Source organism: Sediminimonas qiaohouensis DSM 21189 (genome assembly GCF_000423645.1).
Lineage (GTDB): Bacteria > Pseudomonadota > Alphaproteobacteria > Rhodobacterales > Rhodobacteraceae > Sediminimonas > Sediminimonas qiaohouensis.
The window spans coordinates 1-40,519 of record NZ_AUIJ01000025.1; the positions used below are offsets into that span (position 1 = coordinate 1).

The window sequence follows — 40,519 nt, forward strand, 5'->3', positions numbered from 1 at the left end:
CAGGCGCCAAGCTGAGATGGCGATCTTCGAATACATCAATGGTTTCTACAATCCGCGTCGACGACACTCAGCATTGGGCTGGAAAAGCCCGGTCGCCTTCGAACGGAAAGTGGCTTAAACGAGCACTCGGAGCGGCACAAATACGTGACAGGTCCACTGACACTCTCGTCAATACCAAAAGGCTCCTGCTAATTGCCCCCTCCCGAGCCTCCGCTTTGATACAGAATTATTTCTGTCTTTAGTTCATAGCGGATAATTTCTTGTCCAATAGCCGTTTGTCAAATCTGTGGAGATGTCGCATCGTTATCTTTTGTCTGCAAAGCGGGTATAGGTATAGACAAGCTACAGTTCACCCAGGCGGAGGGGGAAAGCGTTTCATTCTGTCGTACCCTGCCGAGGATCGCCGTGCCAGGAGGAGGCGGCCCGGCGATGCGTGGTGGCCTGCGGCCCTGATTCCGCGCGGGGTGCTGAATCTGAAGGTCCACAATGTATAAGGCCCCCGGCGATCACCGGGGGCCTTTTGTAGTTCGCGAGGGGGAATGCCGGATCAGTTGGCGCGGCGTTCCTCGAAGCTGAGCGCGATGAAGGTGGGTAAATGATCGCCCATGCCGACGACCTTGCCGCCGCCCGATTGGCCCTTGTCCTTGCCGCCCGATTTGCCGCGGTTGCGGCCCTTGGGGGCGTCGCCGCCTTTTTTCGCCTCGGGCTCCTTGGCGGTGTCGGGCTTGGCGGTTTCCTGCGCCTCGGGTGCGGGTGCGGGTGCGGGTGCGGGTGCGGGTGCGGGTGCGGGTGCGGGGGCCTCGGCCTCGGGCTGTTTATCCTCGGCAGGCTGCTGCGCCTCTGCCTTCGCCTCCGGTTGCGCCTCTGCCTTCGCCTCCGGTTGCGCCTCGGGCGCGGCGGTGGCGGCGTCCTGTTTGGGCTTGCGACTGCGGGTGCGGCTGCGTTTGGGCGCGTCTTCCTTGGCCTTGGCCGTGTCGTCGGCCGGTGTGTCCGCCGCGGCGCTGCCGGCCTGTTTCAACGGGTTGTCGAGCAGCGGGATTTCCTTTTGCATGAGGCGCTCGACATCCTCGAAGTTCTTTTCGTCGCGCGGCGTGCAGATCATGATCGCGGTGCCTTCGCGGCCCGCGCGGCCGGTACGGCCGATGCGGTGCACGTAATCCTCGGCATGGCTGGGCACGTCGAAGTTGAACACGTGGCTGACGGCGGGGATGTCGAGCCCGCGCGCGGCCACGTCCGAGGCGACCAGGAACCGCAGCGTGCCGTCGCGGAAAGCGTCCAGGGTCTTGGTGCGCTGCGATTGGTCGAGATCGCCGTGGATCGGCGCCGCATCAAGGCCGTATTTCTTCATCGACTTGGCGGTCGCGTCCACGTCGATCTTGCGGTTGCAAAAGATGATGGCGTTGCGGCACTTGTCGCCCTCGGCCTCGATCAGTTCACGCAAGAGCTTGCGTTTCTCGGTGGCTTCGCGATCCTTGCGGCTGGCTTTGAACTTGACCACACCTTGGGTGATGCTTTCAGACGCGGTGGCCTGGCGCGCGACCTCGATCCGCTCGGGGGCGGACAGGAAGGTGTTGGTGATGCGCTCGATCTCGGGGGCCATCGTGGCCGAGAAGAACAGCGTTTGCCGGGTGAAGGGGGTCAGGCTGAAGATGCGCTCGATATCGGGGATGAAGCCCATGTCGAGCATGCGATCGGCCTCGTCCACGACCATGATCTGAACGCCGGTCAGCAGCAGCTTGCCGCGCTCGAAATGATCCAGAAGGCGGCCCGGCGTGGCGATCAGGACATCGACGCCCTTGTCGATCAGCTTGTCCTGCTCCTTGAAGCTGACACCGCCGATCAGCAGCGCCTTGGTCAGCTTGAGATACTTGGAATAGGTATCGAAGTTTTCGGCCACCTGCGCGGCCAACTCGCGCGTGGGGCATAGCACCAGCGAGCGCGGCATACGCGCGCGCGCGCGGCCACGTGCCAGGAGCGACAGCATGGGCAGGGTAAAGCCGGCGGTCTTGCCGGTGCCCGTTTGCGCGATGCCGAGAACGTCGCGCCCCTGCAGTGCGGGCGGAATCGCCCCCGCCTGAATTGGGGTGGGGGTTTCATAGCCCGCATCGGCAATGGCTTTCAGAACCTTGGGGTTCAGGTCAAGATCGGAGAATTTTGTCATTTGCATCCGTCGTTTACGGACACGTTCCGGCCCGTAGCGTCTGATTTGGGTCGGGCCCGGATGGCCCCGTGGTTATTCCACATATGCGACCCACGATCGCGGCTTACCCTAAAGAGGATGTGGCGTCAATGAAAGCCGCGATTGGCGTGCGCGCAAGCGCGCTATTGTCGCCGCAGGAGGGACGATTGCTGGCAATCGGGGCGGTTTTGCCGGTACGCGGGACGGCTAAGGCGCATTCGGGAACTGCCCGGCGCGTTTGCGGGCAAGGTCGAGGGCGTAGCTGCGCAGCAGGCCGTGCTGCGCCAGGCGGGCGCGCAGGGCCGGGGTCGCGGTGCAGACCTCTTGGTAGAAGCGCGCGAGCATCTCGGTGCCCCCCTCGTCGATGAGGTGGGTCAGCAACTCGTGCATGGTCATCCCGCCCTCTTCGCGGGGCGCGCCGGGCTTTAGCTCGGCCCGGTACGAGCCCTTCTCCAGCCGATACGCCAGCGCGCTTTGGAACCGGTCCCAGCCGGGCGCGTGCAGGTGCAGCAGCTCTGTCTCTTCCAGGGGGCGCTCGCCGGGGTTCATGCGCTCGCCTTGGAACACGTTGTGGATCTGCACGCGCAGGCCTTCGATGCCGGTGCGGTAGATCATCTTGCCGGCGACATGGCTGAGGAAGCCGCCGTTGAGGACCGCGCCGAAATCGCCGTAGACCTCGCGGGTCTGGCGGCGGCGGGTGGGGCGATCGGGGGCGCAGGCCTTGAAATGCGTAACGGGTCCGGCGCCGCCATCCGGCGCCAGCGCCTCAAGCGGGCGCATGCGGGCGCATAGGCATTCGGGCGGTAGATCGGCCAGTTGCGCGGCCAGATCGCGCGCGGGCCAGAGCAGCTCGTCCACGTCGATATGGGTTAGCCAATCCACGTCGCCGGCGCGCGCATAGGCGTGGCGCGCGTTCTCGAACTGGCGTGACTGGTGCTTGACGCGGCGCTTGATCCCCAGGCTGCGCCAGTACTGCGCATCGGTCAGGGTGGGCCGGCACTTGGGGTGCGCCTTGAGCGCGTCGTACGCCGCGCGGTTGTCATCATCGAGGTAAATGAACAGGCGATGCGCGCCCAGCTCAATGTGATGGGCGGCAAATTCAAGGATCTCTTCGGTGGGCGCGCGGATCGTGGCGACGAGGCCCCATTTTGGCATCTGCATCGCGTTAACCCTCGGGCAGGGTGCCGAAGATGTCGCGCACCTTGGCGTCAAGGTCCAGGTTGCGCGCGATCAGCATGTCATTGTGGCGCAGCCGCGAGACAAGTTCCGGCGTTGCTTCGCACACTTCACCAAAGAAGCGGCGCAGGCCCTCCTCGCCCTCTTCGCGGCGCAGGTATTGCAGCATGTCATGCAGGCGAAAGCCGCTGTCGTCGCGTTTCTTGTAAGAGCCGTGATCGAGCCGGTAATCGAGCCTGCGCCGGAAGCTGTTCCAGTCGGTCGCGTGGGCATGGCCGATGTAGAGCCCGTCGAGCGGCGCGATGTTGGTGGCGGCGGCCCCGCGATAGAGAAGCGCGTGCAGGCCTAGGCGAACCTCGGGGATGCCGGTGCGGGCGATCAGTTTACCCTCAAGGTGGCTGAGGTAGCCGCCGCGCAGGTAGGGGCCGAAGGTGGGGTAGATGTCTTCAAGCACGGATTTGTCCCGCCCGGCCATGCGCGCGGTGGTCTTGAACAGGGTGTCATCGCCGCCGGCCAGTTGTTCCACCGGGGGCATGAGGATAGCAGCGGTGTCCCTGTCCACCTGCGCCAGCATCTCGCCCATGGGGGCAGGGGGCAACATGAATTCGTCCACGTCCACATGCGCCAGCCAATCCAGATCGGTGCGGCGGTAGGTGCGCGTCGCGACCCAAAGCTGGCGTAGCTGGTGCTGCTCCATGCGGGGCTTCTTCTGGGCGTTCCAGTAGGTGTCGTCGCAGGTGATCACCTCGATCGCGGGGTGCTGTGCGAGGAACACGGCGGCGGCCGGGTCTGGCGCGTCAAGATGCAGGTAGAGGCGCGCGGCGCCCAGCGAAAGGTGATGCGCGGCAAAGCGCGCGATCTGCGCCAGCGGTGCGTGGACGAGCGAGACAACGCCCCAGCGCGGGGGCGTGCGGGCGTCGCCTTGCGCCTTGGGGCCGGGGACCGGGGCCGGGTTGCTGCCCCGGTCGGCGCCCGCAGGGGTTTGGCGGCTGGCGGCGGCGCGCTGCGTCTTGCGCTTGGCGCGCATCTTGCGCAGGCGGGCAAAGACGGTGCGATCATCGCGTATCAGCAACTCAAGCAGATGACAGGCCAGCGGCGCGATCACGCGGTCATCTCTTGCCTGTTGCCACAAGCCGCCCAGCAGGTTGACGTCCAGCCCCCCGCCAACGATGGCGTAGCGATCCATGCCGAGGGCAAGCGGCGATTTGGGCGGCGCGGTCCAGTCGTGCGGCTGATCGGGGGGCTTGTCGGAAAAGACCCGCTCGGTCTCATACAGCTTCATCATGGCGAACAGCATCGACAGGGATTGGCCGATATGGCGCTGCGCGTCTGTGTGGCCGTGATCGCCGAAGGTCGTAATCGCCGAAACCAGCCAGCGCGCATCGAGCGAGGCCAGAAGAAAGCCCGATTGCTCGGCCCAAAGACGTTGAAACAGGGCGGGGGCGTGGTCGGGGTAATCGCGGCGGCGCAGGTTGGCGATCAGCAACCCGTGCAGCAACAACAGCTCGGGCTGCCCGGCAAACTCGGCCGACAGATCCCGCCGCTTGCGCGCATAAGAGGACGTCGACCCTGCCACGTCGGGCGCGTCCGGGTCGACCCGCGTGGTCTTGAGCGGCTCAAGCGACACGTCAAGCGGCGGCAGCGCCTCGCCCGGCGCATAGCCAAGCGGCTCGCGCCGCGCCTCCATCTGGCGGACGATGGCGGGAAAACCACCGGGATATATGGGCCGGCCCCGATCACTCATGGCGCGACAATGGCCGAGCGGCATGCCGCGGGCAAGCAACAATCACCCCGACGGGCCGGTCGCGGCATGGCGCGCGCCATGAGTGATCAAGTCATTGATATTTTGAATTGCTTTGACATGCTTCAAAAAAATTATGTAATTGATTTGGGTCATGTGCGCAGATTTTCGTACGGCCTAAAATCGCGCACATCCCGCATCCGTAAGTGGGGTTTTGCGGGATCTTTGCGCAAACAGGAGAATTGTTATGAAAATCAGGTTACCGAAAGAAATTGGCCGCGTGGCCGCCGTGGCGGCGGTCATGGGGATGGCTGCGTCGACAATGGCGATCGCGGCCGACGAGGGTTCGATCGCGCGTGGCGGGCGGCTATACGACAAATGGTACAAGGAGATCGACGACAAGGCGCCGGGCGAGTCGCACAAGCTGTATCCGACGGACGCCACGTATGCCGACAAACCGGGCAGCAACTGGCGCTGCAAGGAATGCCACGGTTGGGACGGCATGGGCGCGGACGGGGCCTATTCCAGCGGCAAGCACTTCACCGGGATCAAGGGGATCAACGGCATGAAGGGCGCCGATCCGGCCGCTGTGGTGGCTATCCTTACGGACGACGCGCACGGATACGGCGACTACCTCTATGACGAGGAGTTGCAGGACCTGGCCAATTTCGTCGTCGAGGGGCAAAGCAACTACGCCGACTACATCAAGGATGGCAAGATCGTCGGCGACGCTGCCCGCGGCGGACAGGTTTATCGTACGGTTTGTACGAACTGCCATGGGGCGGATGGCAAACTGCCCAAGGATATGCCGATGTTGGGGTCACTGACCGGCAACCCGTGGGAGGTGATGCATAAGGTGCTCAACGGTCAGCCCAAGGAAGTGATGCCGGCGCTGCGCGCCCTCGATCATCAGATCGCGGCGGATGTGGTGGCATATATCGATGCGGAACTGCCCGCGGAATAACGCGCGACCAGCGGCGTTTTCCCGGCCGGGCGCGGTATTGGCGCCCGGCCGCTGCTATCCTTGAGGGACTGAACAAATGCTAAGACTATCAAAGCGCCTGTGGCACTGGTTCACGCGGCCCAGTGTCCTGATCGGGCAGGGCGTGTTGCTGCTGATCGGTGGTATCGGCGGTATCATCTTCTGGGGCGGGTTTCACACCGCGATGGGAGCGACCAACACCTTGGAATTCTGCATTTCCTGTCACGAGATGCGCGATACAGTGTACCAGGAATACAAGGCCAGCGCGCACTAAAGGCCAGCGCGCACTACAAGAACGCGTCGGGCGTGCGCGCCGTCTGTTCGGATTGCCATGTGCCGCATGCCTGGGGGCCCAAGGTCGTGCGCAAGATCAAGGCCTCGGGCGAATTGTATCACAAGCTGCGCGGCACCATTGACACACCCGAGAAGTTCGAGGCCAAGCGCGCCGAATTGGCGGCGCATGTCTGGGAGACGATGAAAAGCACGGACTCGCGCGAGTGCCGGAACTGTCACAGCTTCGAGGCGATGGATTTCGAAAAGCAGGGACGTCGGTCGCGGCGGGAAATGGAGGTGGTCGCACTCGAGGGGCACGCGCCCGATGGATCCTCTACCTGCATCGATTGTCACAAGGGAATCGCGCATAATTTGCCCAAGACCGAAGAGTGAGGCGGCGTGGGGAGGGGCGCCGGCGGGCCGGCTCCTGCCCTTCTGCCCTTGGGCTACACCATCATTTCCTTGGTCGCCGACAGGGTGATGTCGGGGTAATCGCGTTCGACCCTGTCGATATCCCATTGCAGGCGCGTCAGGTACACGACATCGCCGTCGTTGTCGGTGGCGATGTGGCTTTTGTTGGCCTCGGTGAAGCGGTCGATGACTTTCTTGTCGCCACTGATCCAGCGGGCCGAGGTGAACTGCGTCGGTTCGAACCGGACGGGCAGGCCGTATTCCAGTTCGATCCGGCTGGCCAGCACCTCGAATTGCAGGGCGCCGACGACGCCGACGATGAAGCCCGAGCCAAAAGTGGGTTTGAACACTTTGGCGGCGCCTTCCTCGGCGAATTGCGTGAGGGCCTTTTCCAGGTGCTTGGCCTTCATCGGATCGCCCGCGCGCGCGGTTTGCAGCAGCTCGGGCGCGAAGGACGGGATGCCGGTGACGCGCAGCGCCTCGCCCTCGGTCAGGGTGTCGCCGATGCGTAGCTGCCCATGGTTGGGGATGCCGATGATGTCGCCCGCCCATGCCTCCTCGGCCAGCTCGCGGTCGGAGGCGAGGAACATGACCGGGCTGGAGATCGTCATCTGCTTCTTGGTGCGCACATGGGTCAGTTTCATGCCGCGCGTGAAGTGCCCCGAGGCCATGCGCACGAAGGCGACGCGGTCGCGGTGCTTGGCGTCCATGTTGGCCTGCACCTTGAACACGAAGCCCGATACCTTGGGCTCTTCCGGCAGGATCTGGCGGGGTGTGGCGCTTTGGGGTTGCGGCTCGGGGCCGTAATTGGCGATGCCCTCCATCAACTCCTTGACCCCGAAGGAGTTGATCGCAGAACCGAACCAGATTGGGGACATGTGCCCCTCGATCACTGCTTGGGGATCGAGACGGGGCAGCAATTCGCGGGCCATCTCGACCTCTTCGCGCAGTTGCGTGAGCAGGTGCTCGGGCACGTGCTCATCGAGAAGCGGATCGTCGAGGCCGCGGATCTCGATGGATTCGGCGACGCGGTTGCGGTCGGCGCGGTCCATCAGCTCGAGCCGGTCATTGAGCATGTCGTAGCAGCCCAGGAATTCGCGCCCCATGCCGATGGGCCAGCTGGCCGGCGTCACGTCGATGGCCAGGTTTTCCTGTATCTCGTCGATGATATCGAAGGTGTCGCGGCTTTCGCGGTCCATCTTGTTGCAGAAGGTCAGGATCGGCAGGTCGCGCAGGCGGCACACTTCGAACAGTTTTTGCGTCTGGCTTTCGACCCCCTTGGCGCCGTCGATCACCATGATCGCGGCATCCACCGCCGTCAGCGTGCGGTAGGTGTCTTCCGAGAAATCCGAGTGGCCGGGCGTGTCCACCAGGTTGAAGCGGAAGGTCTTGAAATCAAACGACATCGCGCTGGCGGAGACGGAAATGCCGCGGTCCTTTTCCATCGCCATGAAATCGCTGCGGGTGCGGCGTGCCTCGCCCTTGGCGCGGACTTGTCCGGCCATCTGGATCGCGCCGCCATAGAGCAGGAATTTCTCCGTCAGCGTGGTCTTGCCCGCGTCCGGGTGGCTGATGATCGCGAAGGTGCGGCGCCGTGCGATTTCCGGCGGCAGAGCGGGGCGGTTTGAATGGGTGTCCAACATGAGCGCGCGTATAGGTAAGAGCCGCGCCTTTGGCAAGGAAATGCGCGCGCGCCGGGGCGGGATGGTGGCGCGCGCGAGGGGCTGTGGCTGGGGCGCTCAGCCGCCCTGTGCGCTGCGCCCGGATTGGGCGCGGCGGATTTTGTCGGGCCAGGTGGACTTTATGTAGGCGAGGATATCGCGGATCTCGGGATCGCTGAGCTTATCGCCGAAGCCGGGCATGCCGCTTTGGAAATCGGTCACGCCGCGCGCCTGCATCAGGGCCTGGCCGCCTTGCTTGGTATAGTCGAACAGCATCGCATCGTCGTGGTGCCATGTGTGGCCGGTTTCGTCATGCGGCGGCGCGGGGAGGATCCCGTCGGGGCCGGGCTGGCGCCAGTTCTCTTGTCCCTCTAGGTTTGCGCCGTGGCAACTGGCGCAGTTCTCGGAGTAGAGCGTTTTGCCCTGCGCGAGGTCTGCCGCCGCGATCCTCATGTCCGGGCGCGCCGTGGTATCGGGCCAGAACAGCATCAGGCCAGCGGCGACGACGGCGCCCAATGCGAGGGAAAATGCGATGAGTTTCATGGGTTTAATCCTTTGGATCAGGGGGATCGGCATTCAGAAGGTAGGCGGCCATGGCGCGGCGATCGGCCGGGGAAAGCCATGTGGTGCCTTGGTTGACAACCTCGGCCATGGCGCCGCCGAAGACGTCGCCATCGGGCATCAGGCCGGTGGAGAGCGCGGCGGCGAGGCTGGACGCGGTCCAATCGTTTTCGCGCAAGGCGCCCGGCGTGATCGCCGGTGCGCTATCGCCGCCCGGAAGCGCATCGCTACCCGCGAAGTGCCCATCTGGCAGGGACCGCCCGCCAAGCGCGTTGCGCGCCGTGTGGCAGGCGCCGCAATGGGCCACCCCTTCGACCAGCCACTTGCCGCGGTTCCATGTGTCAGAGCGGTCCGGCGCTGGCGCGTTGCGCGCGGGTTGGCGGAACACGGCCCGCCACAGCCACAGGCCCCAGCGTTGGTTGAACGGAAAGGCGATATCGCTAGCGGGGGCGGGCGCGCTTACCGGCGCGACCGTTTGAAACGCCGCCCACAGATCGGCGATGTCCGTGTCGCCAAGGCCGGCGTAATAGGCATGCGGGAAGGCAGGGTAATAGGGCGTGCCGTCCGGCGCGACGCCTTGGCGCAGCGCGCGTGCGAACTCTCCGCGCGACCAGTTGCCGATGCCATGCTGCGGATCGGGGGTAATGTTGGGCGGCACGAACCGCCCGAACGGGGTGTCCAGCGGTGCGCCACCGGCCAGCGGTTTGCCGCCGCCCTTGGTATCGGTATGGCAGGCGATGCAGCCGCCTGCGCGGGCAAGGTATGCGCCGCGCTGGGGCTTGCCCGCCTTGGCGATGTCCGGCGGCGGGGTCGGGGCCGTCTTGAGCACGACACCCGCGCCAAGCGCGGTTGCCAGCGCGGCAACCATCAGAGTTGCTCCGATAATCCGGGGCATATCAGTCGTCTTCGGCCCGGAAATCGCTGTGGCAGGCCGAACAGACCTGCGCCGTCATGGCAAAGGCGCCATCGGCGGGCATTTGCGCGATATGCTCGGCCGACATGCCGACGACGGGGCCGCCTGAGTTGCCCATCATCATGCCGGTGTTACCCGTCATCATGCCGCCGCCGGTCTGGCCCATCATGGCGCCCATGCCGCCACTGCCGGTACCCATGCCGCCAAGGCCATTGTCCGCCGCGCCTTCAAGCCCTTGTGCCGTGACTTCAAGCTGCATTGCCAGCGCCTCGAAGCGATCCCAGTCCTGCCAGATGGCGGGCAATGCCTCGCTTGGGCCGTGGATCGAGCCTTCGGGGAAATGCGCGGTCAGGGCATCGCCGGCGTTTCGTGCAATGGCCTGCGCGGCCTGGCGCACGGTGTCCGGGTCATAGTTTGCTTCGCCCCGCATCATGGGGGCGACGGATTTCATGGCCTTGCCCATCTCTTTCATGGCTTCCATGCGGTCCTTGACCTTGCCTGTGGCGCCGGAATGGGCCCAGACGGTCCCGGCCAGTGCCGTTGCCGCCAGTGCGGCAACGCTTGTCGTCGTGCGATTCATGTTTGCTTTCCTCGAGTTAGCGATGTCGATGAAGCCCTTTATGGGCGCGTTCATCGCTCACGCTCGAGGTGGGGGCGGGTCCGCGACGGGGGTGTGAGAGACCGCAAAGGGCGCCGCGTGATCGCTACGCAGGAGGGTCGCGCGACGATCAGGCCCGGCCAGGGTGGTGGCGGCTTGCGCTTCGATCGCGGGGGCGCAGACGGCGCCGACGTTGCAATGGGGTGCGGCGTGGCCGGTCTGGGCCTGTCCGGGCTGATCTGCGGGCAGCGGCGCCGGTTGCGCGGCATGTGCACCCAGCCCATGCGCGTGCGCCTGTCCGCCGAGCAGGCCCGCCGCGAGCAGCAGGGCAAGTGCCACCAACAGCGGGGGCAGGAATTTCGCGCTGATCGGCATCGGGTGGCGCATCTCCGCAATCGTTCGCTCCGCTGGCGACTATGGCCGACGCGGCGGCGGCGGTCAAACCGCTATTGCGCGGCGGGCCGATCGGGCAAGGAAACGCCGAGAGCCTGCGCCATGACCGCGAGGCTGGCTTCAAGATGCGTGGAAAACGCCGTGTTGACAGGGCTTTGCGTGACACCCTCGCGGTGCAGAAGGCTAACCTGCCGGACGCAGGCGGGATCGGCCAGTGGCAGCGCGATCAGGCCCTCGGGTAGGGTGCGGGTGGCCAGCCCCGGCAGGATCGTGACGCCCGCCCCGGCCCGCACCATCGCCAAAAGCGAGGTCACGTTGCGCACCGACAGGCGGGCCTTGTCGGCCAGCGCGAGGAAATCGGCGCTGCTGAGCCCGCGCAGCGTCTCGTTCAGGATCAGCGCGCCGCCATCAAGGTGCCCCCATTCCACCGGCGCACGGCGCGCGGCCAGCGGATCATCGGCGCGACAGACAAGGTGCAGGGGGTCGGTGAAAAGCGCGGTGTCGGACAGGCCGTCGGGCTTCTCCGACGGGCTACCGAGGCCGATATCGGCGCGCCCCTGCGCCAACATCCGGCGCACGGTGCTGCTGTCGGTATCGAAAAGGTCGATCCGGGCGCTGGGCCGGTCGCGGGTGAAGCCCTGGATCACCTCGGGCAGGATCAGCGCCGCCACCGAGGGCACCGACGCGATGCGCAGCCGTCCGGAGCGCCCACGCGCGTAGCCGGTGATCAGGTCCACCGCGTTATCATGATCCCGCACCAGGGTCGCGGCGACATCGTGCACGAACTGGCCCAGATCGGTCAGCTTGCTTTTGCGGTCGCTCTCAAACAGGGCGCCGTCCAAATGCTCCTCAAGCTGCTTGAGGGTCATCGAGACCGCCGATTGCGTGCGGCACAGGGTTTCCGCCGCGTCGCGGATGTTGCCGCATTCGGCCACGGTGACAAAGGTGCGCAGGGCTTCGGTTCGGATCATCGGGTTCAGATGTATTGAAATAGGCTTCATTTGTATTTGTTTGATTGAAGTCCGTCAATGGCACACCCTTTAGTTGATGCCAGGTAACGGGGGGATCATGGCGCAAAAAACCATGCGGCTGGACGAGATCGAGGAGCTGGCGCGCGGCGCGCTGGAACAGGCGGGCGCAAGCGCGGAGCAGGCGGCATCGGTGGCGCGCTCGACCCGGCTGGCGGAACGCGATGGCATTCGCAGCCACGGGTTGCTGTACGTGCCGATCTATGCCGAGCATGTGCGCTGCGGCAAGGTCGAGGGCCACGCGCGGCCCGAGGTCAGCCGCCCGGCCCCCGGTGCGGTGCGCGTGGATGCGGGCCACGGCTTTGCCCATGCGGCGATTGATGCGGGGTGGCGTGATTTTACCGACGCGGCGCGCGGCAATGGCATCGCGGCGATGACGGTGCACCGCTCTTACAATTGCGGGGTTCTGGGCCATCACGCCGAGCGGCTGGCCGAGGACGGGCTTTTGGGCCTGTGTTTCACGCATGCGCCCGCGTCGATCGCGCCGGTAGGCGGCAAGGACCCAGTGGTGGGCACCAACCCGTTTTCCGTGGCGGCGCCCGACGGGGAGGGGGGCGCACTGCTGGTGATCGATCAATCCGCCAGCGTGATCGCCAAGTCCGAGATATTGCTGCGCGCCCGCACGGGCGATCCGATCGAGCCCGAGTGGGCGCTGGATGCGCAAGGCCGTCCCACAACCGTGGCTCAGGAGGCGCTGGAGGGCTCGATGCGGCCGGCGGGGGGCTACAAGGGGTTCGGCGTGGGGCTGATGGTCGAGATATTGGCCGCGGCCCTGTCGGGCGCGAACCTGAGCACCGAGGCCAGCCCCTTTGCCGGGCCCAAGGGCGGGCCGCCGGGGACCGGGCAATGCTTCATCGCGATCGAGCCTTCGGGCCTGTCGGGCGGGGCGTTCGGTGCGTCGATGGCGCGGCTGGCGGCGTCCATCTCCGCGCAGGAGGGCGCGCGCCTGCCCGGGGCGCGGCGCGCGCAAAACCGTGCCCGGATCGAGGCCGAGGGCGTGGCGGTGGACGACACGCTACTGGAGCGGATCGCGGGCTGATCGAAGGCCTGCACTGACATGACTTTGCTGACAAGACGACGAGGATTTCAATGACCAACGGGACCACGGACAATTTCATCGGCGGAGAGTGGCGCGGCGGGCAGGCGCGCGTGGAAAAAAATGTGAACCCGTCGGATGTGTCGGACGTGATCGGTCATTATGCGCAGGGCGATACGGGCGATGTGGAGGATGCCATAGCGGCGGCGCGCGCGGCGCAACCCGCGTGGTGGGCCGCCGGTATCCAGAAACGCCATGACGCTTTGATGTCCATCGGAACCGAGTTGATGGAGCGCGCGGGCGAGATCGGCGCGCTCTTGGCCCGCGAGGAGGGCAAGCCGCTGGCCGAGGGCAAGGGCGAGGTGTATCGCGCCGGGCAGTTCTTTACCTATTTCGCGGCCGAGGCCCTGCGACAGATCGGTGATTTCGCCCAGAGCGTGCGCCCCGGCATCGACATCGACGTGCGACGCGAGCCGGTGGGCGTGGTCGCCATCGTCAGCCCGTGGAACTTTCCCATCGCGACGCCCGCGTGGAAGATCGCGCCGGCGCTGGCCTTTGGCAACGCGGTGGTGTGGAAGCCCGCCAACCTGACCCCGGCCAGCGCCGTGGCCCTGACCGAAATCATCGCGCGGCAGGACCTGCCGGCGGGGGTGTTCAACCTGGTGATGGGGCCGGGGCGGGACGTGGGCAGCGCCTTGGTGGCGCATAGCGGCGTGGACGCGATCAGCTTTACCGGGTCCGTTGAGGTGGGGCGCGGCATCGCGGCGGCGGCGGTGCCCAACATGACCAAGCTGCAGATGGAGATGGGATCGAAGAACCCGATGCTGATCATGGACGACGCCGACCTGGACCTGGCGGCGGCGCATGCGGCGGGGGCGGCGTTTGGCGGGACGGGGCAGAAATGCACCGCCGCGTCGCGCCTGATCGTGCACGAGGCGGTGCACGACGCCTTTGTCGAGAAGCTATCGGCGGCGACGCAGGCGCTGAGCGTGGGGCATGCGTTGGAGGAGGGTACGCAGATCGGCCCGGTGGTCAGCGCGGGTCAGTTGGCGCAGAACCTTGCCTATATCGACAAGGGCCGTGCGGAGGGTGCCGAGCTGATTTGCGGGGGCGCGCGGCTGGAGCGCGCGAGTGAGGGGCATTACATGGCGCCCGCCGTGTTCGCGGGCACGCGCAACGACATGGTCATCAACCGCGAGGAGATGTTCGCGCCGATCACCTGCGTGATCCGCGCGGGCAGCTACGGCGAGGCGCTGGCCATCGCCAATGACAGCGAGTTTGGCCTGACTGCCGGGATCATGACGCGGAGCCTTTCGCGGGCCAACCACTTCCGCGCCAACATGCGGGCGGGTACGCTGATGGTGAACCTGCCCACGGCGGGCACCGATTACCACGTGCCGTTCGGAGGGCGCGGCGCATCAAGCTACGGCCCGCGCGAGCAAGGGCAATACGCGGCCGAGTTCTACACCACGGTCAAGACCGCCTATGTCGCGCAGGGAGAGCCGGAATGACGCCACGCATCGACGCGCTGCAATACGCCAACTGGTCCGAGAAGATCTTTCGCCAGATGCGGGCGGGCGGTGTCGATGCGGTGCATGTGACCATCACCTACCACGAGAACTTCCGCGAGACGGTGCATAATATCGAGGCGTGGAACCGCTGGTTCGAGCGGTTTCCGGACCTGATTTTTCAAGGGTTCGATGCGGGCGACATTGCCCGTGCGCGCGACACGGGCCGCACGGCGATCTTTTTCGGCTCGCAAAACCCCAGTTGCATCGAGGATGATATCGGGCTGGTCGAGGTGCTGCACCGGCTGGGCATGCGGATCATGCAGCTTAGCTATAACAACCAGTCGCTATTGGCGACGGGCTGCTACGAGAAGGACGACACGGGCCTCACGCGGATGGGCCGCGAGGTGGTGGCCGAGATGAACCGCGTCGGCATGGTGGTGGACATGAGCCATTCGGGCGAGCGATCGACCCTTGAGGCGATAGAGCATTCGGCGCGGCCCATTGCGATCACCCATGCCAACCCGGCGGGATGGCACCCGGCGCTGCGCAACAAGTCCGACACCGTGCTGCGCGCATTGGCGCAATCGGGCGGGATGCTGGGTTTTTCGGTGTATCCGCATCACTTGAAGGATGGGGGAAATTGCAGCCTCGCGTCGTTCTGTGACATGGTGGTGCGCACGATTGACCTGATGGGGGCGGGGCATGTCGGTATCGGCACCGACCTGTGTCAGGACCAACCTGACGGGGTGGTGGAATGGATGCGGTCGGGTCGCTGGACAAAGCGGGTTGATTATGGCGAGGGCAGCGCCGATGCGCCGGGGTTTCCGGCAATGCCCGAGTGGTTCCGCGACAACCGCGATTTCGGGCGCATAGCCGATGGTCTGCGCGACGCGGGCCTGGGCGCCGAGGATGTCGGCGCGGTGATGGGCGGCAACTGGGCCCGGTTTTTTGCGCAGGGGTTCGGGCCGCCGGACAAGGGGGGTGGCGAATGAGCTGTGCGCCGCAAAGCCCCATGCCGCAGGCCGCCGCCTATCGGCGCGGCCCGGATGAGGTGATGCGGCTGTCGCGGATGGGCTGTGCCCACCCCACGCGCCTGTCGTTCCTGCGCCAGATGCTGCGGCGGCTGCGGCGCGAAGGCTGGCGCTTTGACCGGCCGGTGTGGGATTTCGATGCGCGCGGCGTGGGGCGGGCAGTGTACCGCGCCATTGGCCCAGAGCGGACCTATAGCCTTGTCGCCTTCGGTCATGACCTGCCCGACGAAATGCGCTCGGATCGGGTGATCGCGACGGCGTGGGACGCGACGTTCACGCTGTTTGATGGCACGCCGACGCATCACGATCTGGACCGTCTGGCCGCCAACGTGCCGTTGCAGGAGGCCGGCCGCATCAGCCCCCGCGAATTGAGCCTGAGCCGCGCCAACAAGTCGGTGCGCCTTTTCAAGCATGTCGTGGAGCGGTTGGCGCAGGGGCAGCAGCCCGATGCCGGGGCGCTGGCCGAAACCGGATACCTGATGCGCACGACCGCCGTTTACGGATCGGGCAAGTTCGGCGCGGCGGATCGCGAAGTTGTCGCCGCCCGGCCCGAGATGCGCGCGCCCTTTCAGGCCGAGATGCTGTCGGTGTGGTTGACGCGGGCGTTTACCGTGGACCTGGTCGAGCACCTGGCCCGCGTGCGCGGCGGCGGGGCGGCGGCGCGCCTTGATCCGGCGCTCAAGCGGGGGCTGGGCGTTGGTAACTCGACCGGCCTGGGCATGGCGCCGTTCCTGGTGCGTCACCCGGTGCTGCTGAACAACTGGATGATGGCGCGCGAGGAGGCGCTGGCGCGGGTGCGGGCGCAGGCCGGGGCGGCGCCCGGCGCGATCAAGGGGTTTTGCACGGCGCTGGCCGAGGCGCGGCGCAACGCCGCCGAGTGGCACAGCGCCCATCCCGTCCAGAAGGACAAGCTGGAGGATCTGAGGATAGGGCTGGACGTCGCGGCGTCATATGTCGAGCGCCAGTGGGACAGCGCCGGCGCGCATCCGTGGGATGCGCTGTGGCGTTGGGTGCAGACGTATCTGCCGGTCGAGGCGCAGGAGGCGCTTCTTGCCGCTATGATCGAGCCGCATGGCGATCTGGTTGACGGGCTGACCGCGTGCATGGATGCCGACGAGGAGGCCGCCATGTCCATCGATGGCACCATGAGCGTTGCGGCGCTGCGCAAGCTGTTGGCGCGCAATTACCACTGGGCGTTGGCGCAGGCCTACGACACGCCCGAGGGCGCCGCGCGGTTCTGGTACGTGTCCGAGGAAAAGCTGGAGCCGCGATTGGGCGAGCGCGCGACCGAGGAAGGCGCCGAGAAGGAGCTGCCGCTGGATATCGGGCGGCAGGCGGCGGCGCTGAATGCGGCGCTTGATGGTGTGGACGGCGACATGCCGGTCGCGCGGTTTCTGCTGGCGCATCCCGAGCATCGCCATGTCCTGCGGCGGGTGCAAATCGCGGCGCGCTATCCGTTTTCCGAGATCCGCGACAACCTGATCGGGGCGGAGTTGCTGCCGATCGACATGCTGCGTTGCAAGCTGGCGTTCTTCGGGGCGACGCGGTTCGACCCGCGCTCGGATCGGTGGGTGCGCATCAGCCTGTTCCAGGGGGCGCCGTATCCCAGTGACCTGGCAAGGGAGGCGCCGCAATGACGCCGCAGCCCAATGACCCGACGCAGGTCGGATCGGAGCCGCCGCGCGACGAGGGCGACGGCCTGCGCCTGTCGCGGCCGGAAATCCAGGCGCTTGGGACCAAGGCGGCGCGCGGGGCGGGCTACGCCTGGGGGCAGGCGGAAGAGGCCGGATGGGCCGCCGGGTGGCTGGCGCGGGCGGGCCTGCCGGGGGCGGCGATTCTGCTCGATGTGCTGAAGGCGCAGCCGCTGGCACCGCCCGCGCCCGCACCCGGGCATTGGAAGGCGAAGGGGCCGCAATGCCCGCTATGTACGGGTCTGGCGCTACAGGACCACGCCGGATTGCCCGAGGGTCCGGGGCCCTCCAGCGTGTTGGTTGACTCTGTTATCTGGCCCGTGTTCCTAATGCCATTCGTCGCGCGGGCTGCGGCGGCATTGGGGGCGCCTTTGGAAATGGCGTGGGCCGATGTTCGCGTCACCCTGCCCGCGGACGGGGCAATGCCCACGCTGGAGGACCCGGCGTCGGTGCGGGCGCCCGAACAGGCGACGGTACGGATTACCGTGCCGGACCCGAAAGAGGCGGTGGCACCGATTGCGCCTGCCGCGAAGGACAATACCGGAGCCGGCTTCGAGGGCGTGATAACTTTGGAAACCTGGCAAAAACTGGATACGCTGGCGATGTGCACTACTGTCACATCGTCCATTGAATCGCGCGTCCGCGCCGGCGCGCAGGAGAGTGATAATGATTGACGCCGGGGCAGGTGCGGCTAGCGCTACAACCGCCTCGGATCATGGCGGCGACGCGAGAGCGTGGCGCTTCGTCGTCCGGCACCACGGCGCGCCCGAACGGGCATGCGCGTGCCATTCACCCAAGCCACCACGAACCACATAGGGAGACGACCCATGAGAAAACTAGCACTTGCGGCTACCTTCGGGGCATTCGCCTTGCCGGCAGCGGCACAGGCGGAATGCGGCGAAGTTTCGGTCGCCGAGATGAACTGGGCCTCGGCCTCGATCATCACCAAGATCACCGCGTTCATGATGGAGCAGGGCTATGGTTGCGATGTGACAGTCGTGCCGTCCGCGACCACCACGGCGATCACCTCGCTGGCGGAAAACAACGAGCCCGATGTCGTGCCCGAGCTGTGGGTCAACTCGGCGCCGCTTTACTTCAAGCTTGAAGAGCAGGGCAAGGTCAAGAAGGCGACGGACGTTTTCTCGGACGGCGGCAGCGAAAACTGGTGGGTTCCCGACTACCTTGTCGAAGAGCATCCCGAACTGGCCACCATCGAAGGCGTGCTAAACAATCCTGAACTGGTTGGCGGGCGCTTCCACAACTGCCCTGACGGCTGGGGCTGCCGCATCGCCAACGACAACCTGGTGCAGGCGTTCGAGTTCGAAGAGCACGGCATGGAAGTGTTCAACCACGGCTCGGGCGAGACGCTGGCCGCAGCGATGGCATCGGCCTACGAGAACGAAGAGCCATGGTTTGGCTACTACTGGGGCCCGACCGCGCCCTTGGGCCGCTACAACATGGTCGCCGTCGACATGGGGCCGCATGATCCCGATATCCACGCCTGCAACCAGACGCCGGATTGCGAAAACCCCGGTAAATCCTCATACCCGGCGGCGCCGGTGCTGACGGTGGTGACCGCCGATTTCGCCGATCGCAACCCCGAGGTGTTCGACCTGGTCAGCAACATCTCGTTCACCACGCAGGAGCTGAGCAACCTGCTGGCGTGGCAGGCCGATAACGGTGCATCCGCCGAAGAGGCCGCGGTGCATTACCTGACCACCAGCAAGGACACCTGGATCGATTGGGTGAACGATGACGCCGCCGAGAAGCTGAGCGCCATCATCCAGTAATGACTTATCAAGGAGGCGGGGCCGTGCAATTTGCGCGGCCCCGTCCGCCCAAAAAGAAAAATCGGGCGTCTCAGCCCGCGCAGGGAGATCGTGAAAATGGCCACATATGATTTCGTGTTCAGCGGGCTGGGCCTGCGCGAGTGGTGCGACAAGGACGCCACCAGCGGCCCCATGACCATGGCTGAACTCATGGGAAAGAGCAGCGAAAGCGCGGATGGCAGTGCCCCGGCGGCGTCGCTGTGGGATTTGCCGTTTCCGTCGCTTGATGCGCTCAACAAGGCGTGCCCCGCCTTTGCCCGCACACGCGACGTCACCAAGGGGGTCGAGCAGGGGTTCCTGGATATCAAGGATTCGCTCAAGATCGTGCTGGACCCGCTGACGCAGCCGCTCAGCTGGTTCCTGGAAGGGGCGCTTTATGCGTTTCAGAACACGCCGTGGTGGATCGTGATCCCGCTGTTGCTGGCGCTGGTTTATTTCGCGTCCAAGTCGATGAAGCTGGTGGGGTTCGTGGCGTTCTCGATCCTCTTTTTGGCGTTCATCGACCATTACAATTTTGCAATGCAGACCTTGGCGATCATATTCGTCTGCGCGCTGCTATGCGTCTTGCTGGGCGTGCCCATCGGCATTGCCATGTCGCGAAGTGACACGATGCAGCGCATGACCATTCCGGTGCTGGACATGCTTCAGACATTGCCGCCTTTCGTGTACCTGATCCCGCTGATCTTCCTGTTCTCGGTGACCGAGCCCAAGCTATATGGGATCGCCATTATCCTCTACGCGATCGTGCCGGTGATCCGGCTGACGGACCTGGGTATACGCCTTGTCGACAAGGAAGTGATCGAGGCCGCCGATGCCTTCGGCATGACCGACCGGCAGAAGCTTTATGGTGTGCAGATCCCACTGGCCCTGCCGAACATCATGGCGGGCGTGAACCAGACCATCATGATGAGCCTGGCAATGGTTGTCATCGCCTCGCTGGTGTCGGCGCCGGGTCTGGGCGTGCTGGTGCTGCGCGGTATTCGGAACCTCGAGTTGGGCGTTGGCCTGATTGCGGGGCTGGGGATCGTGCTGTTGGCGGTGATCCTGGACCGGGTGACCAAGGCCGCCCTGGCGCGTGTGAACGCCGCCAGCGCGTCGCAGAAAAACTGAGCGGGGGCAGGACCGATGGAAAACGACATAAAGATCTCGATCCGGCACCTCTACAAGATCTTCGGCGCCGATCCGGCGGGCGCGCTGGAGCATGTGATGGACGGCATGGGCAAGGACGAGTTGATGGAGAAGCATCGCCATGTTCTTGGCTTGCAAGACATCAACGTGGACATGCGAAATGGCGAGATTACGGTGATCATGGGGCTGTCGGGATCGGGGAAATCAACCCTGATCCGGCACCTCAACCGCCTGATCGAGCCGACCGCAGGCGAGGTGCTGGTCGATGGCGAGAACGTTCTGGACTACGGCGAAAAGCGTCTGCGCAACCTGCGCCGGCAGGATATGTCGATGGTGTTCCAGCATTTCGCGCTGCTGCCGCATCGCACCGTTCTTGAAAACACCGGGTTGGCGCAATCGGTCCGGGGCGACGCACGCGCCGATTACGAGGGCGAGGCGCAGAAATGGCTGGACCGCGTGGGTCTGGGCGGGCAGGGGCACCAGTACCCCCACCAGCTATCGGGCGGGATGCAGCAACGCGTCGGCATCGCCCGCGCGCTGGCGTCCAATTCGCCCATCATGCTGATGGACGAGGCGTTCTCGGCGCTTGACCCGCTGATCCGCACGGATATGCAGGATCTTCTGCTGGAGCTTCAGGGGGAGCTGAAAAAGACCGTGGTCTTTATCAGTCACGACCTGGACGAGGCGCTGAAGCTGGCCGATCATCTTGTGATCTTGAAGGATGGCCGGGTTGTGCAGCAGGGCGAGCCGCAGGAGATATTGCTGCATCCCAACGACCCGTACATCGTGGATTTCATCAGCGACATCAACCGCGCGCGGGTGCTGCGGGTGCGCTCTGTCATGGAGAAAACCGATCAGGCCCCGGCGCAAGCCGCCGGTGATGTCGGGCCGGATGATACGCTCGAGTCGGTGATCGCGCTGTCGGGCGGGGATACGGCGCTTTGCTATAGGGTGGTGCGAGATGGCAAGCAGATCGGCACCCTCGACATGAAAAAGCTGGTGCGGGCCCTGGTCCCCACCAGCGCCGCCGAGGACGGCATGCGCGCCCGCGCGACCTGACGCCGGGCAAGGCACCGGCGCGCGGGAGGCTGCGCGCCGGTGGTATGTGGATAGGTCTCGCCCAAGCCGGCGTTGGGTGTTTTAATCAAGGGGTTGATGGACCGGCGCGGACGTCAGGATTGGCGTGCTTCGCGGTGTCTTGAGCGTTTCGGCGGCCAGTTCGGATCATCGCGCTTGACGGTGCGGGCGTTCCAGATCCCTGCGGGTACGCCAATGATCAGGCCCACAAGGCCGGAAAGCACGAAGGACATCCAGCTAACCCATCCAATGCTGAGAACCGCGATAACCGCCGCTCCGGCAACTGAGCTTACCCATATCAATACCATGAACGTTCGAAGAGGGGCTGGCATGGCGACCTCCTTTCTCATCGCTTGACCTGTTCCTACACCCCTCAACGCATGAGAGGGCAAGAAGTTCCAATAAGCCGGGTTTGGCGGGGATGGGTGTTGGCAGCGTCCGGTCGGGGTCCCCCAATCACCAGACGCCGCGTTCATCCAGCTCCTTGCGCAGTTCGCCCTTGAAATCAAGTGCCGAGGCCGAGGGGCGCGTTACGAGGCTGATGCCGATGAACAGCGCGACCGTTACCGTGATCACCGTGCCTGCCAGTTTCGGATCGAAGACGCTGACGCCTGCGATCATCGCCATGGTGATCGCCGTGCCCGCGCCGCCCACAAGCGAGGCGAGAACACCCCACGCCGTGCCGCCGCGCCAGAAGAAGGCACCGATGGTGGCCGGAACCGTCACGATCAGACCGGCTGCCGAAAGCGCCGCCAATTGATCGACGATCGGCGCGTTTTGCAGTGCGAACCAGGCGGCGAACAGAACCACCACCACCACGACGACCCGTCCGATGAAAATCTGCCGGGCGTCGCGCCCTTCACCCTGGCGCATCAAATCGCGCGCCACCATGGAGCCAAGCGTCAGCGCGATGGAATCGAGCGTTGAGACAGCCGCCGACAGAATCCCGATGATCAACAGCAGGCTGACCCCAACCGGCACCACGCCCGAACCCAGCAGTGCCGGCGTCGCCTCGGCGGGGTTGTCCAGATCGGGCGCCAGCACCAGCGCGGCATAGCCCCAGATCACCGCGATCAGCGTGAAGATCAGGCCAAAGCCCAACACCCAGAAGATCATCCGCCGCATCGCCGCAAGATCGGTGGTGACGAACAAGCGCTGGCTGACCTGTGGGTTGGACAGCGGGAAAAAGAACCACGGAATCGCCAGCGCCAGGAAGGTTGGCAGGCTCCACAATCCCGGCCCCGGCACATCGAGCCACTCGCCATGCGTTTGCTGCACCTTTGCCGCGAAGGCGCCCACGCCGCCAATCGCCGCCACCACGAACCCCACCGCCAGCAGCGCCGAGATCAGCATCACGGCGGCCTGTACGGCATCCGTCCACGCCACCGATCGCAGCCCCGCAACCAGGGTCCAGAAAATCGCCAGCGCCGCGCCGATGGCGATGGCGGTGGCAAGGCTGATCCCGCCGCCGGTGACGCCCGACAGAAGCAGCCCGATCCCGGCCATCTGGGTGGTGCAGTAGGGCATCAGGAACACCAGGCTCAGCACCGCCGTGAGCCGCGCGATATTGCGGCTGCCATAGCGCGCGCCCAGCATTTCCGCCGGCGTGATGAAACCCCATTTCCGTGCTGCCAGCCAGAAGCGCGGGCCAAACACCACCAGAAGAGTCAGGCCGGAGAAATAAATCAGTTCGAACCCGAGCGCGCCGATCCCCCCGCGATAGGTCAGCCCGGTCAGCACCACTAGCATGAACGCCGAATAGGTTGTCGCCGCGTAGGACAGCCCCGACACCATGCCGCCGAGGTGCCGCCCGCCCAGGTAATAATCCGCCGCAGTGCCCTTGTTGCTGCGCGCCGCTGCAAAAGCGATAATGCCGCCGATCACGGCGAACACCGCGAGGGTTATCCAGATGACGGTCGTGGTTATCATCGCTCAGAGCCTCCAGCGCGCGACGCCGGCCACGATGAGGCCGATCACCGCCACCCCGAAGACGCACCAGAACGCCAGGATATCGAGCGATGGCGCGCCACCGCCGAGAGCGCCGTATGGCACGATGATGCCGGACGCGATGACCGCGCCAACCACAATCAGCCACCAGGTGAATCCGCGCATTGGCTGCTTCGTCCTCTTTTGGGGGCGATGTCGCATCGCCGTCTGGTTCGGGTCACTTCGGGCCGCGGCTTCAGGATAAGGGTAATCCGGTGATCGCGGCAAGAAGCCATCGGTGCATGGGCGAACGGCGGGTCTACGTCGCCCAAAGTCCCGGTGGCATTCATCCCTGACGCGCGTCCCTGCGATCAGTTGGCTATTCGACCGTCCGTGGCCGGGCCGAGCGGCATTTCAAGGCTCTCGATGGCCCATTCTATCGGGTATGACGGATGGCGCGACGCCTCGTCGGGGAACTGTTGCGCCTCGATCACGCTGTTGATGGCGAGCAATTGCGCCGCCGCGGTGTAGGTGCCAAAGGGATCGATGTAGAGCTTGATAATGAGAAACCGCGTCGCCGGCTCCAGTGCGCCATCTTCCACGGCGCATTCAAGCCGCCCGGGCGTGATGGCTTCGGGATTGGGCAGGACGCGTCCGTCGTCGGCAAGGCGAAGAGCGATGCGGCGTGCATGAAGCTCTTTGCCCGAGGAACGCGACGTGTCCGCGGCGTAAGAGCTGACGTAGTCCGCAAGCTCCAACCCGCTGCCGGCCGGCGCCTTGAGGTCCAACCGGCGCATCGCGTCGATCATTGCCTTGGTGGCCTCGTCATGCCCGATTTCCGTTTCCCGGTCGTCCTTTTGCTTTTCTTCGCAGCCTTGCACCTGCAGCTTGCCGCCCCTGACATGCGTTGCCGTGAGCGGGCGGGAAATCATCCCGCCCTGGATAAGCAGCTTGCCGGTGATGTCGTGCAGGCCGTTCGCCTTCAGGGTCACTTCAACCGGCATGCCCTGGGCCGCCGTCGCGTGGCGGTAGACGCCATCGGCGACCTGGTTGAACACGCGATCCACCTGGCCGTCGGGGATGCCGGTCAGGAACTCCTTTAGAACGAGTGTCTTGCCGCAATCCTTGACCTCGATCGCGACCTGCCCCACGCCGCCGGGGTCGCCTGGACCGCTTGGGGTGCTTGTTTGTCCGGCTTCGAATGTCCAGTTCCCCGGGCACAAAAGCCCCTCGGGGATGTTGTGCATTGTCGCCATGCCGTCCGTTTCTTCGGCCATGCTTGCGTTGGCGAGCGCGGCGCATGCCGCCCCCATGACGATCCACTTGCGTATCATCGTGTGCCTTCCCTTCCTGCTTCGGGCTCTTGTTCTTGCTCGCCACCAGTCCCGGAAGGCAGCGCCGCCTTTTTTCCTATCATCTATGGTCGTGCATTTCGACCATCAGACTCCAGCGTTTCGCGTAAACCGCGAATGCGCCGCGGGATCGCCCGGGGCGGAGCGCGCGGCGTGCTTTTCCCAAGTAGTCTTGCGGTGTTTCTGCCAAGGCGCGTGTGGGAGCCATGCAAATGGGTTGGCGCTTGACAGCTGGACAATGGCCTGCCTAACGTTTGTTAGGGATGGCGCGGATTCGAGAATGACCAAGGAAAACCTTCAATCTGACACGACGCGGGACCGGGTTTTGAGCACCTCGGCCGGTCTTTTTTGCCAGCATGGTTATGCCGGGGTGTCGATGCGAAAAATCGCGGAAAGCTGCGATATGAAGGCGGGAAGCCTCTACTATCACTTTGCGTCAAAGGATGAGATCCTCATCGAGGTGCTGAACATGGGCATCGAGAGGGTTCATGCCGCGGTCGCTACGGCCCTGAGTGAAAGCGCGGGGACGGCATCGGCGTTCGACAGGCTCCGGCATGCGATATCGGGGCACCTGCATGCGCTTTTGGAATACAGCTCTTTCACATCTGCCAATGTGCGCATCTTTCGCCAGGTTCCGGAGGCGGTCCAGCACAGCACGCTTGAGACGCGCCGCCGATACGAGGCGCTGTGGGACGGGTTCCTGGGCGATCTGAAGGCCGAGGGGCATTTGCGCAGCGATGTCGATATCCGCAGCTTTCGGTTGATGTTGATCGGTGCGCTGAACGCGACGCTGGACTGGTTCGACCCCGCGCCGGGGGACATTTCCGAGTTGGCCGATCGCTACGCCGACATGCTGGCCAACGGCATTCTTGTGGGGCCGCAATCATGACGGGATTTCAGACCAGGGTTCAGACGCAAAGCGCCGAGTTCGAAGAGAACCGGGCGGCCAATTACGCGTTGATTTCCCAGCTTAAGACCCGAATGGCCGAGGTCGTCGCCGGAGGCGCGGAGCGCCTGCGCCAGCGGCATGCCGAGCGCGGCAAGCTGTTGGTGCGCGACCGGATCGACCGGGTGATTGATCCGGGCACGGCGTTTCTGGAGTTGTCGCCGCTGGCGGCCTGGGAGCAGTATGGCGGCGATGTGAACGCCGCCGGTATCGTCACCGGGGTCGGCATCGTGCATGGCCGGCCGGTCGTGATCATCGCCAATGACGCAACCGTCAAGGGCGGCAGCTTTTTCCACGAGACCGTCAAGAAACACCTGCGCGCGCAGGAGATCGCCGAGGCAAACCGTTTGCCGTGCCTTTACCTGGTGGATTGCGGCGGGGCCTATCTGCCCGAACAGGACCGGGTGTTTCCCGACCGCGATCATTTCGGAAATGCATTCCACCGGCAATGCCAGATGTCGGCACAGGGATTACCGCAGATTTCGGTCGTATTCGGGGGGTGCACGGCGGGCGGGGCTTATATTCCGGCGCTGTCCGATCAGGTCATCATGGTGCGCGGTAATGCGCGCATCCATCTTGGCGGGCCGTCGATCGTCAAGGTCGCGATCAACGAAGACATAGATGGCGAGGCCCTTGGCGGGGCCGAGATGCACACAAACGTGTCGGGCGTCTCGGATCATCTGGCGGAGACCGAAGAGCAGGGCCTTGCACTGGCGCGCAGGCTGCTGCGTGATGTGAATGTCGAGCGGGTACCGGTTTCGGCTGACGCGGCCACGGCGCCAAGCAACCCGGCGTCCGAGATAGCAGGCATCATCAGCGCGGATGCGAAAACTCCCTATGACGTGCGCGAGCTGTTGTTGCGGCTTGTCGATGGCGGCGACTTCCAGGAGTTCAAGCCCAACTGGGGAGAAACCCTTGTCTGTGCCACGGCACGGATTCACGGCATGAGGGTTGGCATATTGGGCAACAACGGCGCGCTATTGTCGGAAAGTGCGCTTAAGGCCGCGCATTTCATCTCCATGTGCGATCAAAGGGGTATCCCGCTGTTGTTTCTGCAAAACATCACCGGGTTCATGGTCGGCTCCGAGGCGGAGCGCGGGGGCATCGCCAAGAACAGCGCCAAGATGGTTTATGCCATGTCAACCGCGCGCGTGCCGCGCCTGACCGTGGTCGTCGGCGGCTCTTACGGGGCGGGCAATTACGGCATGTGCGGGCGGGGTTTCCGGCCCGATTTCCTGTTCGCGTGGCCGACAGCCAAGGTTGCCACGATGTCCGCCGATATCGCGTCGAACGTGCTGCTGGAGCTCAGGCGCAGCAATTACAGCCTGCCGGAGGCGTCCGACGAGGAGCTTGGCGAGATCGACGCGCGCACCCGCGCGCAGTATGCCGAGCAGAGCGATCCGTATTATGCCACCTCCCGGCTATGGGATGACGGCTTGATCGCGCCAGAGCAAACCCGCGAGGTTGTCGCGCTTTGCCTGTGGCTTGTCCTGAGCCGACCGGAGGCACGCGGGCACACCCCTGTTTTCCGGATGTGAGGCAATACCATGACCTACCAGACCCTGACGCTTGAAGTGGACGCACGCGGTGTTGCCACGATCATCATGAACCGGCCCGATAGCCACAACGCCCTAAACCGGGCGCTGATTACCGAGCTTCACGCGGTGGCGCATGAATTGGCGCGGGACGATAGCGTTCGGGTGGTGGTGCTGACCGGTGCTGGCAAGAGCTTTTGCGCCGGGGGCGATATCGGGTGGTTTTTTGAGACGCTGTCGCTGGATCGCGCCGGGCGCATCGCCGAAAGTAGCGCCCTGGCCGAGATGCTGCGCGCGCTGAACGATCTGCCCAAGCCGCTTGTCGGGCGGATCAACGGCGCGGCCTATGGGGGCGGTGCCGGTATGATTTCGGTCTGCGACATCGCCGTGGCGGTGCAATCGGCCCGCTTTGGCCTGACCGAGGTGCGGTTGGGGCTGATCCCTGCAAATATCTCGCCCTACGTGGTGGCGCGGATTGGCGCGGCGCGGGCGCGCTCGGTCATGCTGTCGGGGGCCGCGTTCGGGGCCGACCGGGCCTGCGCCATCGGGCTGGTGGACGAGGTGGCCGAGGATGTGGGCGCGCTCGATCAAGCGGTTGACGCGTGCGTGGCCTCCCACCTCGAGGCGTCGCTTAGCGCGGTCGCGGCCACGAAACGGCTGATTGCCTACGTGGACAGCTTTGATGGAGAGGCCGTGCGGGACTACACCGCCGAGGCGTTGGCAGATGCGTGGGAGTCCGAGGACGGGCGCGAGGGGATCGCCAGTTTCATCGAAAAGCGGCGGCCAAGATGGAGGTCGGACGCATGACGATCCGCACCCTGCTTGTCGCCAACCGGGGCGAAATCGCCCGGCGCATCATCCGCACCGCGCGCAGCATGGGGGTGCGCACCGTGGCCGTCTATTCGGATGCCGACCGCGAGGCCCCCCATGTGCAAGAGGCCGATGCCGCCTATCACATAGGCCCGGCCGAGGCGGTGCACAGCTACCTGGATGGCAACCGGATAATCGAGGTCGCGCTGAGGGCGGGCGCGGATGCGGTGCATCCGGGCTATGGGTTCCTGTCCGAGTCTGCCGGGTTCGCCGCGGCGTGCGAGGCGGCGGGGGTGCGGTTCGTGGGGCCACCAGCCGAGGTGATACGCCTGATGGGCTCCAAGATCGAGGCCAAGGGCAGGGCGGTTGCGGCGGGCGTGCCGGTGGTTCCCGGCTATAACGGTGAGGATCAATCCGATGACACTCTATGCGCGCAAGCGGAGAGGATCGGCTTTCCCCTGCTTGTCAAAGCCAGCGCCGGCGGCGGCGGTCGGGGAATGCGTATCGTGCAGAAGGCCAGCGATGTGCGCGCGGCATTGGCCGCCGCCCGCTCTGAGGCGCAGGCCGGTTTCGGGGACGCGTCGCTGCTACTGGAGCGGTATGTGGAAAAGGCGCGCCATATCGAGGTGCAGGTTCTGGGCGATGCGCATGGCAATGTCGTGCATGCGTTCGAGCGGGATTGCTCATTGCAGCGCAACCACCAGAAAGTCATCGAAGAGGCCCCCGCCCCCGGCCTGCCCGAGGCGCTGCGGCAGGATATACTAACGAGCGCGGTGCAACTGGCGCGTTTCATCGGCTATCAGAATGCCGGCACGGTGGAATACCTGCTCGACGATGACAGCGGCGAGTTCTTCTTTCTCGAGATGAACACCCGGCTGCAGGTTGAGCACCCTGTGACTGAGGCGGTTACCGGGCTGGACCTGGTTGAATGCCAGATCCGGGTGGCTGGCGGCGCGCCGCTTGGCGTGCAACAGCACGATATCGCCTGCCGCGGTTGGGCCATCGAGGCACGTGTCGCCGCCGAGGATCCGGCGGCGGGTTATTGCCCGGAAACCGGGGTTATCTCGGCCTACTGCGCGCCGGAGACGTGTCGCACCGATAGCGGGGTCGAGACCGGATCGGTCGTATCGCATCACTACGATTCGATGCTGGCAAAGGTGATCGCCCATGCCGGGAATCGCAGGGCCGCGATTGAAAGGCTGGCGGCGGGCCTGTCGCGGATGCGTCTGGATGGACTTGTCACGAACCTGGGGTTCCTGGCCGATCTCTTGCGTGCGCCGGCGTTTCAAGAGGGGCGCCATCACACCGGCACGATTTCCGCCCATTTCCCGGGTGGCTGGCGCCCGCGTGCAATAGGCGGATCGCTACGCGCCACGGCGGTTCTGGCACGGTACTTGGCGGACCGGCCCATGGCGGCGGACCCCTGGCATGCGATCGGGGCCTGGCGGGCCGTTCGCGTTGGCGGGCGGTCCGGGATGGCGGTTTACTACCTCGATCATCAGCCGGCCGAGATCCGAGAGACTGCCGATGGCTGGACCGTGACGCTGACAGGCGAGCCGCCACATGGGTTTGCCCACGTCTCGGCGGCGCCGGGGCGGATTATTCATGAACAGGGCGGTCAGCGGCACGCCGTGGACTATGCCGTTCAAGGTGCGGACGTGACGATGAAGACCGAGGCGGGCCGGTTTTCCGTCAAGGTCGAGACAGGCGAGGAGGCGTTCCTTGTCGAGACAGGCGGCAGCGCCAGCGCGGGACGGGAAATCAGGGCGCCGATGCCGGGCCTGATCGTCGAGCTGCTGCACGCCCCCGGTGCCACCCTGAGCAAGGGTGATCCGGTGGTGGTGATAGAGGCCATGAAGCTGCTGCAAACCCTGACCGCACCTTGTGACGGCGTGCTGAGCGAGACCCCACACCAACCCGGAGAAACGGTTCAGAAGCAGTCGATCCTGGCTGTTTTTGACCCGGAGGAGACCCCGACATGAGCCACCATCTTTTCCTGACCCAAGAACACGAGATGCTGCGCGACCAAGTGCGCCGGTTCATCGCCGAAAAGGTTCATCCCGCCGCGGACTCGTGGGAAAAGGACGGGTGCGTTCCGCGTGACATCCTGCGCCAGATGGGGGATCTGGGGTTCCTCGGTATCCGTTACCCTGAGGAGTATGGCGGCAGCGCCATGGACACGCGCGCAACCGCCGTGCTGGCCGAGGAGTTGGGCCGGTCCACCTATGCCGGTTTTGCGATCACGGCGTTGGTGCATACCGACATGGCATCGGTGCACCTTTACAACGCAGGCACCCAAGCGCAGAGGGCGGAGCACATGCCCGATATCATCGCGGGGCGAAAGATCGTCGCGGTGGCGGTGACCGAGCCCGACGCGGGATCGGACGTCAAAAGCATTCGCACCATGGCCAGGCGCGACGGCGATGACTTCGTGCTGAACGGCGCCAAGATGTTCATTACCAACGGGGTTCACGCCGATCTCTATTGCGTGGCCGCCAAAACAGACACCCAAGGCCCCGCCAGCCAGTCGGTGACCATTTTCCTGGTGGAAAAGGGCACGCCGGGGTTTTCCGTCAGTCGCGCGCTGGACAAGCACGGCTGGTGCTCTTCGGATACGGCCGAGCTGTCGTTCCAGGAATGCCGCATCCCGGCCGAAAACATCCTCGGGCAGGAGGGAAAGGGCTTTTACAGCATCATGAAGAACTTCCAGAACGAACGGATCGTTCTGGGCGCCATGGCAATGGGGGAGGCGCAAGCGGCGCTGGACCTGACGCTTGACTATGTGAAAACCCGCCAGGCCTTTGGCGCCCCGCTATGGTCGAAAGAGGCGATCCGGCAGCGCCTGTCGATGCTATCCGCGCGGGTCACCGCCGCGCGTCAACTGGTCTATGCAACCGCCGCCCGCGATGCCGCGGGCGAAGACGTGGTAAAAGAGGTCTCCATGCTCAAGGCGCTGTGCGGGGAGCTGGTGAATGACGTCATGTATGATTGCGTGCAGTTTCATGGTGGCACCGGCTACATGCGCGGAAGCGCCATTGAGCGAATGGCCCGCGATGCCCGGGTGCAGTCGATCGGCGGGGGAGCCACGGAAGTCATGCTTGAAGAGGTGGCAAAACGCCTCTGACGGCCGCAGCATGAGACACGGGCTGGTGGGCACCTTGGGGAGCCGTGCAGCACTCTCGTTCAACGCGCTCGGGTCGGGCGGCAATAGCGTCAGGAGGGGGCATAGACACCGCCGCCAGAGGCCGCCGCGAGCTTTTCCTGTTTCGCAAAGGGGCTGAGGCCCAGCCACGATTGCATGGAGTCGGTGAGATCGGTGTTTCCCATCATCGAAATCGCCCCGTCGTCCACCGCGCGCGCGACGGATCTCAGGCCCATCCAGATCTCGGTCATCGTGCGCAGATCGACGTTGATGAAGAGATCCACGTCGAAGCCTGGATCGACATGGCACAGGTCCACGCTTTGGTCTGGCTCAACGATGAGCCACCAGTTGCGCTGAGAGGGGGGGAGCTCGGGGTAGATGAACTCGATCACCGTCTGCCGCTTTGGAACCGGATCGGTGTCGAGGTTACGCCGCATGTCCCACATCAGCAGCTCGGGATCGAGGTTGTCGAGCGAGGGCTCGGTCTCGACCCATTTCTGCCCCCACATACCGATGGCTTCGATCACGGGCTGCAAGTCTTGCCCCGCAGGGGTGAGGCGGTAGGCGGCGGCGTCGGGTCCGTCGGGACGTTGATCGCGCTCCACGACGCCGGCGGCTTCCAACTCGCGCAGGCGTTTTGATAGCAACGCTGGCGACATGCGCGGCACGCCGCGGCGCAGCTCGTTAAAGCGGGTGGAGCCGGCGATAAGCTCACGCAGCAACACCACCGTCCAGCGCGTGCACAGGATCTCCGCCGCCATCGCGACGGGGCAAAACTGTTTGTAGCTCGCATTCGTCATCGTGGCCTCCCTGTTCAAGGTATCCCGATCCTACCAGCGACGCCGCGCACCTGGCTAGTTCAGAAACTGTATTGGCCGAGGTTCAGTTCGTGAACTGGCCGCGGGGCGCACGGGGGTGGCAGGCTGCGTGTATCGGATCGGTCCGATGGCACCCAAGGCAACGCAACTTGCGAGGAGAAAGACATGCCACTTGTGGACATTCAGTTGATCGAGGGCGTCTTTGACGCCGCCCAGAAACGGCAGATGATCGAGGAGGTGACCGAAACGATGGTCGGCATCGAGGGCGAGGCCATGCGCGGCGTGACCTGGGTCCGCGTGCAGGAGATCGCAAGCGGTGAATGGGGGATCGGAGGAAAACCCATGACCGCCGCCGATGTGAAAGGCGCGCCGGCGGAGCCGGCTTGAGCCTTGTGCTGATCGCACGGGCGCAATCAGACATGACCAGGAAGGAGCGCAACATGACGACATCTCTGGCGGAGCAAATCAGCACCGTTTCCCTCTATGAGCGGTTGGGCGCGTCTGCCGGGATCAGGCGGATCATCGACGGAATGGTCGATGCCCATCTGCAAAACCCGGTCATTCAGGCCCGGTTTCTGCCCTATCTCAATGAGCCCGAACGCGTGGAAGAGATCAAGCAGCACACCTGCACCTTCTTTGCCGTGCATTCGGGCGGTCCGGGATCCTACAGCGGGCGCAGCATGACGGAGGCGCACCGGGGGATGAACATCAGCGATACAGAGTACATGGCCGCAATCGACGACATCCTGAGCACGATGGAGGCGCAGGGCCATGACCGGAAAACCCGAGACGAGGTTTTGGCGCTTCTCAATGCGCTGAAGCCCGAAATCACCAACGTTTGAAATACGTGGCCGGTTTGACGGCCAACAGACCAAGGGAGGCGTTCGAGATCATGGACAGTTCGATCGAGGTAAGACGGTTCGAGAGCCCCGACGAGGCGCTCGACATGAAGGAGAACGGCGGGATCGACATCGTCCGGATGGGCGACGGGACGGCCGGGATGTACGCGGTCTTTGAGCCCGGATGGACCTGGGAAAAGGATGAAAAGCCATTGCTCGGATCACCTGACACCTGCCCGATGCGTCACACCGGCTATTGCATCGATGGCAAGCTGGTGGTGCGCATGGTCGAGACGGGCGTTGAAACGCCGATCACGAAGGGCGACTTCTTCGAGATCCCGCCGGGTCACGACGCATATGTTGAAGGGGCGCAGCGGGTCGAATTGATCATGTTCGAGGCGCCAGCACACGAGCACTAGCAACTGTATTTCTCAAGCGGGCAGAGTGACCCATTTCTGGCGAGATTTGCAGAGTGCGTTGACGATTGTGACGAGCTTTCGCGTAACGGATGAGGTCTCAGGCGGCGAGGCCAATGGGCGCTTCTGTGCGACTGGTTGCTTCAGTGGAAATCCCGGCTTGGAAACAGCCTTTTTGCCTGCTCCCTGGGGTGCCGGGCCGTTGGTTGGGCGTTGCTGGTGTGCTGCGGTGCATCGGCCGAATGGCCCAGGGATGAGAGCATCGGCGACAGATCCTCGATCCGTTCGGCGATCAGGTGCGTGACCTGGCCCTCGCGCTCGATCCGGCCGGTGACGCGCAGGAGCCGCCCGGCGATCACTGCCTTGCGGAACGCCTCGTAGACCTTGCGCCAAACCACGATGTTGGACACGCCGGTTTCGTCCTCCAACGTCAGGAAGACCACGCCGGAGGCGGTGCCGGGGCGCTGGCGGGTGATGACGAGGCCGGTGACGGTGATCCGCCCCTTCGCGTGCCCCAGCCGCTCGTGGGGCGTGCTTTCGGGCAGGCGTGGGCGCAGAAGCTCCAGCGGATGGGCGCGCAGGGAAAGGCGCAGGGACAGGTAGTCCTCGATCATCTCCTGCCCGAGCGTCATCGCGGGCAGGGTGGCCTGCGGTTCACCCCCGCCTTCGCCCTCCGTGCCAAATAGCGGCAACGGCTTGGGCGCCCGCAACGCGCGTGCGGCCCAGAGCGCATCGCGGCGCGTGAGGCCGATGCCGGCGAAGGCATCCGCCTCGGCCAGCCGCTCCAGCGCATCGGGATGAACACCGGCTCGGCGCCAGAGGCTCTCGACATCCGCGTAGCCATTGCCGCGCGCGGCGGCGATCCATGCGGCATCTTCCTCGCGCATGCCCTTGATCTGGCGAAACCCCAGCCGCAGGGCCAGCCCGCCATCGGCGCGCGGCTCCAGCGTGCAGTCCCAGGTGGAGTGGTTCACCGAGACGGGGCGCACCTCGACGCCATGATCGCGGGCATCGCGCACAAGCTGTGCCGGTGCGTAGAACCCCATCGGCTGGCTGTTGAGCAGCGCGCAGGTGAACGCCGCCGGGTGATGGCACTTGAGCCAGGCAGAGATATAGACCAGCCGCGCGAAGCTTGCTGCGTGGCTTTCGGGGAAGCCGTATGAGCCGAAGCCCTCGATCTGTGCAAAACAGCGCGCGGCGAAGTCCGCCTCGTAGCCGCGGGACAGCATCCCCGAGATGAAACGCTCGCGAAAGGCGCCGATCGTGCCCATCCGCTTGAAGGTGGCAAGCGAGCGGCGCAGCCGATCTGCCTCGGCCGCAGAAAAGCCGGCGGCGACCACGGCGATCTGCATCGCCTGCTCCTGAAACAGGGGCACGCCATAGGTGCGGCCCAGAACCTCCATCATCGCGGCGCCGAGATCCTCGACCTTCTCGCGGCCCTGACGGCGGCTGATGAAGGGATGGACCATGCCGCCCTGGATCGGGCCGGGCCGAATGATGGCCACCTCGCAGACCAGGTCGTAGAACGTGCGCGGCTGCATCCGGGGCAGGAAGTTCAGTTGCGCGCGGCTTTCCACCTGGAACACCCCGATCGCATCGGCGCGGCACAGCATGTCATAAACGGTGCTGTCCTCGGGCGGCACATTGGCCAGCGTCAGCTCCAGTCCGCGGTGATCGGCCAGCAGCCCGAACGCCTTGCGGATGCAGGTCAGCATACCGAGCGCGAGCACATCGACCTTCAGAAGACCGAGCGCATCGATGTCGTCCTTGTCCCATTCGATGATGGTGCGGTCGTCCATCGCCGCGTTCTCGATGGGACACAGCTCGTCGAGCCGTCCCTGGGTGATGACGAAGCCGCCCACATGCTGGCTCAGGTGCCGGGGAAAGCCGATGATCTCCCCGATCAGTTTCGTAGCCAGCATCACGCGGTCGTCTGCCGGATCAACCCCGGCATCGCGCAGGCGGTCCTCGTTCGGGGCGCTGGCGGACCAGCCCCAGATCTGGCCCGAGAGCCGGGCGACCACGTCCCGAGACAGCCCCATCACCTTGCCGACCTCGCGGATCGCGGCGCGCGAGCGGAAATGGATCACCGTTGCGGTCAGCCCGGCGCGATGGCGGCCATAGCGCTCATAGATCCACTGGATCACCTCTTCGCGGCGCTCGTGTTCGAAATCCACGTCGATATCGGGAGGCTCTCCGCGCTCCTTCGAGATGAACCGCTCGAAGATCAGGGTGATGCTTTCGGGCGGCACCTCGGTCACGCCCAGCAGGTAGCAGACCACCGAATTGGCCGCCGATCCGCGCCCCTGGCAGAGAATGCCCTTCGAGCGGGCAAACTGCACGATGTCATGGACCGTCAGGAAATAGGGCGCATATCCCATCTCGGCGATGAGCCTGAGCTCTTTGTCGACGCGCGCGGTGATCTTCGACGGTGGCCCGTCGGGATAGCGCCAGCGCAGGCCGTCACGCGAGAGCCGCTCGAGGCGCGCCTGTGCGGGCTCGCCGTCCTGCGCCTCGTCGGGATATTGATAGCGCAGATCGTCGAGACGAAAGGCACATTGGTCCGCGATCTCCAGCGTTCGGCGGATCGCGGCCGGGAACCGATGGAACATCCGCGCCATCTCGGCCCCGGATTTGAGCCGATGCTCGCCATGGGTCAGGCGGCGCTCGCCTATATTGTCGATGGTGCATCCGAGGCGAAGGCACGTCAGCACATCGGCCAGCGGACGGCGCGCCGAGCGGTGCATGCTCACCTCGCCGGCCGCGACCATCGGCAGCCCGGTTGCCTGCGCAATCTGCGCCAGCCGCTCGAAGCGCAGCGGGTCGCGCCCGTCATAGAGCGGCGCCGCGCCCAGAAAGCACTGGCCGGGAAAGCTGCGCAGCATGTGGCGCAACTCGCGCGTCACATCCGCGCTGGCCGGCGTCTCCAGCGGGTCGGGCGGCAGGGCGATCAGCACCATATCGCGCCCGCAGCCCAACAGATCGTCGCGCGTCAGGTGGCAGTGGCCCTTTTCCGCGCGGCGCTTGCCGAGGGACAACAGCCGTGTCAGCCGCGACCAGGCGGCCGCATCGGTCGGCAGCGCCAGCCAATCCGTATCGCTGTCGGTGAGCACCAGCCGCGCGCCGGGGATCAACCTTGGCAGCGGCATGTCGGGCGGGATCTGCAGCTGAGCCTCAAGCGAGCCGTATTGGCTCGTCTGGCGGCTCGAGTGATCGGTGACCTGCCGGGAGCGGATTGCTGGTCCATCCTGCGCGCCGTCGGCGGCCGCGCGCGCCTCTTCGCGCAGGCGGGTCAGTTCCTTCAGCGCCGAGAAGGCCCGCACCACGCCCGCGACCGAGTTCCGGTCGGTGATGGCGATGGCGGCAAGGCCAAGCTCAGCCGCGCGCGTGACCAGCTCCTCGGGATGCGATGCCCCGGTCAGGAAGGTGAAGTTGCTGGTCACGCACAGCTCTGCATAGGCGGTCATGCGAATTCTCCCTGCACGAACCATGCGCGCGCCGCATCAGGCACCTGCGGCGTATGGAACAGCCACAGCCGCGGCCCCTCGCGTGTCTCGATGCGCCAGTAATCGCGCAGACCCGAGCGCCAGGCCGGATCATCGAGCCACCATTCCGGCGTGATCCGTTCCGGCCCGGTGGCGCGCAGCGTGCTGAACGCCATCCGCCGCCACCGAAATCGCGCGGGGGGATGGCCGGGGTGCGCGATGCCGCCCGCCGTCACCGGCTCGGGTGGAAACACAAGGATCGGACGATCCGGTCCTGTTCGAGGCGGCGGCGCCTCGGGCTCGCTATAAGCTGCCGGTGTCAGCAGGAAGCTGCGCTCGGGGATCTTGCTCTGTGCGGGCGCCAGGCGCAGCACCCGGTCGAACCCCAGCCGGTTGCCAAGCCGCGAGAAGAGGTCGGCCAACGCATCCTCCTGCCGGAGGGCGGCTCGCGCGCCCAGTTGCTCGGGCGGCAGGTGCTCCGTCACATGAGCCGTCAGGCGCATCGCCTCGATGCCGAACCCGGCTTCGACCTCTTCGACGCCTTTGAGAAACAACGCGGCGATCCGCTCGGGATCGCGCATCGCGCGGGCAAGGCCGATCTCGACCTGCGCCGTTTCCCTGTCGAGCCGGTGCAGCTCGAGCCGCAGGCGACGTGCGCCCCGGTCATGATGGGCCAGCTTCTCGCACAGACGCTCCAGCAGGCGCGACACCCCGGTCATCACATCGTCCTGCAAGCCGACCGGCTCCGGCAGGGTCATCCGCACCCCGAAATGCGGCTCTTCGGCCTCCGGCGCGACCGGCTCGGCCTGGCTGCCAAGCGCCTGGTCGAGCCGCAGGACCAGGCCGGGGCCGAAGCGCCGGGCCAGCGGCGCACGCGGCAGCGAGAGAATATCGCCAATCCGGGGCAGTCCCATGCGTGCAAGCGCCTGCGCCGTTTCCGCGTCGATCCGCAGGGCGGAGACCGGCAGGTGCCCGATCGCCTCGGCGAGCCCGCCTTCGGGCACGATGCCGCCGCCATGACGCGCCAGCGCATGGGCTGCCCCGCGCGCGCCGGCGATGGCGCTGAGCGCCGAGAGGCCCGCGCGCTCCAGCCGGGTATGCAGATCGGCGCGCATCTCGTCCTCGCCGCCAAACAGGTGTGGCACCCCGCTGATGTCGGCCATCAGCCCATCCGCGCCGTCCCGTGCCACCATCGGGGAGTATTGCCCGATCCAGCGGCGCAAATGCATCAATGCTGCTGTCTCGCGCGCCAGGTCGGCGGGGCGGGTGGCCAGATCGGGGCAGATCGCCCGGGCATCGGCCAGCGCCATGCCGCGATGAAGGCCTTGCGCCTCGGCGGCCCGGGTCAGGCAATGCAGATGATCGGAGTTCCCTGATCGCAGGATCAGGGCGAAAGGCCCCTCAACAGGGCGTCTCCGCAGCGCCATGTCGCTTGCCAGCCGCGGAAACCAGATGGACAGCAGCCGTCGCGCCATTCCAATGCACGGTCCAGATTCCAGTTGTTCCCTCTTTGTTCTTATTAAGACTCCAGCGGTGCAGAGTCGAGTCCCGATCCTCGCCCGCCACCGGCGCGCACTGCCAGCGGGTCTCGGCGGCATTGCTGCCCTGGCCCGCGCGGATCAGCATCAGCCCGGTGGTCCGGCCCGCTTCGGCCGCCAGTTGCAACCGCCGCCCGGCGGTGAGCGACAGGGGGCTTGACGGCTCGGCGATGACCAGTCCTGCGGCCGGGCTGCGCAGGGCTTCCTCGACCGCCCAGAGCAGGTCGATCTCGCGGCCGGGGCGGATCACATGCAGCCGCTGCCCCACGCCATCGGGCAGGCCGCGCAGCATGGGCAGGTGCGGCGCATGGGCCGCCAGCACCCAGATCAGGGGGCCGGCATGGCGCGCCGCCTGAAGGAGGGCGAAGGCCTGGCGGCCGCGCCCTTCCGCCTCGTGCACGCGCGCCGGGGCAAGGGCGAGGGGATCGGTGGGGGCGGGTTCAGGCGGCATCTTCACGCACCCCTTCGGCAACGATCTTCAGCATGCCGTCCGGCAGCGGGCGCTGTAGCTTCAGCGCCTCCTCGGCCGGGGCCGTCAGCCAGAGCCGCCATTCCCGCGGTGTCGTCAGGATGACGGGCATGGCCCTGGGATGGACGGCGTGCACCTCGGCATTGGGCGGGCAGGTCAGAAAGCCGAACAGGTCCGCCGTCACCTCACCTTCCTTCAGCTTGCGCACCGAGGTCCATTCGGTGCGCAGCCCGGCGAAGAAGGCCAGCGGCCGATCCGCACCAAGCGCGAACCAGACCGGCGAGTTGCGGGGCGCGCCGGCCCGTTTGTCGATCTCGGAAAAACTGGTGAAAGGCACAAGGCATCTGTGCTCCACCCCCAGCCAGCGCCGCCAGTGGGGCGAGGCCACGTTGCGGATATTGGTCACGCCCGGATCGGTGCGCTTGCCCTCGAGGAACTTCGCCGGAGTCGGCATCCCCCACCGCGCCATCGCAAGCTGCCAGCCGCCAGAGGCGCCATGGCGGATGATGGGCGCGGGGTAGTCCGGCCAGATTCCCGCCAGGGGGGGCAGGTTGCCGGTTGTGTCCACCAACTCTTCACCCCCCTCAAGCATGTCGTCGAAGACGTGCCGCATCGCGTCCTGGCTCTTGGTATGGGAATAAAGGTTGCACATCGGCGGCGCTTTCGGCGGGAATCGAAATGGGATCGGTGCGACAAGAACAATGCCAGAACTAGGTGCGCGTTGGAAGTATGCCGCAGCGCCAATTGGCTACAGGGGGCGAGGAATGGCTCGCGTACCTATAATAGTCATACCGCCGGATCCCATGGGACGGTGCGATGTCCTAGAAAGCGCAGGCACGCAGGGCATTTGTCCCGGGTGCTTCTTGATCGCCCGTATCCACGAGCGGCCACGAAGCGTTGTAGGAGCGGTGGCCGTCATCGCCATCTGGACTGCCGCATGCACCGCCTTCGGCATACAATTCCTGAACTGTGACCCGTTCGAGACGCAATCTGAAGGCGCGATCGAGGCCGAGGGCGAAAGAGACCGCAGACGCCAGCGCCGCCACCGTCGAGGGTGAGGCCGAGGGCAACAGCTCCGAGGACGAAGAGGTCACGCATCTGACCGGTCTTGCGTTCATGGAAGGCCACATCCGTGCCGGTCTCGCCCTTTACGTACAGGGCGATATCGCGGCGGCGAAGACACACATGGGTCATCCGATCGAAGGAAAATACGAGGCCGTCGAGGACCAACTGGAAAGCTCTGGCCATGGTGTCTTGGAAGGGCAGATCGAAGCGCTGGCCGCCGAGGCCGAGGCCGATCTGGCTGAGCTCGAGGCTGTGTTCGCCGAAGTATGTGAGACAATGGAAGCTGTGCGTGCGGACTATCCGGCGAACACAGCCTCGAGCGCGATTTCCTCCGGCATGAGCCCTGCGGCCTCGCCCGGCCGATACCCGGTGTTCACCATGCCCAGCAGGATCGCCCGCGCCTCGCCGTTCAGCCCGTCGAGGGCCCCGGGCGAAAGCAACCGCTTGCGGATCCAGTCGTCGCTGAGCGGCGGGCGCGGGGTGCTGTCACTTTCCTTGAAGCTGAACCCCGCGACCGGCAGAGCGATCCCGAGGCGCTTGCGCGCATTGACCAGCTTCAGAACCGCGCCGAGTTGCGTCAGGTCCTTGTTGCCGCTGTTGGGGTCGGCCCCTCGCATTCGATCCGCTCCATCCACCAGTTGCGGAAATCGCCCGTGTCGTCCGCGGTGATTTTGCCGATCGGCTTATCCCCGACCACCGCGATGAAGTTGCGGATCGCCTTCTTGCGTGGGGTTTTCCAACGCCGGACTTAGTCGGCTGACTTATCAAGGACCTGGTGTCCCGGGCCATGTCCCAGTAGAGCTCCAGCGCGCGCCGGCAGGAACCGAACACCCCTTGCCGCGCCCAGATACTGCGCCGCGGCGAACTGGACCTGTCACGTATTTGTGCCGCTCCGAGTGCTCGTTTAAGCCACTTTCCGTTCGAAGGCGACCGGGCTTTTCCAGCCCAATGCTGAGTGT

The 40,519-nt window shown here is 65.4% G+C and carries 39 protein-coding genes; 20 read left to right on the plus strand and 19 right to left on the minus strand.

From position 1 onward, the window contains the following. Positions 1-118, plus strand: a 118-nt coding sequence (locus G568_RS20315) for an IS3 family transposase (RefSeq protein WP_211222262.1), incomplete at its 5' end; no start/stop codon positions are given. Between the two features lie 429 nt (positions 119-547). On the opposite strand, the gene G568_RS0114600 is transcribed toward G568_RS20315, so the two are convergent. From G568_RS0114600 to G568_RS0114610, 3 genes are all read right to left on the minus strand, one after another. Beyond that, positions 548-2,161, minus strand: a complete 1,614-nt coding sequence (locus tag G568_RS0114600; RefSeq protein WP_026758726.1) for a DEAD/DEAH box helicase — start codon at positions 2,159-2,161, stop codon at positions 548-550. 225 nt (positions 2,162-2,386) lie between these two features. Next, the gene (locus G568_RS0114605) at positions 2,387-3,340 is read right to left on the minus strand and encodes a glycosyltransferase family 2 protein (RefSeq protein ID WP_051203037.1); all 954 of its coding nucleotides are present in this window, start codon (positions 3,338-3,340) and stop codon (positions 2,387-2,389) included. Positions 3,341-3,344: 4 nt separating this feature from the next. Continuing rightward, positions 3,345-5,099 carry a glycosyltransferase family 2 protein gene (locus tag G568_RS0114610; protein WP_026758728.1) on the minus strand — a complete coding sequence of 585 codons (1,755 nt, stop codon included), beginning with the start codon at positions 5,097-5,099 and terminating at the stop codon, positions 3,345-3,347. A 244-nt stretch (positions 5,100-5,343) separates the two neighbouring features. Here G568_RS0114610 and G568_RS0114620 point away from each other — a divergent pair, with 244 nt between their 5' ends. From G568_RS0114620 to G568_RS20820, 3 genes are all read left to right on the plus strand, one after another. Further along, a complete protein-coding gene (locus G568_RS0114620; RefSeq protein ID WP_026758729.1) occupies positions 5,344-6,060 on the plus strand; it encodes a c-type cytochrome in 717 nt (238 codons plus the stop codon). A gap of 76 nt (positions 6,061-6,136) precedes the next feature. Beyond that, a complete protein-coding gene (locus tag G568_RS20815) occupies positions 6,137-6,352 on the plus strand; it encodes a NapC/NirT family cytochrome c (RefSeq protein ID WP_281169014.1) in 216 nt (71 codons plus the stop codon). A 32-nt stretch (positions 6,353-6,384) separates the two neighbouring features. Next, entirely contained in the window at positions 6,385-6,744 is a 360-nt protein-coding gene (locus tag G568_RS20820; RefSeq protein ID WP_281169015.1) for a NapC/NirT family cytochrome c, read from the plus strand. Between the two features lie 53 nt (positions 6,745-6,797). Here the strand turns inward: G568_RS20820 and G568_RS0114630 are convergent, their stop codons facing one another. From G568_RS0114630 to G568_RS18965, 6 genes are all read right to left on the minus strand, one after another. Continuing rightward, a complete protein-coding gene (locus G568_RS0114630) occupies positions 6,798-8,405 on the minus strand; it encodes a peptide chain release factor 3 (protein ID WP_026758730.1) in 1,608 nt (535 codons plus the stop codon). A 96-nt stretch (positions 8,406-8,501) separates the two neighbouring features. After that, the gene (locus G568_RS0114635) at positions 8,502-8,966 is read right to left on the minus strand and encodes a c-type cytochrome (RefSeq protein WP_026758731.1); all 465 of its coding nucleotides are present in this window, start codon (positions 8,964-8,966) and stop codon (positions 8,502-8,504) included. 4 nt (positions 8,967-8,970) lie between these two features. Beyond that, the gene (locus G568_RS0114640; RefSeq protein ID WP_026758732.1) at positions 8,971-9,879 is read right to left on the minus strand and encodes a c-type cytochrome; all 909 of its coding nucleotides are present in this window, start codon (positions 9,877-9,879) and stop codon (positions 8,971-8,973) included. Position 9,880: 1 nt separating this feature from the next. After that, entirely contained in the window at positions 9,881-10,477 is a 597-nt protein-coding gene (locus G568_RS0114645; protein ID WP_037374261.1) for a c-type cytochrome, read from the minus strand. A 57-nt stretch (positions 10,478-10,534) separates the two neighbouring features. Next, complete coding sequence (locus G568_RS0114650; protein WP_037374265.1) at positions 10,535-10,882, minus strand: hypothetical protein; 348 nt, start codon at positions 10,880-10,882, stop codon at positions 10,535-10,537. Positions 10,883-10,941: 59 nt separating this feature from the next. Next, entirely contained in the window at positions 10,942-11,859 is a 918-nt protein-coding gene (locus G568_RS18965; RefSeq protein ID WP_051203039.1) for a LysR family transcriptional regulator, read from the minus strand. A gap of 94 nt (positions 11,860-11,953) precedes the next feature. Here G568_RS18965 and G568_RS0114660 point away from each other — a divergent pair, with 94 nt between their 5' ends. The 8 genes from G568_RS0114660 (at position 11,954) to G568_RS0114695 (ending at position 21,201) form a co-directional block, all read left to right on the plus strand. Continuing rightward, positions 11,954-12,955, plus strand: coding sequence for an Ldh family oxidoreductase (locus G568_RS0114660; protein WP_037374275.1), 1,002 nt, complete (start codon positions 11,954-11,956; stop codon positions 12,953-12,955). A gap of 50 nt (positions 12,956-13,005) precedes the next feature. Continuing rightward, positions 13,006-14,463, plus strand: a complete 1,458-nt coding sequence (locus G568_RS0114665; protein WP_026758736.1) for an aldehyde dehydrogenase family protein — start codon at positions 13,006-13,008, stop codon at positions 14,461-14,463. After that, entirely contained in the window at positions 14,460-15,455 is a 996-nt protein-coding gene (locus G568_RS0114670; RefSeq protein WP_026758737.1) for a membrane dipeptidase, read from the plus strand. Before G568_RS0114665 ends, G568_RS0114670 begins: the two co-directional genes overlap by 4 nt. Continuing rightward, complete coding sequence (locus G568_RS0114675; protein WP_026758738.1) at positions 15,452-17,131, plus strand: hypothetical protein; 1,680 nt, start codon at positions 15,452-15,454, stop codon at positions 17,129-17,131. The genes G568_RS0114670 and G568_RS0114675 overlap by 4 nt, the downstream gene beginning before the upstream one ends. Beyond that, a complete protein-coding gene (locus G568_RS19750; RefSeq protein WP_026758739.1) occupies positions 17,128-17,859 on the plus strand; it encodes a DUF3726 domain-containing protein in 732 nt (243 codons plus the stop codon). The genes G568_RS0114675 and G568_RS19750 overlap by 4 nt, the downstream gene beginning before the upstream one ends. Positions 17,860-18,012: 153 nt before the next feature. Then, on the plus strand, positions 18,013-18,975 hold the full coding sequence (locus G568_RS0114685; protein WP_026758740.1) for an ABC transporter substrate-binding protein: 963 nt from the start codon (positions 18,013-18,015) through the stop codon (positions 18,973-18,975). A 96-nt stretch (positions 18,976-19,071) separates the two neighbouring features. Continuing rightward, complete coding sequence (locus tag G568_RS0114690) at positions 19,072-20,124, plus strand: ABC transporter permease (RefSeq protein ID WP_026758741.1); 1,053 nt, start codon at positions 19,072-19,074, stop codon at positions 20,122-20,124. A gap of 15 nt (positions 20,125-20,139) precedes the next feature. Further along, positions 20,140-21,201: a quaternary amine ABC transporter ATP-binding protein gene (locus G568_RS0114695; protein WP_026758742.1), complete on the plus strand. Its 1,062-nt coding sequence runs from the start codon at positions 20,140-20,142 to the stop codon at positions 21,199-21,201. Positions 21,202-21,314: 113 nt separating this feature from the next. On the opposite strand, the gene G568_RS0114700 is transcribed toward G568_RS0114695, so the two are convergent. The 4 genes from G568_RS0114700 to G568_RS0114715 form a co-directional block, all read right to left on the minus strand. Beyond that, positions 21,315-21,551 carry a hypothetical protein gene (locus G568_RS0114700; protein ID WP_245582958.1) on the minus strand — a complete coding sequence of 79 codons (237 nt, stop codon included), beginning with the start codon at positions 21,549-21,551 and terminating at the stop codon, positions 21,315-21,317. A 124-nt stretch (positions 21,552-21,675) separates the two neighbouring features. Beyond that, a complete protein-coding gene (locus G568_RS0114705) occupies positions 21,676-23,148 on the minus strand; it encodes a sodium:solute symporter family protein (RefSeq protein WP_051203040.1) in 1,473 nt (490 codons plus the stop codon). Between the two features lie 3 nt (positions 23,149-23,151). Next, positions 23,152-23,331 (minus strand): hypothetical protein, encoded by a 180-nt coding sequence (locus tag G568_RS0114710; protein ID WP_026758745.1) that lies wholly within the window; start codon positions 23,329-23,331, stop codon positions 23,152-23,154. Positions 23,332-23,516: 185 nt separating this feature from the next. Continuing rightward, the gene (locus G568_RS0114715; protein WP_026758746.1) at positions 23,517-24,479 is read right to left on the minus strand and encodes a hypothetical protein; all 963 of its coding nucleotides are present in this window, start codon (positions 24,477-24,479) and stop codon (positions 23,517-23,519) included. Positions 24,480-24,777: 298 nt separating this feature from the next. Here G568_RS0114715 and G568_RS0114720 point away from each other — a divergent pair, with 298 nt between their 5' ends. From G568_RS0114720 to G568_RS0114740, 5 genes are read left to right on the plus strand one after another with little or no spacing between them, the layout of a single operon-like run. Next, positions 24,778-25,386, plus strand: a complete 609-nt coding sequence (locus G568_RS0114720; protein ID WP_026758747.1) for a TetR/AcrR family transcriptional regulator — start codon at positions 24,778-24,780, stop codon at positions 25,384-25,386. Next, positions 25,383-26,981: an acyl-CoA carboxylase subunit beta gene (locus tag G568_RS0114725; RefSeq protein WP_026758748.1), complete on the plus strand. Its 1,599-nt coding sequence runs from the start codon at positions 25,383-25,385 to the stop codon at positions 26,979-26,981. The genes G568_RS0114720 and G568_RS0114725 overlap by 4 nt, the downstream gene beginning before the upstream one ends. Before the next feature lie 9 nt (positions 26,982-26,990). Then, positions 26,991-27,785: a crotonase/enoyl-CoA hydratase family protein gene (locus G568_RS0114730; RefSeq protein WP_026758749.1), complete on the plus strand. Its 795-nt coding sequence runs from the start codon at positions 26,991-26,993 to the stop codon at positions 27,783-27,785. Further along, positions 27,782-29,770, plus strand: coding sequence for an acetyl/propionyl/methylcrotonyl-CoA carboxylase subunit alpha (locus G568_RS0114735; RefSeq protein WP_026758750.1), 1,989 nt, complete (start codon positions 27,782-27,784; stop codon positions 29,768-29,770). The genes G568_RS0114730 and G568_RS0114735 overlap by 4 nt, the downstream gene beginning before the upstream one ends. Continuing rightward, on the plus strand, positions 29,767-30,912 hold the full coding sequence (locus G568_RS0114740) for an acyl-CoA dehydrogenase family protein (protein WP_026758751.1): 1,146 nt from the start codon (positions 29,767-29,769) through the stop codon (positions 30,910-30,912). The genes G568_RS0114735 and G568_RS0114740 overlap by 4 nt, the downstream gene beginning before the upstream one ends. Before the next feature lie 89 nt (positions 30,913-31,001). Here the strand turns inward: G568_RS0114740 and G568_RS0114745 are convergent, their stop codons facing one another. Further along, a complete protein-coding gene (locus G568_RS0114745; RefSeq protein WP_026758752.1) occupies positions 31,002-31,730 on the minus strand; it encodes a winged helix-turn-helix transcriptional regulator in 729 nt (242 codons plus the stop codon). 183 nt (positions 31,731-31,913) lie between these two features. Between G568_RS0114745 and G568_RS0114750 the strand changes: the two genes are divergently transcribed. From G568_RS0114750 to G568_RS0114760, 3 genes are read left to right on the plus strand one after another with little or no spacing between them, the layout of a single operon-like run. After that, positions 31,914-32,135, plus strand: coding sequence for a tautomerase family protein (locus tag G568_RS0114750; RefSeq protein WP_026758753.1), 222 nt, complete (start codon positions 31,914-31,916; stop codon positions 32,133-32,135). 53 nt (positions 32,136-32,188) lie between these two features. Next, complete coding sequence (locus tag G568_RS0114755; protein WP_051203046.1) at positions 32,189-32,590, plus strand: group I truncated hemoglobin; 402 nt, start codon at positions 32,189-32,191, stop codon at positions 32,588-32,590. A 50-nt stretch (positions 32,591-32,640) separates the two neighbouring features. Next, the gene (locus G568_RS0114760) at positions 32,641-33,006 is read left to right on the plus strand and encodes a cupin domain-containing protein (RefSeq protein WP_026758755.1); all 366 of its coding nucleotides are present in this window, start codon (positions 32,641-32,643) and stop codon (positions 33,004-33,006) included. Between the two features lie 140 nt (positions 33,007-33,146). Here G568_RS0114760 and G568_RS0114765 read toward each other — a convergent pair whose 3' ends face one another. The 5 genes from G568_RS0114765 to G568_RS19755 form a co-directional block, all read right to left on the minus strand. Continuing rightward, positions 33,147-36,470 carry an error-prone DNA polymerase gene (locus tag G568_RS0114765; RefSeq protein WP_051203044.1) on the minus strand — a complete coding sequence of 1,108 codons (3,324 nt, stop codon included), beginning with the start codon at positions 36,468-36,470 and terminating at the stop codon, positions 33,147-33,149. Further along, the gene (locus tag G568_RS0114770) at positions 36,467-37,915 is read right to left on the minus strand and encodes a Y-family DNA polymerase (protein WP_245582959.1); all 1,449 of its coding nucleotides are present in this window, start codon (positions 37,913-37,915) and stop codon (positions 36,467-36,469) included. The genes G568_RS0114765 and G568_RS0114770 overlap by 4 nt, the downstream gene beginning before the upstream one ends. Beyond that, a complete protein-coding gene (locus G568_RS18975) occupies positions 37,890-38,477 on the minus strand; it encodes an ImuA family protein (protein WP_037374270.1) in 588 nt (195 codons plus the stop codon). The genes G568_RS0114770 and G568_RS18975 overlap by 26 nt, the downstream gene beginning before the upstream one ends. After that, positions 38,467-39,147, minus strand: coding sequence for an SOS response-associated peptidase (locus G568_RS0114780; RefSeq protein ID WP_026758758.1), 681 nt, complete (start codon positions 39,145-39,147; stop codon positions 38,467-38,469). Before G568_RS0114780 ends, G568_RS18975 begins: the two co-directional genes overlap by 11 nt. 709 nt (positions 39,148-39,856) lie before the next feature. After that, positions 39,857-40,177: a hypothetical protein gene (locus tag G568_RS19755; protein ID WP_026758759.1), complete on the minus strand. Its 321-nt coding sequence runs from the start codon at positions 40,175-40,177 to the stop codon at positions 39,857-39,859. Positions 40,178-40,519: the final 342 nt, after the last annotated feature.

Coding starts and splice junctions, on each gene's coding strand:
- G568_RS0114600 (WP_026758726.1), bottom strand. CDS start 2,161: ATGACAAAATTCTCCGATCTTGACCTGAACCCCAAGGTTCTGAAAGCC.
- G568_RS0114605 (WP_051203037.1), bottom strand. CDS start 3,340: ATGCAGATGCCAAAATGGGGCCTCGTCGCCACGATCCGCGCGCCCACC.
- G568_RS0114610 (WP_026758728.1), bottom strand. CDS start 5,099: ATGAGTGATCGGGGCCGGCCCATATATCCCGGTGGTTTTCCCGCCATC.
- G568_RS0114620 (WP_026758729.1), top strand. CDS start 5,344: ATGAAAATCAGGTTACCGAAAGAAATTGGCCGCGTGGCCGCCGTGGCG.
- G568_RS20815 (WP_281169014.1), top strand. CDS start 6,137: ATGCTAAGACTATCAAAGCGCCTGTGGCACTGGTTCACGCGGCCCAGT.
- G568_RS0114630 (WP_026758730.1), bottom strand. CDS start 8,405: ATGTTGGACACCCATTCAAACCGCCCCGCTCTGCCGCCGGAAATCGCA.
- G568_RS0114635 (WP_026758731.1), bottom strand. CDS start 8,966: ATGAAACTCATCGCATTTTCCCTCGCATTGGGCGCCGTCGTCGCCGCT.
- G568_RS0114640 (WP_026758732.1), bottom strand. CDS start 9,879: ATGCCCCGGATTATCGGAGCAACTCTGATGGTTGCCGCGCTGGCAACC.
- G568_RS0114645 (WP_037374261.1), bottom strand. CDS start 10,477: ATGAATCGCACGACGACAAGCGTTGCCGCACTGGCGGCAACGGCACTG.
- G568_RS0114650 (WP_037374265.1), bottom strand. CDS start 10,882: ATGCGCCACCCGATGCCGATCAGCGCGAAATTCCTGCCCCCGCTGTTG.
- G568_RS18965 (WP_051203039.1), bottom strand. CDS start 11,859: ATGATCCGAACCGAAGCCCTGCGCACCTTTGTCACCGTGGCCGAATGC.
- G568_RS0114665 (WP_026758736.1), top strand. CDS start 13,006: ATGACCAACGGGACCACGGACAATTTCATCGGCGGAGAGTGGCGCGGC.
- G568_RS0114670 (WP_026758737.1), top strand. CDS start 14,460: ATGACGCCACGCATCGACGCGCTGCAATACGCCAACTGGTCCGAGAAG.
- G568_RS0114675 (WP_026758738.1), top strand. CDS start 15,452: ATGAGCTGTGCGCCGCAAAGCCCCATGCCGCAGGCCGCCGCCTATCGG.
- G568_RS19750 (WP_026758739.1), top strand. CDS start 17,128: ATGACGCCGCAGCCCAATGACCCGACGCAGGTCGGATCGGAGCCGCCG.
- G568_RS0114685 (WP_026758740.1), top strand. CDS start 18,013: ATGAGAAAACTAGCACTTGCGGCTACCTTCGGGGCATTCGCCTTGCCG.
- G568_RS0114690 (WP_026758741.1), top strand. CDS start 19,072: ATGGCCACATATGATTTCGTGTTCAGCGGGCTGGGCCTGCGCGAGTGG.
- G568_RS0114695 (WP_026758742.1), top strand. CDS start 20,140: ATGGAAAACGACATAAAGATCTCGATCCGGCACCTCTACAAGATCTTC.
- G568_RS0114700 (WP_245582958.1), bottom strand. CDS start 21,551: ATGCCAGCCCCTCTTCGAACGTTCATGGTATTGATATGGGTAAGCTCA.
- G568_RS0114705 (WP_051203040.1), bottom strand. CDS start 23,148: ATGATAACCACGACCGTCATCTGGATAACCCTCGCGGTGTTCGCCGTG.
- G568_RS0114710 (WP_026758745.1), bottom strand. CDS start 23,331: ATGCGCGGATTCACCTGGTGGCTGATTGTGGTTGGCGCGGTCATCGCG.
- G568_RS0114715 (WP_026758746.1), bottom strand. CDS start 24,479: ATGATACGCAAGTGGATCGTCATGGGGGCGGCATGCGCCGCGCTCGCC.
- G568_RS0114720 (WP_026758747.1), top strand. CDS start 24,778: ATGACCAAGGAAAACCTTCAATCTGACACGACGCGGGACCGGGTTTTG.
- G568_RS0114725 (WP_026758748.1), top strand. CDS start 25,383: ATGACGGGATTTCAGACCAGGGTTCAGACGCAAAGCGCCGAGTTCGAA.
- G568_RS0114730 (WP_026758749.1), top strand. CDS start 26,991: ATGACCTACCAGACCCTGACGCTTGAAGTGGACGCACGCGGTGTTGCC.
- G568_RS0114735 (WP_026758750.1), top strand. CDS start 27,782: ATGACGATCCGCACCCTGCTTGTCGCCAACCGGGGCGAAATCGCCCGG.
- G568_RS0114740 (WP_026758751.1), top strand. CDS start 29,767: ATGAGCCACCATCTTTTCCTGACCCAAGAACACGAGATGCTGCGCGAC.
- G568_RS0114745 (WP_026758752.1), bottom strand. CDS start 31,730: ATGACGAATGCGAGCTACAAACAGTTTTGCCCCGTCGCGATGGCGGCG.
- G568_RS0114750 (WP_026758753.1), top strand. CDS start 31,914: ATGCCACTTGTGGACATTCAGTTGATCGAGGGCGTCTTTGACGCCGCC.
- G568_RS0114755 (WP_051203046.1), top strand. CDS start 32,189: ATGACGACATCTCTGGCGGAGCAAATCAGCACCGTTTCCCTCTATGAG.
- G568_RS0114760 (WP_026758755.1), top strand. CDS start 32,641: ATGGACAGTTCGATCGAGGTAAGACGGTTCGAGAGCCCCGACGAGGCG.
- G568_RS0114765 (WP_051203044.1), bottom strand. CDS start 36,470: ATGACCGCCTATGCAGAGCTGTGCGTGACCAGCAACTTCACCTTCCTG.
- G568_RS0114770 (WP_245582959.1), bottom strand. CDS start 37,915: ATGGCGCTGCGGAGACGCCCTGTTGAGGGGCCTTTCGCCCTGATCCTG.
- G568_RS18975 (WP_037374270.1), bottom strand. CDS start 38,477: ATGCCGCCTGAACCCGCCCCCACCGATCCCCTCGCCCTTGCCCCGGCG.
- G568_RS0114780 (WP_026758758.1), bottom strand. CDS start 39,147: ATGTGCAACCTTTATTCCCATACCAAGAGCCAGGACGCGATGCGGCAC.
- G568_RS19755 (WP_026758759.1), bottom strand. CDS start 40,177: ATGCGAGGGGCCGACCCCAACAGCGGCAACAAGGACCTGACGCAACTC.